This window comes from Pseudomonas sp. ADAK18 (assembly GCF_012935695.1).
Classification (GTDB): Bacteria; Pseudomonadota; Gammaproteobacteria; order Pseudomonadales; family Pseudomonadaceae; genus Aquipseudomonas.
Genome location: NZ_CP052859.1, coordinates 3,713,032 through 3,770,702 on the forward strand (window position 1 = coordinate 3,713,032; position 57,671 = coordinate 3,770,702).

Annotated in this window: 48 protein-coding genes and 2 pseudogenes (2 of these 50 only partly in view); 21 read left to right on the forward strand and 29 right to left on the reverse strand. The window is 57.7% G+C overall.

Annotated elements, in window-relative coordinates; genetic code table 11:
- The 3 genes in view from HKK55_RS16675 to HKK55_RS16685 are tightly spaced (at most 38 nt apart) and all read left to right on the forward strand, a layout consistent with a single transcriptional unit that may run on beyond the window.
- Window positions 1-854, forward strand: partial view of a PLP-dependent cysteine synthase family protein gene (locus HKK55_RS16675; RefSeq protein ID WP_169357886.1) — the 3' portion only. 61 nt of this gene lie to the left of the window's left edge; only the last 854 of its 915 coding nucleotides appear in the window; its start codon lies beyond the left edge, outside the window; it ends in the stop codon at window positions 852-854.
- 38 nt (window positions 855-892) lie between these two features.
- Window positions 893-1,885: a serine O-acetyltransferase gene (locus HKK55_RS16680; RefSeq protein ID WP_169355685.1), complete on the forward strand. Its 993-nt coding sequence runs from the start codon at window positions 893-895 to the stop codon at window positions 1,883-1,885.
- 2 nt (window positions 1,886-1,887) lie between these two features.
- Complete coding sequence (locus HKK55_RS16685) at window positions 1,888-2,616, forward strand: alanyl-tRNA editing protein (RefSeq protein WP_169355686.1); 729 nt, start codon at window positions 1,888-1,890, stop codon at window positions 2,614-2,616.
- Between the two features lie 17 nt (window positions 2,617-2,633).
- On the opposite strand, the gene prpD is transcribed toward HKK55_RS16685, so the two are convergent.
- The 6 genes from prpD to HKK55_RS16715 form a co-directional block, all read right to left on the reverse strand.
- A complete protein-coding gene (gene prpD, locus HKK55_RS16690; protein ID WP_169355687.1) occupies window positions 2,634-4,118 on the reverse strand; it encodes a 2-methylcitrate dehydratase in 1,485 nt (494 codons plus the stop codon).
- A gap of 97 nt (window positions 4,119-4,215) precedes the next feature.
- On the reverse strand, window positions 4,216-5,406 hold the full coding sequence (gene prpF / locus HKK55_RS16695) for a 2-methylaconitate cis-trans isomerase PrpF (protein ID WP_169355688.1): 1,191 nt from the start codon (window positions 5,404-5,406) through the stop codon (window positions 4,216-4,218).
- Between the two features lie 42 nt (window positions 5,407-5,448).
- A complete protein-coding gene (acnD, locus tag HKK55_RS16700; protein WP_169355689.1) occupies window positions 5,449-8,043 on the reverse strand; it encodes a Fe/S-dependent 2-methylisocitrate dehydratase AcnD in 2,595 nt (864 codons plus the stop codon).
- 207 nt (window positions 8,044-8,250) lie between these two features.
- A complete protein-coding gene (gene prpC / locus HKK55_RS16705) occupies window positions 8,251-9,378 on the reverse strand; it encodes a 2-methylcitrate synthase (protein WP_169355690.1) in 1,128 nt (375 codons plus the stop codon).
- 40 nt (window positions 9,379-9,418) lie between these two features.
- Entirely contained in the window at window positions 9,419-10,312 is an 894-nt protein-coding gene (prpB, locus tag HKK55_RS16710; RefSeq protein WP_169355691.1) for a methylisocitrate lyase, read from the reverse strand.
- An 11-nt stretch (window positions 10,313-10,323) separates the two neighbouring features.
- Entirely contained in the window at window positions 10,324-11,016 is a 693-nt protein-coding gene (locus HKK55_RS16715; protein ID WP_178128885.1) for a GntR family transcriptional regulator, read from the reverse strand.
- Window positions 11,017-11,291: 275 nt separating this feature from the next.
- Between HKK55_RS16715 and HKK55_RS16720 the strand changes: the two genes are divergently transcribed.
- From HKK55_RS16720 to pabB, 4 genes are all read left to right on the forward strand, one after another.
- Window positions 11,292-11,828 carry an ATP-dependent zinc protease gene (locus HKK55_RS16720; RefSeq protein ID WP_169355693.1) on the forward strand — a complete coding sequence of 179 codons (537 nt, stop codon included), beginning with the start codon at window positions 11,292-11,294 and terminating at the stop codon, window positions 11,826-11,828.
- A 5-nt stretch (window positions 11,829-11,833) separates the two neighbouring features.
- Window positions 11,834-13,366 (forward strand): inactive transglutaminase family protein, encoded by a 1,533-nt coding sequence (locus tag HKK55_RS16725; protein ID WP_169355694.1) that lies wholly within the window; start codon window positions 11,834-11,836, stop codon window positions 13,364-13,366.
- A complete protein-coding gene (locus HKK55_RS16730; RefSeq protein WP_169355695.1) occupies window positions 13,366-14,352 on the forward strand; it encodes an alpha-L-glutamate ligase-like protein in 987 nt (328 codons plus the stop codon). Before HKK55_RS16725 ends, HKK55_RS16730 begins: the two co-directional genes overlap by 1 nt.
- Window positions 14,353-14,441: 89 nt before the next feature.
- Window positions 14,442-15,785, forward strand: coding sequence for an aminodeoxychorismate synthase component I (gene pabB / locus HKK55_RS16735; protein ID WP_169355696.1), 1,344 nt, complete (start codon window positions 14,442-14,444; stop codon window positions 15,783-15,785).
- Window positions 15,786-15,909: 124 nt separating this feature from the next.
- Here pabB and thrH read toward each other — a convergent pair whose 3' ends face one another.
- A complete protein-coding gene (gene thrH / locus HKK55_RS16740; RefSeq protein ID WP_169355697.1) occupies window positions 15,910-16,527 on the reverse strand; it encodes a bifunctional phosphoserine phosphatase/homoserine phosphotransferase ThrH in 618 nt (205 codons plus the stop codon).
- Between the two features lie 149 nt (window positions 16,528-16,676).
- Between thrH and HKK55_RS16745 the strand changes: the two genes are divergently transcribed.
- From HKK55_RS16745 to HKK55_RS16755, 3 genes are all read left to right on the forward strand, one after another.
- A complete protein-coding gene (locus tag HKK55_RS16745) occupies window positions 16,677-17,411 on the forward strand; it encodes a phosphoadenylyl-sulfate reductase (RefSeq protein WP_169355698.1) in 735 nt (244 codons plus the stop codon).
- A gap of 352 nt (window positions 17,412-17,763) precedes the next feature.
- Complete coding sequence (locus HKK55_RS16750) at window positions 17,764-19,293, forward strand: NCS1 family nucleobase:cation symporter-1 (RefSeq protein ID WP_169355699.1); 1,530 nt, start codon at window positions 17,764-17,766, stop codon at window positions 19,291-19,293.
- Between the two features lie 24 nt (window positions 19,294-19,317).
- The gene (locus tag HKK55_RS16755) at window positions 19,318-20,046 is read left to right on the forward strand and encodes an aspartate/glutamate racemase family protein (RefSeq protein WP_169355700.1); all 729 of its coding nucleotides are present in this window, start codon (window positions 19,318-19,320) and stop codon (window positions 20,044-20,046) included.
- An 87-nt stretch (window positions 20,047-20,133) separates the two neighbouring features.
- Here HKK55_RS16755 and HKK55_RS16760 read toward each other — a convergent pair whose 3' ends face one another.
- Window positions 20,134-21,057, reverse strand: coding sequence for a LysR family transcriptional regulator (locus tag HKK55_RS16760; RefSeq protein WP_169355701.1), 924 nt, complete (start codon window positions 21,055-21,057; stop codon window positions 20,134-20,136).
- A gap of 127 nt (window positions 21,058-21,184) precedes the next feature.
- Between HKK55_RS16760 and HKK55_RS16765 the strand changes: the two genes are divergently transcribed.
- Window positions 21,185-21,931 carry a 3-oxoacyl-ACP reductase family protein gene (locus HKK55_RS16765; RefSeq protein WP_169355702.1) on the forward strand — a complete coding sequence of 249 codons (747 nt, stop codon included), beginning with the start codon at window positions 21,185-21,187 and terminating at the stop codon, window positions 21,929-21,931.
- Between the two features lie 161 nt (window positions 21,932-22,092).
- Here HKK55_RS16765 and HKK55_RS16770 read toward each other — a convergent pair whose 3' ends face one another.
- Entirely contained in the window at window positions 22,093-22,782 is a 690-nt protein-coding gene (locus HKK55_RS16770) for an HAD-IA family hydrolase (protein ID WP_169355703.1), read from the reverse strand.
- 117 nt (window positions 22,783-22,899) lie between these two features.
- Between HKK55_RS16770 and HKK55_RS16775 the strand changes: the two genes are divergently transcribed.
- Window positions 22,900-23,274: a DUF2784 domain-containing protein gene (locus HKK55_RS16775; protein ID WP_169355704.1), complete on the forward strand. Its 375-nt coding sequence runs from the start codon at window positions 22,900-22,902 to the stop codon at window positions 23,272-23,274.
- Here the strand turns inward: HKK55_RS16775 and HKK55_RS16780 are convergent.
- Window positions 23,243-24,229: an NAD(P)H-binding protein gene (locus tag HKK55_RS16780; protein ID WP_169355705.1), complete on the reverse strand. Its 987-nt coding sequence runs from the start codon at window positions 24,227-24,229 to the stop codon at window positions 23,243-23,245. The two genes, HKK55_RS16775 and HKK55_RS16780, sit on opposite strands and share 32 nt — an antisense overlap.
- A 94-nt stretch (window positions 24,230-24,323) precedes the next feature.
- Here HKK55_RS16780 and HKK55_RS16785 point away from each other — a divergent pair, with 94 nt between their 5' ends.
- The 4 genes from HKK55_RS16785 (at window position 24,324) to HKK55_RS16800 (ending at window position 27,328) form a co-directional block, all read left to right on the forward strand.
- Window positions 24,324-25,208 carry a LysR family transcriptional regulator gene (locus tag HKK55_RS16785; protein WP_169355706.1) on the forward strand — a complete coding sequence of 295 codons (885 nt, stop codon included), beginning with the start codon at window positions 24,324-24,326 and terminating at the stop codon, window positions 25,206-25,208.
- Window positions 25,209-25,262: 54 nt separating this feature from the next.
- Entirely contained in the window at window positions 25,263-25,841 is a 579-nt protein-coding gene (locus HKK55_RS16790) for a DUF4337 domain-containing protein (protein WP_169355707.1), read from the forward strand.
- 284 nt (window positions 25,842-26,125) lie between these two features.
- Window positions 26,126-26,710: a papain-like cysteine protease family protein gene (locus HKK55_RS16795; protein ID WP_169355708.1), complete on the forward strand. Its 585-nt coding sequence runs from the start codon at window positions 26,126-26,128 to the stop codon at window positions 26,708-26,710.
- 9 nt (window positions 26,711-26,719) lie between these two features.
- Complete coding sequence (locus HKK55_RS16800) at window positions 26,720-27,328, forward strand: hypothetical protein (RefSeq protein ID WP_169355709.1); 609 nt, start codon at window positions 26,720-26,722, stop codon at window positions 27,326-27,328.
- Window positions 27,329-27,553: 225 nt separating this feature from the next.
- Here HKK55_RS16800 and HKK55_RS16805 read toward each other — a convergent pair whose 3' ends face one another.
- The 6 genes from HKK55_RS16805 to HKK55_RS16830 form a co-directional block, all read right to left on the reverse strand.
- On the reverse strand, window positions 27,554-28,285 hold the full coding sequence (locus tag HKK55_RS16805; RefSeq protein WP_169355710.1) for an SDR family oxidoreductase: 732 nt from the start codon (window positions 28,283-28,285) through the stop codon (window positions 27,554-27,556).
- A gap of 84 nt (window positions 28,286-28,369) precedes the next feature.
- Window positions 28,370-28,528, reverse strand: a complete 159-nt coding sequence (locus tag HKK55_RS29430; RefSeq protein WP_169355711.1) for a hypothetical protein — start codon at window positions 28,526-28,528, stop codon at window positions 28,370-28,372.
- On the reverse strand, window positions 28,525-29,493 hold the full coding sequence (gene tal / locus HKK55_RS16815) for a transaldolase (RefSeq protein ID WP_169355712.1): 969 nt from the start codon (window positions 29,491-29,493) through the stop codon (window positions 28,525-28,527). Before tal ends, HKK55_RS29430 begins: the two co-directional genes overlap by 4 nt.
- A 348-nt stretch (window positions 29,494-29,841) precedes the next feature.
- A complete protein-coding gene (locus tag HKK55_RS16820; protein ID WP_169355713.1) occupies window positions 29,842-30,729 on the reverse strand; it encodes an AraC family transcriptional regulator in 888 nt (295 codons plus the stop codon).
- A gap of 25 nt (window positions 30,730-30,754) precedes the next feature.
- Window positions 30,755-31,801 (reverse strand): NAD(P)-dependent alcohol dehydrogenase, encoded by a 1,047-nt coding sequence (locus tag HKK55_RS16825; protein WP_169355714.1) that lies wholly within the window; start codon window positions 31,799-31,801, stop codon window positions 30,755-30,757.
- 15 nt (window positions 31,802-31,816) lie between these two features.
- The gene (locus HKK55_RS16830) at window positions 31,817-33,157 is read right to left on the reverse strand and encodes an MFS transporter (RefSeq protein WP_237151262.1); all 1,341 of its coding nucleotides are present in this window, start codon (window positions 33,155-33,157) and stop codon (window positions 31,817-31,819) included.
- Window positions 33,158-33,270: 113 nt separating this feature from the next.
- Here HKK55_RS16830 and HKK55_RS16835 point away from each other — a divergent pair.
- Window positions 33,271-33,501, forward strand: a pseudogene (locus tag HKK55_RS16835) (IS3 family transposase); the annotation flags it as partial.
- Here the strand turns inward: HKK55_RS16835 and HKK55_RS16840 are convergent.
- From HKK55_RS16840 to HKK55_RS16885, 10 genes are all read right to left on the reverse strand, one after another.
- Window positions 33,498-33,920 (reverse strand): response regulator, encoded by a 423-nt coding sequence (locus HKK55_RS16840; RefSeq protein ID WP_169355715.1) that lies wholly within the window; start codon window positions 33,918-33,920, stop codon window positions 33,498-33,500. The pseudogene HKK55_RS16835 and the gene HKK55_RS16840 sit on opposite strands and share 4 nt — an antisense overlap.
- Before the next feature lie 116 nt (window positions 33,921-34,036).
- Window positions 34,037-35,161, reverse strand: coding sequence for a fimbrial protein (locus HKK55_RS16845; RefSeq protein WP_169355716.1), 1,125 nt, complete (start codon window positions 35,159-35,161; stop codon window positions 34,037-34,039).
- On the reverse strand, window positions 35,158-37,755 hold the full coding sequence (locus tag HKK55_RS16850; RefSeq protein WP_169355717.1) for a fimbria/pilus outer membrane usher protein: 2,598 nt from the start codon (window positions 37,753-37,755) through the stop codon (window positions 35,158-35,160). Before HKK55_RS16850 ends, HKK55_RS16845 begins: the two co-directional genes overlap by 4 nt.
- A 33-nt stretch (window positions 37,756-37,788) precedes the next feature.
- Window positions 37,789-38,535 (reverse strand): molecular chaperone, encoded by a 747-nt coding sequence (locus HKK55_RS16855; protein ID WP_169355718.1) that lies wholly within the window; start codon window positions 38,533-38,535, stop codon window positions 37,789-37,791.
- Between the two features lie 73 nt (window positions 38,536-38,608).
- Window positions 38,609-39,151 (reverse strand): fimbrial protein, encoded by a 543-nt coding sequence (locus tag HKK55_RS16860; RefSeq protein WP_169355719.1) that lies wholly within the window; start codon window positions 39,149-39,151, stop codon window positions 38,609-38,611.
- 319 nt (window positions 39,152-39,470) lie between these two features.
- A complete protein-coding gene (locus HKK55_RS16865) occupies window positions 39,471-41,834 on the reverse strand; it encodes a transporter substrate-binding domain-containing protein (RefSeq protein ID WP_169355720.1) in 2,364 nt (787 codons plus the stop codon).
- A complete protein-coding gene (locus tag HKK55_RS16870; RefSeq protein ID WP_237151263.1) occupies window positions 41,831-44,218 on the reverse strand; it encodes an ATP-binding protein in 2,388 nt (795 codons plus the stop codon). The genes HKK55_RS16865 and HKK55_RS16870 overlap by 4 nt, the downstream gene beginning before the upstream one ends.
- An 8-nt stretch (window positions 44,219-44,226) precedes the next feature.
- On the reverse strand, window positions 44,227-44,892 hold the full coding sequence (locus tag HKK55_RS16875; protein WP_169355722.1) for a response regulator transcription factor: 666 nt from the start codon (window positions 44,890-44,892) through the stop codon (window positions 44,227-44,229).
- A gap of 163 nt (window positions 44,893-45,055) precedes the next feature.
- The gene (locus tag HKK55_RS16880; protein ID WP_169355723.1) at window positions 45,056-45,721 is read right to left on the reverse strand and encodes a response regulator transcription factor; all 666 of its coding nucleotides are present in this window, start codon (window positions 45,719-45,721) and stop codon (window positions 45,056-45,058) included.
- 401 nt (window positions 45,722-46,122) lie between these two features.
- Window positions 46,123-47,463 (reverse strand): EAL domain-containing protein, encoded by a 1,341-nt coding sequence (locus HKK55_RS16885; protein ID WP_169355724.1) that lies wholly within the window; start codon window positions 47,461-47,463, stop codon window positions 46,123-46,125.
- 581 nt (window positions 47,464-48,044) lie between these two features.
- On the opposite strand from HKK55_RS16885, the gene HKK55_RS16890 reads away from it, so the two are divergent.
- The gene (locus tag HKK55_RS16890; protein WP_169355725.1) at window positions 48,045-49,304 is read left to right on the forward strand and encodes an integrase arm-type DNA-binding domain-containing protein; all 1,260 of its coding nucleotides are present in this window, start codon (window positions 48,045-48,047) and stop codon (window positions 49,302-49,304) included.
- A 1,125-nt stretch (window positions 49,305-50,429) separates the two neighbouring features.
- Here HKK55_RS16890 and dmpG read toward each other — a convergent pair.
- The 3 genes and pseudogenes from dmpG to HKK55_RS16905 all read right to left on the reverse strand — a co-directional run.
- On the reverse strand, window positions 50,430-51,449 hold the full coding sequence (dmpG, locus tag HKK55_RS16895; protein WP_169355726.1) for a 4-hydroxy-2-oxovalerate aldolase: 1,020 nt from the start codon (window positions 51,447-51,449) through the stop codon (window positions 50,430-50,432).
- Between the two features lie 10 nt (window positions 51,450-51,459).
- Window positions 51,460-52,401 carry an acetaldehyde dehydrogenase (acetylating) gene (locus HKK55_RS16900; RefSeq protein ID WP_169355727.1) on the reverse strand — a complete coding sequence of 314 codons (942 nt, stop codon included), beginning with the start codon at window positions 52,399-52,401 and terminating at the stop codon, window positions 51,460-51,462.
- 56 nt (window positions 52,402-52,457) lie between these two features.
- A pseudogene (locus tag HKK55_RS16905) lies at window positions 52,458-52,649 on the reverse strand (2-keto-4-pentenoate hydratase); the annotation flags it as partial.
- A gap of 33 nt (window positions 52,650-52,682) precedes the next feature.
- Here HKK55_RS16905 and HKK55_RS16910 point away from each other — a divergent pair.
- The 3 genes from HKK55_RS16910 to HKK55_RS16920 all read left to right on the forward strand — a co-directional run.
- Window positions 52,683-53,924, forward strand: coding sequence for an SfnB family sulfur acquisition oxidoreductase (locus tag HKK55_RS16910; protein WP_169355728.1), 1,242 nt, complete (start codon window positions 52,683-52,685; stop codon window positions 53,922-53,924).
- A 1,620-nt stretch (window positions 53,925-55,544) separates the two neighbouring features.
- Window positions 55,545-57,359 carry an ABC transporter ATP-binding protein gene (locus HKK55_RS16915; protein ID WP_169355729.1) on the forward strand — a complete coding sequence of 605 codons (1,815 nt, stop codon included), beginning with the start codon at window positions 55,545-55,547 and terminating at the stop codon, window positions 57,357-57,359.
- A 168-nt stretch (window positions 57,360-57,527) separates the two neighbouring features.
- Window positions 57,528-57,671: the start of a TldD/PmbA family protein gene (locus HKK55_RS16920; RefSeq protein ID WP_169355730.1), read on the forward strand. The gene runs 1,257 nt beyond the window's last position; 144 of the gene's 1,401 nt are visible here — the first part of the coding sequence; it begins with the start codon at window positions 57,528-57,530; its stop codon lies off the right edge, out of view.

Genomic DNA, 57,671 nt, shown 5'->3' on the forward strand with positions numbered 1-57,671 from the left:
TTTCCGAAGACCTCGGCATCGAGGTCTTCGCCAAGCTGGAGTCGCTGAACCCCGGTGGCAGCCACAAGGCGCGCATCGCCTTGGGGATGATCCTCGACGCCGAACGCCGGGGCGTGCTGATCCGTGGTTCCGGGCAAACCATCATCGAGCCCAGCGGTGGCAACACCGGCATTGGCCTGGTGATGGCCGGTAACGTGCTGGGCTACAAAGTGGTGCTGGTGATTCCGGACAACTACAGCCCTGAGAAGCAGAAGCTGCTGCGCCTGTACGGCGCCAAGGTAGTGCTGTCGGACAGCCGCCTGGGCAACAATTCCCATGGCGAAAAATGCATGGAGCTACAGCTGGAAAACCCCAGCTTTGTGATGCTCAACCAACAGCGCAACGGCGCCAACCCGCAGACCCATCGTGACACCACCGCCCGGGAAATCATCCGTGCGTTTGGCGAGCGGCGGGTGGACTATTTCGTTAGCGGCATCGGCACCGGTGGCCACATCACTGGCATTGGTGAAACCCTCAAGGCCACCTGGCCGGCCGTGCGCGTAATGGGCGTAGAACCCGAGGAATGCGACCTGCTGAGTGATCAACATGCGCCGCACCATATCCAGGGCCTGTCTATCGGTTTGATCCCGAGCATCCTCAATCTGGCGGTGCTGGACGGCATGATCAAGGTCTCCCGGGAGGAATGCCTGGCGATGATGAAACGCATCATGCGCACCGATGCCATCAGCCTGGGGCTGTCTTCGGCCGCCAATATGGTGGCCATTGCCAAGCTCGCACCGGAACTGCCCACCGAGACCGTCGTCCTGACCATGGTCTACGACAGTGCGGACAGCTACTTACCCTGTTTCGAATAACGATCGCTCTTAAACAACAAGAATGCGGGGGTGCCTCCATGGGAGGCTTTATCGACATGCAACAATTGCACGATGAGTTGCTCACCCACCTCATCACCACTCTTTCACCTGCACAGGTGCAGGAGTTGCAGGCGCACCTGGCGCCGCTGATCCAGACGGCAGCGCAGGCCGTGGCCGAGGACCTGATCGCCTATGCCTATCGCGACCCAGCGTCTCGCGGACGCGCCGAGCTGATCCTGGAGTCCTACGCCTCGTTCAAGGCGGTGCTGTTCTACCGGCTGGCTCATTGGGTGTGGAGTTTCCACGAGCAACACAACAGTGCGTTTTGCGCTATGGCCCTGAAGCTGAGCAACCAGGGCAAGATCCTGTCCGGTGCCGAAATCCATCCTGCCGCGCGGATTGGCCGGCGCTTCGTGCTTGATCACGGCTATGGCACCGTCATCGGCGAAACCTGCGAGATCGGCAACGACTGCTACATCCTCTGCGGCGTGACCCTGGGTGCGCGCGGCATCGCCAACAACCCCGACGGCAAGCGTCATCCACGCCTGGGCAACAATGTCGAAATCGGCGCAGGCGCCAGGGTGCTGGGCTATGTGCAAATCGGCGACAACGTGTTCATCAGCCCGGCCTGTGTGATCACACAGGATGTGCCGGCAGGCACCAAAGTCAAAGTGGTTAACCAGATTCAACTGCAGAAAAACGACGAGTCCGATCACAGTAACTACCTTGGCGCCTTCGCCCTCAACGAACGCCTGCACGTGGTTGGCGAGGTCAACGCCAGCCACAAAGTGACGGTGCTGGACGCCGACTTCCATCCCTTGGCCGGCGTATTGCTGGAACCCACGGTCAAGGAGCGTCATCACCTGCAGTTTCGCTTGCGTCACGTCGCCTCGACCGGCCACCCGCCGCGCTTGCCGATCAACCTGAAAGTCTGCGGTCCCGAGTTTGAAATCACCCTGCTGTCTCCCCCTGGCTTGAGCGCAATGGTTCGTCATTTGCTGCAAGTCAGCCCACTGATCGTCGGAGGTTGAACATGTCCGTGCACACAATGGAAACCCTGGCGCTGTTTGACAGTGCGCCTTATCAGAACGCCTTCAGTGCCCGGGTGATCGCCGTCAGTGAGCAAGGGATCGCCCTGGAACACACCCTGTTCTACCCCACCGGCGGTGGGCAACCTGGGGACACCGGTCACTTCATCCTCGCCGATGGCGCCCGGGTGGAGGTGATCGGAACAGTACGGGACCCGGTATTACGCTCGATCATCTGGCACCAAGTAGAACAACGCCCTGACCAGCTGTGCGCCGGCGTACAGGTGGACGCTAACCTGGACTGGGAGCGGCGCTACCAACACATGAAGATGCACACCTGTCTGCACCTGTTGTGTTCGATCATCGATGCCCCGGTGACCGGCTGCAGTATCAACGCGGACAAGGGGCGCCTGGATTTCGACTTGCCGGAAATGACCCTCGACAAGGACAGCATCACCCGCGACCTCAACGCACTGATCGAGCAGGCCCATGAGGTCAAGACCCTGTCGATGCCGGCATCGGAATATTCCACCTTGCTGCAGATCACCCGCACCCAGGCGGTGGCGCCGCCGGTGATCCAGGGCGCCGTGCGGGTGATTGAAATTGCCGGTATCGACATCCAGCCCTGTGGCGGCACCCATGTGATCAACACCGAAGAAATCGGCCGGGTTTTTTGCGAGAAAATCGAGAAGAAGAGCAAGCACAACCGACGGGTGATTTTGCGGTTTGAGTGATGCCTGGGCGGCGTCTGTCAGATCACAAACAGATCGACAAACCGATTCACCGGGGTCGTCTCAAGCCGAGCCTGGTCCTTGCACAAGGCAAAGATCTCGGCACTGCGCTGGGCGGTAAAGCGCGTCGCCAGGTTGGCCTTGAACTTGTCTTCCAGCAGCGGAATACCATCCACCCGGCGGCGGCGATGGCCAATCGGGTACTCCACCGCCACCTGCTCGGTGCTGGAGCCGTCCTTGAAGAACACTTGCACCGCGTTGGCAATAGAACGCTTGTCGGCTTCCAGGTATTCGCGGCTGTAACGCGGCTCTTCGACAATGACCATTTTATCCCGCAGCTCATCGATGATCGGGTGAGCCGCGTGGAACTCATCTTCGTACTGCTCGGCCACCAGATTGCCAAACGCCAGCGGCACGGCGGTCATGTACTGGATGCAGTGGTCGCGGTCGGCGGCGTTGGCCAGTTGGCCCACCTTGGAAATGATACGAATCGCCGACTCGTGGGTGGTGATGACGATCTTGTCGATCTCATGCAGACGGTTCTTCACTTGAGGATGCAACGTCACCGCCGCTTCGCAGGCCGTTTGCGCGTGGAACTCGGCCGGGAAGCTGATCTTGAACAGCACGTTTTCCATCACATAAGTGCCGTACGGCTGGGACAGGCTGAAGGCTCGCTTGTCTTCGGGCTTGAGCGCCAGGTCTTTGTTGGTGTGGCTGAACAGCACGTCGTAAAAGCCCCATTGTGGGGCGCTCAATACCCCGGGAATGCCCATCTCGCCACGCATGGCGATGTCCGCCAGGCGCACGCCACGGCTGGACGCATCGCCAGCCGCCCACGACTTGCGCGACCCGGCATTCGGCGCATGGCGATAAGTGCGCAGGGCCTGGCCGTCGACAAACGCCTGAGACAGCGCCGACAGTAGTTGCTCACGATTGGCACCCATCAGCTTGGCGGTGACGGCAGTGGACGCGACTTTCACCAACAGCACATGGTCGAGACCGACGCGGTTGAAGGAGTTTTCCAGGGCGATCACGCCCTGGATTTCGTGGGCCATGATCATCGCGTCCAACACCGTACGGACGGTCAGCGGCGCATCGCCATTAGCCACACGTTTTTGCGAGAGGTGGTCGGCAACCGCAAGAATCCCGCCGAGGTTATCGGAAGGATGGCCCCATTCGGCGGCGAGCCAAGTGTCGTTGTAGTCGAGCCAACGCACGATGCAACCGATGTCCCACGCCGCCTTGACCGGGTCCAGGCGAAACGAGGTGCCCGGCACTCGAGCGCCGAACGGCACCACCGTGCCTTCAACGATCGGCCCCAGGTGCTTGGTGCACTCCGGGAAACGCAGGGCCAGCAGGCCGCAACCGAGGGTGTCCATCAGACAGTTGCGGGCGGTGTCCAGGGCATCGCGGGATTCGATCTTGAAATTCAGGACGTAGTCGGCGATGTCCTGCAGAACCTGGTCGTAGTCGGGGCGGTTGTTTTGGTCGACGTTGGCGCTCATGGCAGTTCTCCAAAGAGTTAGGGGTTGGTCCATCCTCAGGGTCAGGGTTGATGTGTTTTTAAAGGCAGATCTTGGTGTCTGCCTGATGGATCAATACTTAAAACGCGTCGCCCGGCACACGCACAAAACCTTCCATCAATACCCGCGCGCTGCGGCTCATGATGGCTTTCTTGACGACCCATTCACCGTCCACCTGGCTCGCCTCGGCCCCCACCCGCAGCGTCCCGGAAGGATGCCCAAACCGCACCGCATTGCGCTCCACACCACCGGCCGCCAGATTCACCAGCGTTCCGGAAATCGCCGCCGCCGTGCCAATCGCCACCGCCGCCGTGCCCATCATCGCGTGGTGCAGCTTGCCCATGGACAACGCCCGTACCAACAGATCAACATCTGCCGCCTTGATCGCCTTACCACTGGACGCTACGTAGTCGGCAGGCCGAGCCACAAACGCGACCTTGGGTGTGTGCTGGCGCTGGGCCGCTTCGTCCAGGTGCTTGATCAACCCCATGCGCAACGCACCATGAGCCCGGATGGTCTCGAACATCGCCAAGGCTTTCGGATCACTGTTGATCGCGCCTTGCAACTCGGTACCGGTGTAACCCAGGTCCTGGGCGTTGATGAAAATAGTAGGAATCCCGGCGTTGATCAGCGTCGCCTTGAAGGTACCCACACCGGGTACTTCCAGGTCATCCACCAAGTTGCCGGTGGGGAACATCGAACCGCCACCGCCCTCTTCTTCCGCCGCCGGGTCCATGAACTCCAACTGCACTTCGGCCGCTGGAAAGGTCACGCCGTCCAGTTCGAAGTCGCCGGTTTCCTGCACCGCGCCGTCGGTGATCGGCACGTGGGCGATGATCGTCTTGCCGATATTGGCCTGCCAGACCCGCACCACGGCCACGCCGTTTTGCGCAATACGTGCGGCATCCACCAGGCCGTTGCTGATGGCAAAAGACCCCACCGCCGCCGACAGGTTGCCGCAGTTGCCGCTCCAATCCACGAACGGCTTGTCGATGGAGACTTGGCCAAACAGGTAGTCGACGTCGTGATCGGCGCGGGTGCTTTTGGCCAGAATTACGGTTTTGCTGGTGCTGGACGTCGCGCCGCCCATGCCGTCGATTTGCTTGTCATAGGGATCGGGGCTGCCAATCACCCGCAACAGCAAAGCATCCCGCGCGGCACCCGGAACCTGGGCCGACTCGGGCAAATCCTTGAGGCTGAAAAACACGCCTTTGCTGGTACCGCCACGCATGTAGGTGGCGGGAATCTTGATCTGAGGTACGTGTGCCATGGTTTTCCTCATGGGCCGGGGCACACGCCCCGGCCGCAGTTGTCAGGCGGTCACTGCCGATTCCAGGAAGTCCTGGGCAAAGCGTTGCAATACGCCGCCCGCCTCGTAGATCGACACTTCTTCGGCGGTGTCCAGGCGGCAGGTCACCGGCACTTCGACACGTTCGCCATTCTTGCGGTTGATCACCAGGGTCAACGCCGCACGCGGGGTGCGCTCGCCGATCACGTCGTAGGTTTCACTGCCGTCGATCTTCAGGGTCTTGCGGTCGGTACCTGGCAGGAACTCCAGCGGCAACACGCCCATGCCCACCAGGTTGGTGCGGTGAATGCGCTCGAAACCTTCAGCGGCAATCGCTTCCACACCGGCCAGGCGCACGCCCTTGGCCGCCCAGTCCCGGGATGAACCCTGACCGTAGTCGGCGCCGGCAATGATGATCAGCGGCTGCTTGCGTTCCATGTAGATTTCGATGGCTTCCCACATCCGCGTGACCTGGCCTTCCGGCTCAAGACGCGTCAGCGAACCCTGCTTGACCTTGCCGTTTTCCACGACCATTTCGTTGAACAGTTTCGGGTTGGCGAAGGTGGCGCGTTGAGCGGTCAGGTGGTCGCCACGGTGCGTCGCATAGGAGTTGAAGTCGACCTCCGGCAAGCCCATTTTGGCCAGGTATTCGCCGGCGGCGCTGTCCAGCATGATCGCGTTGGATGGCGACAAGTGATCCGTGGTGATGTTGTCCGGCAGCACCGCCAGCGGGCGCATACCCTTGAGCGGACGCGCACCGGCCAACGCACCTTCCCAGTACGGCGGACGGCGAATGTAGGTGCTCTGTGGACGCCAATCATACAGCGGCTCGACTTTCGGGCCGGTGTCTTCATGGATGGCGAACATCGGGATGTAGACCTTGCGGAACTGCTCCGGCTTGACCGACGCCTTGACCACTGCATCGATTTCTTCGTCGCTCGGCCAGATGTCTTTAAGGCGGATTTCCTTGCCATTCGCATCCAGGCCCAGCACGTCCTTCTCGATGTCGAAACGGATGGTGCCGGCAATGGCGTAGGCAACCACCAACGGCGGCGACGCGAGGAATGCTTGTTTGGCGTACGGGTGAATACGCCCGTCAAAGTTGCGGTTACCCGACAACACAGCGGTGGCGTACAGATCGCGGTCGATGATTTCTTGCTGGATCACCGGGTCGAGCGCGCCGGACATGCCGTTGCACGTGGTGCAGGCAAACGCCACGACACCAAAGCCCAATTGCTCCAGCTCGGTGGTCAGCCCGGCTTCGTCCAGGTACATGGCCACGGTTTTCGAACCCGGCGCCAAGGACGACTTGACCCACGGCTTACGGGTCAAGCCCAGCGTGTTGGCGTTGCGCGCCAGCAGGCCTGCGGCAATCACGTTGCGCGGGTTACTGGTGTTGGTGCAACTGGTGATGGCGGCGATGATCACGGCGCCGTCGGGCATTTGTCCGGGCACGTCGTCCCATTGACCAGAGATGCCCTTGGCAGCCAGATCGCTGGTGGCGACGCGGGCGTGAGGGTTACTCGGACCCGCCATGTTGCGCACTACCGAAGACAAATCGAAGGTCAGGCCACGCTCGTATTGCGCGCCCTTGAGGTCATCGGCCCACAAGCCGGTGTGGCGGGCGTATTGCTCCACCAATGCTACTTGCTCGTCTTCACGGCCGGTGAGTTTCAGGTAGGCGATGGTCTGCTGGTCGATATAGAACATCGCCGCCGTAGCGCCGTATTCCGGGGCCATGTTGGAGATGGTCGCACGGTCGCCGAGGGTCAGGTTGGAGGCGCCCTCGCCGAAGAACTCCAGCCAGGCACCGACGACTTTTTGCTGGCGCAGAAACTCAGTCAACGCCAGCACCATGTCGGTGGCGGTGATGCCCGGCTGCAGCTTGCCCGTCAGTTCGACACCGACGCTTTCCGGCAGGCGCATCCACGAGGCGCGGCCGAGCATCACGCTCTCGGCTTCCAGGCCGCCGACGCCGATGGCGATCACGCCCAAGGCGTCAACGTGCGGGGTGTGGCTGTCGGTGCCGACGCAGGTGTCGGGGAACGCCACGCCGTCACGCACCTGGATCACCGGAGACATTTTCTCCAGGTTGATCTGGTGCATGATGCCGTTGCCCGGCGGGATCACGTCGACGTTCTTGAAAGCTTTTTTGGTCCACTCGATAAAGTGGAAACGGTCTTCGTTGCGGCGGTCTTCGATAGCGCGGTTTTTCTCGAACGCATCGGGATCAAAACCACCGGCTTCGACGGCCAGGGAGTGGTCGACAATCAGTTGGGTCGGCACCACCGGGTTGACCTGGGCCGGGTCACCGCCTTGCAGGGCGATGGCGTCGCGCAGGCCAGCGAGGTCCACCAGAGCGGTCTGGCCGAGAATGTCGTGGCACACAACGCGGGCCGGGAACCACGGGAAGTCGAGGTCGCGCTTGCGCTCGATCAGTTGGCTCAGGGACGCGTTGAGGGTCGTCGGGTCGCAGCGACGCACCAGGTTTTCTGCCAGCACACGGGAGGTATACGGCAAGGTGGCATAGGCGCCGGGGGTGATTGCATCGACAGCTGCACGGGCGTCGTAGTAATCCAGTCGGCTGCCGGGCAGCGGTTTGCGGTGTTCAGTGTTCATCGTCAGGACTCGGTCACGGTAAGGGATACAGCAAAACCTGCGGCATTGGCCTGGATGAACACGGTTCCTGTGGGAGCCGGGCTTGCCCGCGATGACTGACTCACATTCAACACTTCTGTCGACAGTGATACCGCTATCGCGGGCAAGCCCGGCTCCCACATTGAACCGGTTCCAACCATGAAATCCGGCGCCTCAGATTCCCACTGCTCAGCGACGTTCGATTGGCACGAACTTGCGCTGCTCAACGCCGACATACTCGGCGCTCGGACGGATGATGCGGTTGCCGGCACGCTGCTCGAACACATGCGCCGCCCAACCGGTCAGGCGCGAGCAGACAAAAATCGGCGTGAACAGCTTGGTCGGAATGCCCATGAAGTGGTACGCCGAGGCATGGTAGAAGTCGGCGTTGGGGAACAATTTCTTCTGCTCCCACATGGTCTTGTCGATGGCTTCGGAGACAGGGAACAGCACTTTATCGCCCACCTCGTCCGCGAGTTTTTTCGACCAGCCCTTGATCACTTCATTACGTGGGTCGCTGTCTTTATAGATCGCGTGGCCGAAGCCCATGATCTTGTCCTTGCGCGCCAACATATCCAGGGTGCCCTTCACCGCATCTTCAGGAGAGGCGAAACGCTCGATCATTTCCATCGCCGCTTCGTTGGCGCCGCCGTGCAGCGGGCCGCGCAATGCGCCAATGGCCGCGGTGATGCAGGAATAAAGGTCCGACAAGGTCGAAGCACAAACCCGTGCGGTGAAGGTCGACGCGTTGAATTCGTGCTCGGCGTAGAGGATCAACGAGACGTTCATCACCTTGACGTGCAACTCGCTCGGCTTCTTGTCGTGTAACAGATGCAGGAAGTGCCCGCCGATGGAAGGCTCGTCGGTCACGCAGTTGATGCGCTTGCCGTCGTGACTGAAGCGATACCAGTAACACATGATTGCAGGGAACGCGGCCAACAGGCGGTCGGTGACATCATGCTGGGCGGAGAAGTCTTTCTCCGGCTCGATATTGCCCAGGAACGAGCAACCGGTACGCATCACGTCCATCGGGTGCGCGTCAGCGGGGATACGTTCCAGTACCTCTTTCAGCACTGGGGGCAGGTCGCGCAGTTTGCTCAATTTGGCGGTGTAGGCTGCCAGTTCGGATTTGGTCGGCAGTTCGCCGTAGAGCAGCAGGTAGGCAACCTCTTCAAACTGCGCATCGGCAGCCAGTTCGCGCACGTCATAACCGCGATAGGTCAGGCCGGCACCGGCTTGGCCCACGGTGGACAGTGCAGTCTGCCCGGCCACCTGACCACGCAGGCCTGCTCCACTGAGTACTTTTGCTTCGGCCATTGTCTTCTCCAATCTTGAATTTATTTGGGAGCCGCGCGCCTTACTTCTTGGCGGCGAACAGCGCGTCGAGCTTCTGCTCGAAAGTGTGGTAGTCGATGCGATCGTACAACTCCATGCGGGTTTGCATGGTATCGATCACGTTCTGTTGGGTCCCGTCGCGGCGGATCGCGGTGTAGACGTTTTCGGCGGCCTTGTTCATGGCGCGAAATGCCGAGAGCGGGTACAGCACGATGGAAACATCGGCAGATTTCAGTTGATCGACGGTGTACAGCGGGGTCGCACCGAACTCGGTAATGTTAGCGAGGATCGGCGCCTTCACCCGCGAGGCGAACAGTTTGTACATTTCCAGCTCGGTGATGGCTTCCGGGAACACCATATCGGCGCCGGCTTCGATGCAGGCGGCGGCACGTTCCAGGGCAGACTCCAAACCTTCCACCGCAAGGGCGTCGGTACGGGCCATGATCACAAAGCTGTCATCGGTGCGGGCATCGACAGCGGCCTTGATGCGGTCGACCATTTCCTGCTGTGACACGATTTCTTTATTAGGACGATGGCCGCAACGCTTGGCGCCCACCTGGTCTTCAATATGGATCGCCGCTGCGCCGAACTTGATCATCGACTTGACGGTGCGCGCCACGTTGAACGCCGAGGAACCGAAACCGGTGTCCACGTCTACCAGCAACGGCAAGTCGCACACGTCGGTGATGCGGCGTACGTCGGTCAGTACGTCATCCAGGCCGGTAATGCCCAGGTCCGGCACGCCCAGGGAGCCTGCGGCCACCCCGCCACCCGACAGGTAGATCGCCTTGAAACCGGCGCGTTTGGCCAGCAAGGCATGGTTGGCGTTGATCGCACCAACCACTTGCAACGGCTGTTCGCTGGCGACCGCGTCACGGAAACGCTGGCCTGGAGTGCTTTTGTTATGGGAACTCATGACTCACCTCTCTAGGGGGCGCACTCTGGAAAGTGACGCGCGATATTGCGTTTGGAAGCGCCGATATGACGGCGCATCAACAACTCGGCCAGTTCGCCGTCGCGATCAGCAATCGCGTCGAGAATCCGGTGATGTTCGGCAAAGGCCTGGCGTGGACGATTAGGGGTGGCGGAAAACTGGATGCGGTACATGCGCACCAGTTGATACAGCTCGCCGCACAACATTTGGGTCAAGGTGCGGTTGCCGGCGCCTTGGATGATCCGGTAATGAAAGTCGAAGTCGCCTTCCTGCTGGTAGTAGCCGACGCCGGCCTGAAATGCGGCATCGCGCTCATGGGTGTGCAACACCTGGCGCAGCTCCTCGATTTCTTCATCGGTCATGCGCTCGGCGGCCAGGCGACAGGCCATGCCTTCCAGGGATTCGCGGATTTCGTAAAGCTCGATCAGTTCGGCATGGCTGAGGGAAACAACCCGCGCGCCAACGTGAGGGATGCGCACCAGCAGGCGCTGGCCTTCCAGACGGTGGATGGCCTCGCGCAGCGGGCCACGGCTGATGCCATAGGTGCGCGCCAGTTCCGGCTCGGAGATCTTGCTGCCGGGGGCGATCTCGCCCTTGACGATGGCGGCCTGGATACGGCGGAAGACGTTCTCCGACATTGTCTGGGATTCGTCCGACACCACCACTGGGGCTTCCGATTGATCCAGCATATTGTCGACACCTTTAAAAGCAATGTCGCAAAAACTAGCCAATTAACCCAAAAGAGTCAAAGAATAAATACACATTGTCGACAATCGTCTAATAACCACCTTTGCATACCTTGAGGGCATGGCCGCCTGCCAGCGCTGGCGTCAGAAAACCTTCATGTTAGAATGCCCGCCGCTTTTGCCTGACATCATTGGATGAAAAGGCGCACGAGGGAGCTTGCGCAGCAATGCCAGTCGCCTTGAATTGAACATCGCACTGCACCGCGTCAGGATTTATGAGACTCAAGCCCTTCTCCCTATTGTTTTGCCTATCGTTGCTGCCCGGTCTTGGCTTCGCTGCCGAGAAGACCGTGTATGGCCTCAACGAATACGCCCATCTGGCCGGCATTGACCTGCAAGTGCCCGCCAAACTCGACACCGGCGCCAAGACTGCATCGCTGAGTGCGCGGGACATCAAGCGCTTCAAGCGCAACGGCGAATCCTGGGTGCGCTTCTACCTGGCCATCGACACCGCACATTCCCACCCCATCGAACGTCCCCTGGAGCGCGTCAGCAAGATCAAGCGTCGCGCCGACGACTACGACGCCGATGAAGGCAAGCAGTACACCGCCCGCCCGGTGATTGCCCTGGATATCTGCATGGGTACCGCTTTACGCAGCATCGAAGTGAACTTGACTGACCGCAGCACTTTCCAATATCCGCTGCTGATTGGCTCCGAAGCATTGAAACGCTTTGATGCGCTGGTCGACCCCAGTCTCAAATACGCGGCGGGAAAGCCTGCCTGCGCCACTGACGCTCATACCGCAGAGTAATTTCAATGCGCTCTCTTAATCTGCACCTGAAAATCCTGATCGCCATCCTCGTGGTGCTGGGCATTTCGGTCACCGCCTATCAGATTTTCGTGCTGGGGATTCCCGTCACCGAAGACGCCACGGACGACCTGTGGAACATCGACGCCAAAGTCGAGTTCGTCGCCAGCGCCAAGGACCCGGTAAAAATCCAGATGTTCGTGCCGCCCCTGAGCCGCGACTTCGTCAGCCTTAATGAAAGCTTTATCTCCAACAACTATGGGGTGAGCGTCAACCGCATCGATGGCAACCGCAAGGTCACCTGGTCGGCACGCCGCGCCAAGGGCAACCAGACCCTTTACTACCGCCTGGTGCTGACCAAGCGTTACAGCGGAGAAAAGGTCAAGGTCAAGGGCCCGACCTTCCGCGACAGCATTGCCGTCGAAGGCCCGGAAAAAATCGCCGCCGAAGCCCTGCTCGCGCCGATCCGCCAGCATTCGGCAGACGTCGAGACCTTTATCAGCGAAGCCATCAAGCGCACCAACAACCTCAACGATGACAACGTCAAGCTGCTGCTGGCAGGCGACCCGTCGACGCCGCACAAGGCGAAGATCGTCGAGTTGCTGCTGTCCATCGCCCACGTTCCGGTGGAAAAGGTCCACACCATCCGCCTGGTGGCTGACCAACCGCAAACCCCGGAACTGTGGCTGCGCAGCTTCAATGGCAACGACTGGCTGTACTTCAACCCCGACACCGGCGAACAAGGTCTGCCCTCCGACCGCCTGCTGTGGTGGACCGGCGATGAAAACCTGATCACGGTCGACGGCGGCAAGAAGGCCATGGTGACCTTCAGCCTGAACAACAGCGAAATGAACGCCATTCGCCTGGCCAAGCTGACCGACGAAAACACCGACGCCAACTTCCTCGAATACTCGCTGTACGGCCTGCCGCTGCAAACCCAGCAGACCTTCATGATCATGGTGATGATCCCGATTGGCGTGCTGGTGATCCTGATCCTGCGCAACCTGATCGGCCTGCAGACCCTGGGCACCTTTACGCCGGTGCTGATTGCCCTGGCGTTCCGCGAGACGCAGTTGGGCTTCGGGATCGTGTTGTTCACCATTATTACGGCGCTCGGCTTATCGCTACGCTCGTACCTGGAACACTTGAAGCTGCAGATGCTGCCAAGGCTGTCGGTGGTACTCACCTTCGTGGTAGTGCTGATCGCCGCCATCAGCCTGTTCAGCCACAAGCTGGGCCTGGAACGCGGGCTGTCGGTGGCACTGTTCCCGATGGTGATCCTGACCATGACCATCGAACGCCTGTCCATCACCTGGGAAGAGCGCGGTGGCGGCCATGCCATGAAGGTGGCAATCGGTACGCTGTTCGCCGCGTCCCTGGCTCACCTGATCATGAGCGTGCCAGAGCTGATCTACTTCGTCTTTACCTTCCCGGCGATCCTGTTGATCCTGGTGGGTTTCATGCTGGCCATGGGTCGCTATCGCGGCTACCGCCTGACCGAGTTGGTGCGTTTCAAGGCCTTCCTCAAGGCTGATTCGTAATGTTCGGCTTCTGGAAGACCTGGAAGGCCTTGGAAGCACGAGGGATCATGGGCATCAATCGGCGTAATGCCGACTACGTGCTCAAGTACAACAAGCGCAGCCTGTATCCAATCGTCGATGACAAGATCATCACCAAGGAGCGGGCCATCGCCGCCGGTATTCATGTGCCGGAAATGTACGGGGTGATTTCCACCGAGAAGGAAATCGACAAGCTCGACGAAATCATTGGCGGGCGCAACGACTTCGTGATCAAACCGGCCCAAGGCGCGGGCGGCGACGGCATCCTGGTGGTGGCTGACCGCTTTGAAGGACGCTATCGCACGGTCTCCGGCAAAATCATCAGCCATGAAGAAATCGAGCACCAGATTTCCAGCATCCTCACCGGTTTGTATTCCCTGGGCGGCCACCGTGACCGGGCGTTGATCGAATACCGCGTAGTACCCGACCAGATCTTCAAAAGCATCAGCTACGAAGGCGTGCCGGACATCCGCATCATTGTGCTGATGGGCTACCCGGTGATGGCCATGCTGCGCCTGCCAACTCGCCAGTCCGGCGGCAAGGCCAACCTGCACCAGGGTGCCATTGGCGTCGGTGTGGACTTGGCCACTGGCCTGACCCTGCGTGGCACCTGGCTGAACAACATCATCACCAAACACCCGGACACCACCAACGCAGTGGACGGTGTGCAACTGCCCAACTGGGACGGTTTCATGAAGCTCGCCGCCGGCTGCTACGAGCTGTGCGGCCTGGGTTACATCGGTGTGGACATGGTGCTGGACCAGGAGAAAGGCCCGCTGATCCTGGAGCTCAATGCCCGGCCAGGGCTGAATATCCAGATCGCCAACGACTGTGGCCTGACCCTGCGCACCCATGCGGTGGAGGCTCGGCTGGAAGAGCTGAAAGCAGCGGGCGTGACGGAAACGCCGGAAGAACGCGTGAAGTTCGTGCAGGAAATGTTTGGGCACGTTCCCGCTGTTGAAGGCTGATGCCTGCCTATCCCCGACATCCCCTCTAGGAGCAAATCCTACAGGGGACTACAATCGCCTCCCCCGCGCCACTAGCTGATCCATCCCGCATGTCGACCTGCTCCGTTCATCCGCTGCCCTACCGGGCAAATCCTGCCGAGTATTTCACGGCCATTCGCCATGCCCCCGGTGCGGTGCTGCTGGACAGTGGTCGGCCGGCTGCCGAACGCGGTCGCTACGACCTGCTCAGCGCCTGGCCGGAAGCAACGTTGGCGGTCTGGCCGGATGAAAGTGGCAGCGATTTTCTACAGCGGTTACGGGAAAATCTGACGCTACTCGGTGAAGCCGCGCTGCCTGCACCTTATGAACTGCCGTTTGCCGGCGGCCTGATCGGTTACCTGAGCTACGACTTCGGTCGGCATCTGGAACAGCTACCGCACTTGGCCGTGGACGACCTGCGCCTGCCGGATGCACGCTTCGGTCTGTATGCCTGGGCGCTGATCAGCGATCACCAGGCCCAGACCAGCCAATTGGTATTCCACCCCAAACTGGTGGAAAGCGAACGGCAACGCCTGATCACATTGTTCAGCCATCCAACGCCGAGTGCTCCCGCGACGTTCACACTGCACGGCAAGATGACCCCGGACCTGACTGCACACACCTATCAGCAGGCTCTGGCGCGGATTCAGGACTACATCCAGGCCGGCGACTGCTATCAGGTCAACTTCGCCCAGCGCTTTCGCGCGCCCTGCATCGGCGATCCGTGGGTCGCCTATTGCGCTCTGCGCGAGGCCTGCCCGACGCCGTTTTCCGGGTTCCAGAGCCTGCCGGACGATGGCGCGGTGTTGAGCCTGTCGCCGGAGCGTTTCGTCAAGATCAGCCAGCGTCAGGTGGAAACCCGCCCGATCAAGGGCACCCGCCCTCGTGGCACGACAGCAACGGAAGATGCCGCCAATGCAGCCGAACTCCTGGCGAGCCCCAAGGACCGTGCCGAGAACCTGATGATCGTCGACCTGCTGCGCAATGACCTGGGCCGCACCTGCCGCATCGGCTCGGTGAAAGTGCCGGAGCTGTTCAGCCTGGAAAGCTACCCCAACGTGCATCACCTGGTGAGCAGCGTCACCGGCGAACTGGCGGATGACAAAGATGCCCTGGACCTGATCGCCGGCAGCTTCCCTGGTGGCTCAATCACCGGCGCGCCGAAGATTCGTGCGATGCAGATCATCGACGAACTGGAACCGACCCGACGCGGGCTGTACTGCGGCTCATTGTTGTACCTGGACGTGCGCGGCGAGATGGACAGCTCCATCGCCATTCGCAGCTTGCTGGTCAAGGATGGGCAGGTGTGTTGCTGGGGCGGGGGCGGGATCGTCGCCGACTCCGAGTGGCAGGCGGAGTATCAGGAGTCGATGACCAAGGTGCGGGTGTTGTTGGAGACACTGGAAGGGTTGTAGCGCTTTCAAAGGCCCCTTCGCGAGCAAGCCCGCTCCCACATTCGACCGCATTCCTACAGGATAAACGCGGTCGAATGTGGGAGCGGGCTTGCTCGCGAAAGGGCCATCCGCCCCGCTACATAACTTACAGGCTCAACGGCCGATTCGAAGCCTTGATGAACTCTTTCTTCAAATCCTCAAACGTATGCACCGCCGGGAACTGCGGGAACTCGCGGATCACATTCTCCGGCGCGTGGAACAGGATGCCCTGGTCCGCCTCACCCAGCATGGTGGTGTCGTTGTAGGAGTCCCCGGCCGCAATCACCCGGTAGTACAGGCTCTTGAAGGCCAATACCGACTGACGCTTGGGATCTTTCTGACGCAACTGATAGCTCACGACGCGATTCGTCTCATCGGTAATCAAACGATGGCACAGCAACGTCGGGAAACCCAGTTGGCGCATCAGCGGCTGGGAGAACTCATAGAAGGTGTCCGACAGAATCACCACCTGGAAACGCTCGCGCAGCCAATTGACGAACTCGATGGCGCCGTCCAGGGGCTTGAGGGTGGCAATCACCTCCTGAATGTCTCCAAGCGTGAGGCCGTGCTCATCAAGGATCCGCAGGCGCTGCTTCATCAGTACGTCGTAGTCGGGAATGTCCCGGGTGGTAGCCCGCAGGGATTCAATACCGGTTTTTTCGGCGAAGGCGATCCAGATTTCCGGAACCAGCACCCCTTCCAGGTCGAGACAGGCAATTTCCACAAGACACTCCCATTAATGTTGTTAGTTGAGCGAGTAAAAGGACTGCCGAACTCTAGCGATTCATGCCGGCTGCCGCAACGCAGGCCGGATTTTGTTACCATCGCCCCCTATAGAGCGCTCAGCGCCACTGACCTGTAGGAACCGTGCTGATGAACCAAGCCTTCGACGTCGCTGAACTCGCCGCGACTTATGCCAACAAAACCGCCCAGGACATCCTCAAGCTGGCGTTCAGTCAGTTTGGCGACGACTTGTGGATCTCTTTCAGCGGTGCCGAGGACGTGGTGCTGGTGGACATGGCCTGGAAGCTGAACAAAAACGTCAAGGTGTTCAGCCTCGACACCGGCCGCCTGCACCCGGAAACCTACCGGTTTATCGAACAGGTGCGCGAGTTCTACAAAATCGACATCGAGCTGATCTCGCCTGACCAGAGCAAGCTGGAACCCTTCGTCAAGGAAAAGGGCCTGTTCAGTTTCTACAAGGACGGCCATGGCGAGTGCTGCGGCATCCGCAAGATCGAGCCGCTGCGCCGCAAACTGTCCAGCGTCAACGCCTGGGCCACCGGCCAACGCCGCGACCAGAGCCCCGGCACCCGTAGCCAGGTGGCGGTGCTGGAAGTCGATACGGCCTTCTCCACCCCGGAACGCACCCTGTACAAGTTCAACCCGCTGGCGCAAATGACCAGCGAAGAGATCTGGGGTTACATCCGCATGCTGGAGCTGCCGTACAACAGCCTGCACGAGCGCGGCTTTATCAGCATCGGCTGCGAGCCTTGCACCCGCCCGGTGCTGCCGAACCAGCACGAGCGCGAAGGCCGCTGGTGGTGGGAAGAAGCAACCCAGAAAGAATGCGGGCTGCACGCGGGGAATATCATCAGCAAGGCGTGATGCCCACCCTGAATACATGTACACAAGAATGTCACCATCGGTGCCATTTTTGTGTGCATTAATAATTTAACGCACCGAAAAGTTACACCCCCTCTTGCAACACACTCCCTCCTACGATTGATAAAATTCCCCGCACAAAATAAATACCTGTTCAAACGGTCAATTTATATCGCTTTAAATTCAGCCAGTTATTAAAAACACCTATAAAAACGAAATTAACAGCTGCTTTGATAGACGAAAATTTGGCACGTATGTGGCTTAAGGTGAAATACGCTTTGTATACAATAAATACAAAACATACATACACTTTGGCCTCTGCGACTTTCCGACAGATGCCTTGGAGCCTGCCGGAATGCGTACAAGTCTCTCGAATAACATCGCACTGGATCTGCCCTCCTCCACCTCGACCCCAGAGGCCATAAGCCCCGGCCCCCTGGTACTCAGCCCACGCCTGCACAACAAGGACTTGGCGCCGACTAAGGCCGAAGGTCGGCGCTGGGGCCGCTACAGCATCTTTGCCCTGTGGACCAACGATGTGCACAACATCGCCAATTACTCCTTCGCTATCGGCTTGTATGCCCTGGGCCTGGGAGGCTGGCAAATCCTGCTGTCCCTGGGGATCGGTGCGGCACTGGTGTATTTCTTCATGAACCTGTCGGGTTACATGGGGCAGAAAACGGGCGTGCCGTTCCCAGTCATCAGCCGCATCAGTTTCGGTATTCATGGCGCGCAGATTCCTGCACTGATCCGCGCAGTGATCGCCATCGCCTGGTTCGGGATCCAGACCTACCTGGCCTCGGTGGTTTTCCGTGTGCTGTTGACGGCGATTCACCCAGGTTTTGCCGATTACGATCACAACTCGATCCTCGGTCTATCCACACTCGGCTGGGTGTGCTTCGTGGCGATTTGGTTGGTGCAACTGGCGATCCTGGCCTATGGCATGGAGATGGTCCGCCGCTATGAAGCCTTCGCCGGACCAGTGATTCTGTTGACGGTGGCCTCGTTGGCCGGTTGGATGTATTTCCAGGCCGGCGGCAACATCGCCTGGTCGATTCGCGAGCCGCTGACGGGTGGCGAGATGTGGCGCAATATCTTTGCCGGCGGCGCCCTGTGGCTGACGATCTACGGCACGCTGATCCTCAATTTCTGCGACTTCGCTCGCTCCTCGCCCTGCCGCAAGACCATCAAGGTCGGCAACTTCTGGGGCCTGCCGGTGAATATCCTGGTGTTCGCCAGCATCACCGTGCTGCTGTGCGGCGGGCAGTTCCAGCTCAATGGCCGGGTGATCGAGAGCCCTACCGAGATCATCGCGGCGATTCCCAATACATTCTTCGTGGTGCTGGGCTGCCTGGCGTTCCTGATCGTCACCGTGGCGGTGAACATCATGGCCAACTTCGTCGCCCCAGCCTTTGTGCTGAGCAACCTGGCGCCCAGGTACTTGAACTTCCGTCGGGCCGGGCTGATCAGTGCCACCGTGGCGGTGCTGATCCTGCCGTGGAACCTCTACAACAGCCCGCTGGTGATTGTGTACTTCCTGTCTGGATTGGGCGCACTGCTGGGGCCGCTGTACGGGGTGATCATGGTCGACTACTGGCTGATCCGTAAAAGCCAGGTCGATGTACCGCAGCTGTATAGCGAAGATTCCAATGGCGCTTATTACTACAGCCGCGGGGTCAATCTACGGGCTGTAGCGTCGTTTATTCCTGCGGCAGTTATCGCCATTCTCCTGGCCCTGCTGCCCGGTTTTGCCAGCATCTCCCCCTTCTCCTGGCTGATTGGCGCCGGTATTGCAGGGTTGCTGTACCTGATTATTGCCAAGCGCCAGCCGTACTACGCCGACGTCGACGGCGAAGCCATCGCGGTCGACAACGTCTGCCATTAATTTCGACACTGTTAAGGACATTCCATGCGCATCCTCGTGGTCAACGTCAACACCACCGAATCCATCACCGACGCCATTGCCAAACAAGCACGGGCGGTGGCCTCACCCGGCACCGAGATCGTCGGGCTGACGCCCTGGTTCGGCGCCGAATCAGTGGAAGGCAACTTTGAAAGCTACCTGGCCGCCATTGCGGTGATGGACCGGGTGATGGCCTACGACCAGCCGTTCGACGCGGTGATCCAGGCCGGTTACGGCGAGCACGGCCGCGAAGGCTTGCAGGAACTGCTGAACGTACCGGTGGTGGACATCACCGAGGCCGCTGCCAGTACGGCGATGTTTCTCGGGCATGCCTATTCGGTGGTGACCACACTGGATCGCACCGTGCCGCTGATCGAGGACCGACTGAAACTGGCCGGTTTGTATCAGCGCTGTGCGTCCGTGCGGGCCAGTGGCATGGCGGTGTTGGAATTGGAAGAAGACCCACTGCGTGCCATGGAAGCCATCGTGCGCCAGGCCGAGCTGGCGATCAGCGAGGACAAGGCCGAGGTCATCTGCCTGGGCTGCGGCGGCATGGCCGGGCTGGATGAGCAGATTCGCCAGCGTACCGGCGTACCGGTGGTGGATGGGGTGACGGCGGCGGTGACGATTGCCGAGGGGTTGGTGCGGTTGGGATTGTCGACATCGAAGGTGCGTACTTACGCGACGCCGAGGCCAAAGAAGGTGATTGGTTGGCCGGGTAGATTTGGGCGGTAGCCCCTGAAACCGAGTCGCCTGCATCGCGGGCAAGCCCGGCTCCCACAGGGGACCGTGCCAACTGCATCGATCGTTCCCACGCCCGAATCAGATCGCACTGAACCGCTGCCCCAACCCTTGTTCGGCAAACTGCTCGATGATGAAGTCGATAAACGCCCGGGTCTTGCCGGGCAGCAGTTTGTGTTCGGCGTAGTACAGGGAGATGTTGCCGTCGTCGACGTACCAGTCCGGCAGCACTCGTTGTAATTCGCCACTGTCGAGGAACGGCACCGCCATCGGCATGCTCACCAGCGAGATGCCCAAGCCTTGGGCGCTGGCATGGCACGCAGCTTCGGAGTCGCTCATGGTCATGCGTGCCTTGAGCACCAGCGGCTGCTGTTCGCGTAACCGGTTGGTCAGTTGCCAGGAGCGGATTCGCCCGGTCTGGGGCGAACGGATCAGGATGCCACTGCAACGTCCCAAATCCTCAGGGGCATGCACTGGCAAGCGTCGCGCCAGATAGTCCGGCGAGGCTACGAGGATTCGATGGGCTGGGCTGAGTTTGCGTGCGACCACGCCCTGGGGCAGTTCGAAACCACCGCCAATGGCGGCATCGAAACCCTGGCCGATCAAGTCCACCTGGCGATTGTCGAAGTGCCAGTCCGGGCTGATGTCGGGAAAGCGCTTCAAAAACTCCCCCAGCAACGGCACCACATATCGGTTACCAAACACCGTGCCCATGCTGACCTTCAACGTGCCCACCGGTCGACCTTCGGCGCTGGCCAGGTTGGCCACGGCATTCTGGATGGTAATAAGACTGCCGCTGACCTCCTCCAGAAACAACTTGCCGGCCTCGGTCAGCGTCAGGCGCCGGGTGCTGCGCTGGAACAACCGTACACCCAGGCGCGCTTCCAGTTTGGCGACACTTTTCCCTACGGCCGCAGGGGTCAAGCTCAGGTGCCGAGCCGCTTCGGCGAAGCTGCCGCCTTCAGCGCTACGCACGAAACATTCGATACTGCCAAAGCCTTCCATATCGCTCCACTCTAAACTTTTGGTTTACACAGACTATAGCAATGACGGTCTACCGGGGTGGCCCAGTGAGGTCGATACTCGGCTCCAACAACAAGGCAGCCTGCCTTGAACATTTTTGGAGATCGACATGACCACACAAAACCTCAGCGGCAAAGTCGCCCTGATCCAGGGCGGTTCCCGTGGCATCGGTGCCGCCATCGTCAAGCGCCTTGCGGCCCAAGGCGCTGCCGTTGCTTTCACTTACGTCAGCTCCACCGCCAAGGCCGAGGAGCTGCAGAACAGTGTGATCAGTGCAGGCGGCAAAGCCCTGGCGATTCATGCCGACAGCGCCGACGCTGCCGCCATCCGCAGCGCCGTCAGCGCCACGGTTGAAGCCTTCGGGCGCCTGGACATCCTGGTGAACAATGCCGGAGTACTGGCCGTCGGCCCGCTGGAAGATTTCAAGCTGGAAGACTTCGACCGAACCCTGGCAATCAACGTGCGCAGCGTGTTCGTCGCCACCCAGGAAGCCGCCAAACATATGGGTGAAGGCGGCCGCATCATCAACATCGGCAGCACCAACGCCGAACGCATGCCATTTGCCGGTGGCGGCCCGTATGCCATGAGCAAGTCGGCGCTGGTGGGCTTGACCAAAGGCCTGGCACGGGATCTGGGGCCACGCGGGATCACCATCAACAATGTGCAACCGGGGCCGGTGGACACGGACATGAACCCAGCGAACGGCGATTTTGCCGAGAGCCTGATCGGGTTTATGGCAGTGGGGCGTTACGGGCAGGTGGAAGAGATCGCCAGCTTTGTGGCGTATCTGGTGGGGCCGGAGGCGGGTTATATCACTGGGGCGAGCTTGTCGATTGATGGCGGGTTCAGTGCGTGATCGGTTTGGAATACGACCGCTGAGCTGAGCGAAATCAAATGTGGGAGCTGGCTTGCCTGCGATACAGACACCTCGGTCTCTCAGTGAAACCCCGGTGATGCTATCGCAGGCAAGCCAGCTCCCACATTGATTGGGTTGGCCCAGTTGGATTCGGTGTTGAATCAACGCATTGGCGGCAAGCCATAGGCCTCAAGATCAAAGTCCGCCAGCTTGCGGATGATCTGGTCGGCGTGGTGGTACTTACTGTCGGCCATGGCTTCATCCGGTACGGCGATGGCGGTCATGTGCGCGGCCTTGGCGGCAGTGACACCAAAAGGCGAATCTTCGAACACCAGGCAATCCTCGGGCGCAACGCCCAGGCGGCGAGCGGCGGTGAGGAAGATATCCGGCGCAGGCTTGGCGGCACCGACTTCCGGGTCGTCGGCCGTGACGATGGTGTCAAACAAGCCAAACCATTCACGGTGCAAAGTGGTCTTGTGGCCAAAGGAATTGCGCGATGAGCTGGTGCCCACGGCAATCGGAATGTTGTGCGCCTTCAAGTGCCGCACCAGCGCCTCGGCACCGGGCATGCCCAGGGCCTTGGGGAAGCGCTCGCTCATCAGTGGTTCGCGGATCACCAGGAATTCTGCAGGTGTGATGGGCAGGTCCAAGGCCTTGACCACGTATTCAGCCAGGTCCTGGGCGCCACGCCCGATGATGTGCTGCTTGATGCCCCAATCGTAGGTACGACCATAACGTTCGGCGATGATTTGTGTGACTTCGGTGTAGATGCCTTCAGTGTCCAGCAACAACCCATCCATATCAAAAATCACGGCCTTGATCGGGCCGACAGCAGTACGCGGTGCATTCATCAGAGCTGATCCGTGGGCGAAGGACTAAAAGGATTCAGCACAATAACGGCCCGGCTTGCCTGCAAGCAACCCATTCTCCCTTAGACTGATGGCCCGCCCTTTTCAAGCGAACCCCACATGCTCTACCGCATCGCCGCCGACAGCCTGGTGCTGTTTCACCTGGCCTTTATCCTGTTTGTGCTGTTCGGCGGCCTGCTCGCCCTCAAATGGCGCCCGGTCATCTGGCTGCATCTGCCTGCCGCCGCCTGGGGTGTGGCGGTTGAACTGTTCCACCTGCCCTGCCCGCTGACCCGCTGGGAAAACCTGCTGCGCCACCTCGCCGGGCAGGACGGCTATGGCGGCGGCTTCATCGAACACTATGTGCTGACGCTGATTTATCCCGCCGGGCTGACGCCGCAAATCCAGCTGGGCCTGGGCGCCTTGGTGCTGCTGATCAACCTGACGGTGTATGGCTGGATTATCAGGCAATGGAAACGGACGCGGTCGGTGTAGGCAGGCAGCCCATACCGGTCAATGTCGCCGCCAATGCTTCATCCAGCGGTGTATGGGGCTCGCGGTCCAGCTCCTGGACCAACCGGGTGTTGTCCATGCGCAAAGACATTTCCCACAGATAGCGCATCTCAAGCATTTCGCGGAAGGTGACCACAAAGGGTGACGCCACTTTTATCAGCCACCAAGGGAAGCCGCTCACGCGTGGCTCTATTCCCGTGCGCTGCAAAACAACGCGCTGGATCGCCCTCGCCATCTGCGTACCGTCCGTATCCAGGTGACCGGCCATATGAAAGCAGGCAAACGCATCGAGCTGTTCGCGGCGTTCCAGCAACTCGACCATCGTCTGCGCCACGTCGGGCAGATACGCCCACTGATGCGCTACACCGGGCGCCCCCGGATAACTTATGGTGCCGACCGGTTTGCCAGGCTTGAGCAGTCCTTGTGAAAACCAGCTGCTGCTGGCCTTGGCGCCGAAAAAATCCCCGGAGCGCACGATCAACACCCGCGCGCCTTTTGTGGACGCCTCAAACAAACGACGCTCCATCTCCACCCGAATCGCACCTTTGCGAGTACGCGGTTGCTGGGGTGAATCCTCACGCACCAACGGGAACGCATCAGGCCCGAAGTTATAGACCGTCCCCGGCAAAACCAGGGTCGCGCCTTCAGCGGTGGCCGCTGCAATGCTGTTGTCGAGCATTGGCAGCACCCACTCCGCCCAGCGCCGATAGCCGGGTGGGTTGACCGCATGCACAATCACCGAGCAACCCTTGGCGGCGTCGATCACCTCCTGGCGGTTCAGGGCATCGCCCTTGATCCAGGTGAAGTCGGCGTTTTGCTCACAAGCCTTGGCGACGTCACGGGCCAGCGCACTCACCTGCCAACCTGCGGCGAGCATCTGCCGCGCCACCTCGCCACCAATCCCACCCGTAGCACCCAGCACCAGCACCTTGTTCATGTTTGTCTCCCGAAGCGTTTGGATAAGCCGATTCTGCTAGCCAGCACGCTATAGAGGAATTGCCGAATACCATCCATGCGCTATACATTTATGCATGGCATCGAATATTGGTTGGGAGTTTTACCGGTCGTTCCTCGGCGTGCTCCGGGAAGGATCACTGTCGGGCGCCGCGCGGCAGCTTGGCATCACACAGCCCACGGTAGGCCGGCATATTGCTGCGCTGGAAAAGGCCTTGAATGTGGCCTTGTTCACCCGCTCGCCCAGCGGCCTGCTGCCCACAGCGGTTGCCCTGACGCTACGGACCCACGCCGAAACCATGGAAACCACCGCCGCCGCCCTCGAGCGCGTCGCCTCCTCCCAAGGCCCGGAGGTGCGCGGCGTGGTCAGGGTGTCCGCCAGTGAGGTGATTGGCGTCGAAGTCCTGCCGCCCATCCTTGCGCGACTGCGCCAGCAAAATCCGCACTTGAAAATCGAACTGGTGCTGACCAACCGCCTTCTCGACCTGCTGCAACTGGAGGCCGACATCGCCGTACGCATGGTCCGACCCAGCCAGGAACAATTACTGGCACGGCGCATCGGCAATATCGAACTGGGTCTGCACGCCCACAAAGACTACCTGCAACACCACGGCACGCCCCGGCAACTGAGCGAGTTGGCCCACCACTCGATTATTGGCTACGACGAGGAAAACGCCTTTATCCGCAGCCTGGCCTTGAAAGGTTTTGATCGAAGCACCTTCGCCTTGAGCTGCGACAGCGACCTGGCGCTACTGGCCCTGATCCGTGCCGGTGCCGGCATCGGCGTGTGCCAGGTGCCGCTGGCCCAGCCAGACACCCGATTGACACGGGTACTGGCGGATGTCTTTTCACTGAATCTGGACACTTGGGTGACCATGCACGAAGACCTGCGCAACAGCCCACGCTGCCGGGTGACTTTTGATGCCTTGGTAGAGGGTTTGCAGCGTTACGTACAGGATTGAGACAGCTTCACTGGTGAAGAATCAGGCACTCTGAAACCCTGTGTAGACGCCGCCATGTCCGAAGCCTTCGAAGTCCCCAGCCCTCACGAAAAACACATCGAGCACGCCAACGAACATTCCCACGCCCGTGGTGACAGCTTCGCCGGCCGCATCGCCGTCATGACCGCCCTCATGGCCACCGCAGGTGCCATGCTCAGCTACCAGGCCGGCTCCACCGAAAGCGAAGCGGCCATGGACAAAAACAACGCTGCGATCTTCAAAACCGAAGCCGCCAACCAGTGGAATTACTACCAGGCCAAATCCAGCCGGCAAAACCTGGCGGAGTTGGCGGCGCATATTCCCGGTGTGGACGCGGCGCACTACAACGACGAAATTCAGCGCTATAAAAGCCAGAAGGAAGACGTGCGCAAACAGGCGGAAAAGCTCGAGGCCACCTCGCGGGAGTGGGATGCAAAGTCAGAGCAGGCATTGCACCAACACCATCGCTGGGCGCAGGCGATGACGGCAATTCAGATCGCGATATCGTTGGCGGCGATTACGTTGCTGACGAGAAAGGAGTGGTTGAAGCGTTTGTCGTACACAGCAGCGGCAGTGAGCGTAGTGCTGGGCAGCTTGGCCTGGTTGCATCTATAGCGTTTCCGCTTGGCGCCCTCCTCGCCATAAGGCTTATGGCGCTTTCTACGAAGACTTGCTGGCTTGATCCCTTGAGCAAGGTCAATGAAATTGCATAAATGCATATTTATGGTTGCGCTAATGCATAAACCATCCTAAGGTTAAATCGAGACCTCATCGGAACCACCATCAAAGATGGCAAACAGAGAAAACCGATATCTCGATCACTGAAACCGTTTTATTGAAACAGGTATGAAAACACCCAATTTAACGCTTGAAACTATTTTCACTCATGGAGGATGAAAATGTTAACTACGGAAGATACACAAGCAAATAAGGTACTACCAAAGTGCCTGACTAAAAACCTTATCGACCCTCAACTGACGGAAGTTGATACCGCTGAAGAAAGGGCAAGCTTTGCCGCTGGCAGCCTCAACTTCAACATGCAGCCACAAACCCAAAGCAATTGGTGCTGGGCCGCCGTTTCAGCCTCAGTCGGCAACTACTACGGTACCGGCTCCTGGACCCAGTGCAACGTCGCCAATACTGAGCTTAACCGGAACTCCTGCTGCAACCAGCCAGGCCCCTGCAACGTATATGGTTATCTCGACTCGGCACTCAGGACAACCCGAAGCTTTGCCAACATGAGCCAGGGTTCGATTCAACTGTCGGCCATCGAAAACCAGATCAACATGGGAAGGCCAATCGGCGTGCGCGTTGCCTGGTATGGCGGTGGCGCTCACTTCAACACCATTTATGGAACCAACGGCAACTATCTGCTCATCGCAGATTCCATCTATGGTTATTCCACACGAGCGCTTAATTCATTCCCCCGCTCATATAACGGCGGCGGTAACTGGACTAACACCTACTTCACCCGGAAAAACTAGGAGGGCATCATGCAACTGACTTATCCCAAAGCGCCTTCCAATGGCGTGCAGAAACTTCGTCCCGCGCTGCAAGCAGCCTTGCAAACCAAAGGCTTTGGCATCAACCGCCAATTCGCCAACGCGGCCCCCAGCAAAATCACCCTCTCCGAGCCTTATCGTGGCTACTCCCTCAGCCTGGAAGACATCATCCTGGGCAATGGCCTGAAAGAAGCCGCCCTGGGTAACTGGCACTACCTGGTGTTTTCAGATGGGGCGACCGTTGCCGATGCCGAACTGGCTGACGTACAAGGCAATGTCGAGTTCTCATCGCTTAACCATGGCGTCGTTGCCGCCTCCACCGTCAGCGCGCTGACTCTGGCAGAAAACTCGCCGAACCTGCAGGGCAAAAGCTACGAGCTGAGGGTGCTGTTTATCTCGGCACTGCATTTTGTCGCCATCTGGCTGCATGTGGAGGATGGGGAAAACGAGGACATCATTATTCCTATCGAGCCGACGCCAAAAACCCTGACCGGCACACAGCTGTACAGCGAGGCGAACCTGCTTGCCCTGCTCAAGCCCGCAGCCAGTCAGGCAAAAGCGTTGTTTGATGCGGATACCACGGGGTTGTTGGGGAGTTGAGTTATCCGTTGAAAGGCTGAATGTCTGATGTGGGTTGGTAACGGGGGGAATTCCGACCGTGCTCCTGTCACCTTTTTCAGACACCAGAAACCACACCGCTCCGACTTTCTCCAGGAAAATCGGGGGCGGTGTTCGCGGAATTTGGCGGTGAGATAGTCCGCCATATCAGTATCCGCCGACCGCCTAGACACTTCGGAGCCCTTTATTTTTATCCTTTCATTCCCCTCAGCCGGCCGTGAAACCGCCATCAATAGGCAATACAACTCCGGAAATCATTGAAGACGCTTTACTGAGTAAAAACAGAATCGGCCACACAATCTCCTCAGGTTCGGCGAATCGTCCCAAAGGGATTCTGTCAATCATGCCCTGGGCCTTGATGGGGTCACTCCAGCCTACTTTTGACATTGGGGTCAGCGTAACGGTCGGGTTCACACTGTTCACCCTGATCGCAAAGGGACCAAGCTCAGCGCACATAACACGGGTCATCGCATCCATGGCTGCTTTTGACGCTGAATACCCGAGGTGGCCATGAAGCGAAGCCAGCGCTGCCTGGCTGGACACGTTCACAATGGCTCCGCCACGGCCTTGTTGAATCATTCGACGGGCGACCATCTGACTCATCAGAGCAGTGGCTCGCGCGTTGATGGCCATCATTGTGTCGAAGTCTGCGCCGCGCATCTCGGTAACAGGGTCCAGGAGTGCGAGCCCGGCACAGTTGACCAGCCCGTCGACCTCCCTGAGCGTACTGTCGACCTTATCCAAGCCTTCCTGCTGTTCCAGATCGGCCACGATTATGTCGCAGGCAGTTTCATCCTGCAGTATGCGCAGTTGCTCAGCATTGCGTCCTATTGCCACTACGTGGGCTCCTTCCACGCACAGTTCTCGTACGCAGTATCGACCAATACCGCTGCTGGCTCCGGTTACCAGAATGACTTTGTTTTTAAGATCACTGAACATTTAATGGTCCCTGATTTGATGAGCCACATCCCCCGAGGTGATAACGCCGAGGTAGCTTGAGTCCTGAAGTTCACGCCAAGATACCTAGTCAAACACTCTCATTGTTACGGGCCAGCACCGCCAACCCAATGGGGCACCCGTGTGGCCAGAGTTCGCACGTTGAACCGCATCCATACTCAGGGCTCGAATCGCGTTAGCTAAAACCTTGTGATCCAAAGCACTTGTGGCGTCGTAATTGCTCATGACCCGCCCCTTTCAAGTTTCTCGCGCAGTAGCGCCTCAAGTTTGCGCTGATCGGCCTCAAATCCTCGAATGCCCTCGGCCAGCTTTTCCGTGGCCATCGCGTCTTCGTTATGCTGCCAGCGAAATTCGTTTTCAGAGAGGGGCTCAGGCGGCTTTGCTCGCTCCAGGGACTCGAACATCGTATGTGCAAGAACGCCTTCGGTAGTGGACAGTACTTCAAGCAACGCAGGACTAATGGTCAGGCGATCACAGCCGGCTAGCGCAAGGATCTCACCGCTGTTGCGAAAACTGGCGCCCATGACCACCGTCGAATAATTGTGTCGACGGAAATAACGATGAATCTCCTGAACCTGCAGTACGCCTGGTTCCTGTGCGGGGACGTAATCAATTTCAGGATTAGCTCTGCGATACCAGTCCAGAATACGACCGACAAAAGGCGAGATCAGGAACACACCCGCCTCTGCACAAGCCCGTGCCTGGGCGAAGCTGAAAATCAACGTCAGGTTGCATTGGATGCCCTCACGCTCAAGGATTCGCGCCGCACAAATGCCTTCCCAGGTGGCGGCCAGTTTGATCAGGATACGCTCGCGGCTAACGCCGGACGCCTGATAGAGCGACACGAGTTTGCGTGCCTTGGTGATGCTTGCTTGCTTGTCAAAGGAAAGCCGGGCATTGACCTCAGTTGATACGCGACCTGGCACGTGCCGCAAAATCAGACAGCCCATGGCAACCACAAGGCGATCACTGGCTTCGTCTACCGCTTCGTCGAGCGTGCCTTCATGCCCTTGTACGGCCGCAACTGTCTCGTCGACAAGAGCGTCATACTGTCCGGACTGCGCGGCTTTTAGGATCAAGGATGGATTGGTTGTGGCATCCCGTGGAGCAAAGCGGCGGATAGCATCGAGGTCGCCCGTGTCCGCGACTACGGTACTTAGTTCTCTCAATTGCGTGAGCAAAGTGGACATGGCTTCTCCAGTTTTTATATATGTGTCAGTCAGTAGCTACCGCTATTTCGAGGCCGAGGCCGGCCAAGCTTTCGTCACTGGCTAAGCAGGGCTAGGTATGTATGCGGGGCTTCAAAGCCTGATAGATGTCGTAATACTGTTTGAACATAAGCTCGTTGGTGAACGCACTCCATGTTGTAACGCAAAGCAAAAAGCCGGGGCTCGCATACAGCCGAGGTAACCAAACGCTCAAAGCACAAGCGGTGCGATTTCTGGGCGTGCGGTTGTGCTCCTCTATGTCCACAGCGTTCTGCGCGGAGATGATCGTTATGCCCGAGGCCATTTTGGTTAAAAACCGGGGCGACTCATTCAGCGTTCGAGACGCTTACGGTATTCCGAGGGTGTTGCCAGCATTTCGTAGCGAAAGTGCCGATTGAAATTGGATAGGTTGCCGTAGCCGACGTTAAAGCAGATATCTGCCACCGATAACCGTGTTTGCAGAAGCAGTCGGCATGCACGTTGAACCCGCAGTTTGCGAGTCATATCAACAAAAGTGTGGCCAGTGGTTCGCTTAAAAAACCGAGAGAATGACGGTTCACTCATGTTCAACTGTTGGGCAATCACCGACACGCGCAACTCTTCATCCAAGTGTCGGTGGATGTAATCCAACACCTGCCTCATACGCTCGGTGGTCAGGCAGTCAAGCATGGGGGCATATTGCAGACTGGCCAGTTGATGACTCTCCTGCGGCGGCGCCTCATTGAGGGTTTCCAGCAACGATAGAAAGAGCCACAGACGCCTCAGCCCATGGCTCTGCCCTATCGCCTCCAACAGCTCGACACCGTTACGCCGAGTCGCCCCACTGAACTCAATGCCTTGCCTGGATTGAGCGAACAACCTCTGCAGGTCACCCAGCTCGGGCAACGTTTCGCGCAGCTTTAGCAGACTGTCACCTTCAAACTGCAACACGACATCACGGCCGACAATGCGCTCGTCCGGTGCCAGGTCGATGCTCCATTCGTGAGGCAAGCCCGGACCGATCAATGCAAGGTGGCCGGCGTCGAAATGGCCGATGTAATCACCCGCAAAAAAACGGCCACTCCCCTGACGAATCAGATGAATTTCGAACTGTGGGTGATGATTCCAGCGAGCAAGCTCAAAAGGGTAATCATGCTCGTGCCAGCGAAAGCTGTGCTGCGGCTCGGTAAAGATCACTTCGAGTTCGGAAAGCTTTTCGGTCTTTTGCTTGTGGATCATCACCGTAGTCTTCCATGGAGGTGGCTCAACTCAGAGGCGAGTCGAAGTTGATCTGCAGCTTTACATCGCCAGGCAAAGCACTGGCCGCACGCTCGAAGGCCTCGACGCCTCTGGCGAACGGGAACGTTGCAGAGATTAAGGGCTTCAAATTGACCTTGCCACTGGCAATCAGATTTACCGCACGCTGATAAACATTGGCATAACGGAATACGGTCTCAATACGGATTTCCTTGGCTTGAGCTGCCACTACATCGAATGCCACCGGTTCCACTGGCATACCCACCAATACCAGTGCACCGCCCGGACACACGCAAGCCATCGCATCAGGATAGGCCCGCGGGCTGCCGCTGGCCTCAAACACCACGTCAGCGCCCCAGTGGTCGGTCAGTTCCGCGACCTTGGCCACCAGCGACTCCAGGCGTACGTTGACCGCGACGATGCCATCGTAGCCGTCGGCAATGGCAAGTTTCTGCTCCATCAGGTCCGACACCAACACTTGGCTCGCTCCTGCGGCAAGGGCTGCCAGCGCTGTCATCAAGCCGATAGTGCCCGCACCAATCACCACCGCCACATCACCGGGTTTGATTCGTGCCTTGACCGCTGCCTGCATGCCGATAGCAAAGGGCTCCACCAGCGCACCTTCGGCGAAGCTGACATGATCCGGCAGCTTGTAGGCGAACGATGCCGGATGAACCACTTCTGGGGTCAGGCAGCCATGTACCGGTGGCGTAGCCCAGAATTGCACTGCTGGGTCGATATTGTACAAGCCCAGGCGCGAGGCCTTTGAAGTCGGATCGGGAACACCCGGCTCCATGCACACCCGATCACCCACTGCCAAGTGCCTCACATTGCGACCAACTTCGACGACAGTACCGGCCGCTTCATGACCAAGCACCATGGGCTGGTCAACCACGAAAGGCCCAATCTTTCCATGTGTAAAGTAATGCACGTCGCTACCGCATATACCCACGGTATGTATGCGGATGCGTACATCATCCGGACCGACACAGAGGGGCAGGTTTATTTCGCGAATGGCCAAGGTGTGCTGCTTTTCTAGAACCAGGGCTAGCATGAGTATCTCCGCTGACTAAAGGGATTGGGCTGGCTCGGCAGTGCTGGTATAACGCGATGCCTGCTGACTGAGTCGGGGTTGATGGACAGGAATGAAGAAGGTCAAAATCGCACCGGTGACATAGAGCCCAGCGTAGATCCACACCACGCCCTTGATGCCCAGAGTCGCGATAAACAGGGTGGCAATCCCCGGCCCCATGAAGTTCGACAGGCCAGCCGCCAGGTTATGTGCAGAAATAGCCGCGCCCTTCTGCTCCGGCGCCAAGGCCAAGAACACCGCGCCCATGGGCACGAAGGCGGTCACGCTAATGCCGAAACCTACGGCGGCGATCAGAGCAATTTCAAAATGCGCTCCGTAGAACTGCGGCAGGTAATAGAACGCCAGCGACGATAGTGCACAGCCGATGCACCCGAACCAGCGCATTTGTATCAACCACCCCAGGCGATCACCGATTTGCCCCCAGATCACATTGGTGAAAATGCTCACAACAAACATCACACCCCACAAATGCAGCCACTGCTCCATGCTGAAGCCGATCTCGGCCGAAGTCAGGTACAGCGGTAAGATCACCGGCAAACCGAACAGGCTCAGGTTGCAGATGATCCGCACCAATACAATCAGGAACATGCCACGTCGCTCAGCAATGATAGTGACGCCCTGACTCAAGGTTTTCAGGCGTTCAACCAAGGTCACTGCATCGCCGGGCTTGCCAGCGCCGCGCTCTTTGACTAAAAACACGATCATCACGCCGGCCAGGGCAACCCAGAACACGCCAATCCACAATGTGCTAATAAAACCGATGCGTGAAATGCTCAGGCTTGGAAGCCAGTTGCCCAAAAGGCCAATACCGACACAATACATCGACCAGAACCAGCCCATGGCTGAGGCCATGCGCGCACCTGGCGTAACTTGTGCGATCCAGACCATAAATGCATAAATGAATAACGGGTAGGCCAACCCACGGATACCGTAGAACAACACCATTAATGTGTAGTTCTGCGCCTCCAGGCCGAAGATTAGAAACAGAACATGAAAGACAATCCATGTCACGACGCCAATCAGCATGATCCGCCGAGGACCGAAGGTTTCCGCCAGTACACCGGAACCCCAGCTCGAGATAGCGGCTAACAGGCCATAGACCGTGAATAAGAGAGTTGCCTGAGTAGGGGAGAAACCCAGGTCAACTACATATCGGGAGAGAAACGCCAGCTCAATTCCATCTCCGGTCATGAACACGGCAATGGCCACAAACCCCCAAATCAGAGATATGGGTAAACCGAACAGGAGCCCCTGTGAGGCTTGACGATTAACCATGGTGCTTTCCTTTCTTGTAATTGTGTGGAGCGCAACAGCCAAATCAGATCTGGCCAGCCCAGATCAGATTCCCTTTTCCCCCACACGGCTACTAGCGCAAGGCTTGCAGAAAACTGGTACTTTTTTCACACCTACGCCTACATACCCCACGCAACAACCGGCGAGGAGCATACTGGTATGGCAATGCCGTGGCCGAGAGCTTTTTTCAGCTTCTAAAGCGGGAACGAATCAAGCGAAAAATCTACGCAACGCGGCAAGATGCTCGTAGTGATGTGTTCGATTACATCGAGATGTTCTACAACGCAAAACGCCGCCACGATTTCAACAATCAGCTTTCACCGATAGCGTTTGAAAAGCGTTACGCAATGAGCTTGCAAGGTGTCTAGAGAGTTCGGGGCGATTCAAGGCGGGTCAAAAGCGGATCGGCGTCAACAACCTTAGCCATCAGGTGGGTGAGGGTTTCGATATCTGGCAATGGCGAAGCGCTGATCAGCACATTGTGCTGACGGCACACCGGAAACGGCACTGGAGCGGATAGTCCCTGATCGTAGATCATTGCATGGCGAATCTGTGGATTGCCTATGCAAAACGAAAGCAGATCGAACTGCACTCCCTTCGCCAGTGAGGCGTTAATAATAAGCAGGTCCAGGGGTTCATTGCTGTACTCCACTGCACTTAATACCTCCACAAGTTGGTACATCGGTGCAATACGGTAATAACCCAAATGGTTCAGGGCCCGCTCAATCTTCAATCGATAGAAGTGCTGCTCATCAGCGATCAGAATTCGCAGTGCTTTATTCGGCATTTTGCGCAACCTCACGATGAAATCAAAATTTCCAGCGCCCGCCACTGATTGCTATGACGACCATCGGTGGACCGAACTTTTGAGTGGCAGCCCAACGCTTGTTCAAAAGCGCGGAATCATTGATAAATAATCGTGAAAGTCGCCGACGCATTAGCTGGCCCTGGTGTTACCTGGCTTGCGGTCTGCAGGTAGCGCGCTTTCAGGGGGATTGAATAGCTGCCTTCGCTGGCTCGCAGAGTGAGGCCACTGTTTCGGTTCGTTCCCAAGGCCAAAGAGGCGCCAGTGTTGGTCGCGACCTGCACACCAATGCCACTGGCGGCGGCGGGGCTGCCTGCGGCACTCGGGTCGATGCTCAACACGCCATTGTTTGCGTTGATGGCCAGACGCGCCGGGTCGATACGGTACTGCAGGCTGTTGTTATTCAGGGTGCCGCTCGTACCCGTGCCGCTGGGCGAGTTGCCGCTCTGTGAAATCCAACCAGGACCTGCGGTGGAGTATGTTCCATGAAATGCAGGGCAATCGTTCAAACCAATGGCAAAGTCGACCCAGCCGCTGGCACTGTTTAATCCGGTGAATTTGTTGGTCTGATGAGTACCCATGGGTACCGACACATTCGGGGTACTGCAAGTGCGCGAGACAATCTGGATATTGCCGGAGATACCCATTTTGAAACCCAGCATTCTGGCATCGTTGAAGTTGCCGAAAAAACTTACGACCGGCAATGTACTGCCCACCAACACGCCCGGCGACACATCGCCCACCTTAATCAAGATCAGCTCAAAATTCGAAGGCCCGTCTAATGGGACAAGGCACCTGAAGCCGGGCGAACAACTGGTCCATGATTTATTGGTTTGCCTTGGCAACGGGCCGCCCACACTATTGAAGGCGACCCCTAACCCTGGAATGCTGGTTCTGTAGACTTTGTTGGCATACGTCCCGCTGGTCACATTGGCCAGTCCATAGCTGGTATCGACCGTCAGATCACTCCATTGTTGATACGGGGCATAGAGGCATTCAAGCCTGGGCACCTGACCTGCAGCTATGTTGAATCGCTGACGATATACCTCAGTACCCACCGGCACGTCGCGCCCGACAGTGATCGCCGATATCTGCAATGGCATGGAGCCCACCGCCGGCTGGATACCATTCGTGTAAGTACAGGTTACCGCCATGGCCGTGCTGGCAGCGGCCCACAGCGTCATGACTGCCAATCCCGATTTGATCAAAGCGCTGATGCTCATAACGGTACCTTTTGCATAGTGTTGGGCCGCACGCTGTCGGCGACCTGTTTGCCTGCCGCACACACGGCGTCCAACTGCTGCAACTGCTGCCCCTCCCCCGGACCCGGCGGAATGACCAACGCACACTGCTGATGCGCCTTGCTGCCCCAATTGATCAGCAACTGCCGGGTTTCAGGCTTGATCCGTGCGTAGAGCTGGCCGCCCTGCCCCACCATGCCTATCGAGGTACCCTCGGCATCGGTCACGCCGGCACCAAACGGCAGGCTACTGCCATCGTCCAGCCGTACATTGAGCAGTACCGCTCGGCCCTGGTTAGTGGTGTATTTGAGATGCACCACAGCACCGGCGCGCGGGGCTACTTGCTGGCTGGTTTCGTTGAGTTCAACGTCCAGCGAACTGCCAACAGGGTCGATAGCGACTTCGTTCAACTCATAAGGGCGTAGATACGGCACTACGGCGTTGCCACTGCCATCGAGCTTGAGCCCTGGATAACCGGCCACTTTGGCCCCCTCGGCACCGGGTGCGCTGACAATCGCCATGGTTTCGCCACGATAAGGCGTCATGGTCACGCCGTCGGCATGCGCAACCACCGTGCCACTGGCCCCCAGGGACGTACTGGTATAACCATCGCCACGTCCCAGCGCGGCACTGAGCATGGCGCGGGCGCCAGTGTATTGGCCATTGAGCGAAGCGCTCTTGCTACTGCTGGCACCGTCATGCCCGAAGGTCGCGCCATAGCCATACTGGCGATCTTCGCCGGCGGTGCCGCTGATACCGGCCTGCTCGCTGTAATTACCACGGGTGTCACGGCCCACCTGCGCAGTCAGTTGCGGGCTGTAGCCCGAAGCGCCGAATTCCAGAGGCATGCTCATGGTCAGCAGAAAGCTGTTTTCCATATCGCCCAGGCCGATGCGGCTGCGGTTGGCATTCACACTGAAACTCACGCGGTTGAACTGCTTGCTGTAGCTGAATTGGTACTGCACGTCGCTGCCCGGCAAATTCCAGTAGTTCTGCGCATAACCACTGATCGCTACCTGCCCCCACTCTCCCAGGCTCTGATCTGCGGTGACTGATAAACGGCTGCGCGGACGCCCGAACTGGCTTGCGTCCCAGCCATTTTTCTCGGCATCCAGCAGTTGCACGGCGTTACTGAAGTCCAGGTAATCACGCGTGGAAAACCGGTAGGCCGCGACGGAGAAGTTACTGCCGGTGCTGAGCACATTCTTGCTGTAGGACAGGCGCATGCTCTGCCCTTTTGCGGAGCCGCTGGCCAGGTCGGTCTGGGCGTGGGTCACGTCCACGGCCATGGCGCCGATCGGTGTACCAAAGGCCACGCCGGCGAGCACCGACATGTAGTCGTCACTCGATTGCACTCCCCCAAAACCGGTGAAGGTGTTGTTCAGGCCGTATTGCAGCGTGCCTTGCAGCAGGCGCGCCTGCTGGTCGACGAAGTTGTTGCGGGTTTCACCGGCGGTCAGGCTGAAACGCGAGGTGCCGGGGCGCAGCAATTGGCTGACCGAGGCATAGGGCACGATAAAGCTCTGCTCGGTACCGTCCGCTTCGGCAACGGTCACGTTGAGGTCGCCGCCATAGCCGGTGGAATACAAGTCGTCGATCACAAAAGCGCCGGGGGCCACGGTGGTTTCCAGCAGCACGTTGCCAGCCTGGCGAACAGTCACCCGCGCGTTGGTACGGGCAATGCCGCGAATCACCGGGGCGTAGCCGCGCATCGAGTCGGGCAACATGCGATCGTCGCTCGCCAACTGCACACCGCGGTAGGACAAGGTGTCAAAAATCTCGCCCGTGGTGTTGGACTCGCCCACCGTCAACTGGCTTTTCAGCGCGGTGATATCGCGCTGGGCGTAACTGTCCAGAGCCTGGTACTTATTGCCTTGGCGTGACTGCCAGCTCATCGAGGCATTGTGGCGCAGACGCCAGTCGCCCACGTTGAGACCGGCATTGAGCCCCAGGTAGGCCGAGTCATAGTTGCCGGTGCGGGTACGGTTGCGATTGCCGTTGAAGTTGTAACTGAGCATGCCTGCGGTCACACCACGGTCCCACAGCTCCGGGCTGACATAACCCCGCGCGTTACGTTTGAGCGCCACTTGGGGGATGCTGAGGTCGAGGGCCTGGTTTTCGGGTGAAAAACTCACAGAGGCACCCGGGATCAAATTCCCCAATGCCGTGCAATCCTGGCTGTCGAGAAGCTGGCTGGACTCCGGCGACAAGCGGGACATCTCCACACCCTGGCGCTCCAGCAGCCCACGGCTCATGCAGACGACGGGGTTGCTGCCATCGGCTTGAGCATCGATGCGAATATCTTGGCGACTGTTCAGTTGACCATTGAGTATCACGTCCGCGCGATACTGCCCAGGCATCACCGGGTTGCCGCTCTGATACGCGCCAAGATCAAGATTGCGCGAGTCTTCAGGCAGAAATGCATCGTTGAACTGCACCTCTTGCGCGAGTGCACTTTGCACGCCACATGCGCCTGGAGCGATAGCCAGCACCTTGAGAATCAAGGTCGTCAGCGGATTCAAGGCGAAGCGAGGCTGCGCCCCCAGAAATATCCTGGAGCGTGAAGAGGTCTGCATAATTAACTCGCGCGTAAAATCGTCGGTGATTAATCAGGGCTTGAGTGTTTTGCGGGTCGCAATCAAAGCGCCGTAATCATTAATGGCGTTGAACTCGACCAGGGCAGCGCCGGTAGGCCGGGCTTTGAGGGCTGGCAGCAAAAACTGCCGGGTTTCACCCGGAGCGACCATGCCATCCTCGCTACGCTCACGCTGGGTGCCCACCACCAGATCCAACTCAATCAGCGATACGTGGAACGCCGACGGGTTGAAAGCCTGCAAGGCCATGCCCTGGCCATCGCGCGCCGCAACCAACTGCCACTGCACCTGCTCAATGGCCTCGCTGGCAGTACCCACCAACCCTGTTGGGCGATAGAACAGCTTGATTCGCGAGCGGAAAGCCATCTGAAGGGTGTTGAGTTCCCCGGCGTCCTGAGGCTTGGGCGGGATCTCCAGCACGTTGAGCCAGAACACCGATTCCTTGTCCTGGGCCAATGGAGCGCCAGTGAACAACACCCGAAGGGTTTGCCCCTTGGCCGGATCAATACGTGCCACGGGTGGCGAGAGCAAGAATGGCGCCTTGGAACTGGTAGGCGTGGACTCCACGCTACCGGTATCGATCCACGACTGTGTCAGCGCAGGCTGTGTACCGTTATTGTTGAGTTTTACTGTGATTTCCTTCTGGCCAGCGGGGTAGATCAACCGGGTCCCCGTGATCACTACCCCGGCAGACGCCTGAAAACACACCAGCGCTGTAAAACCTGCCAGAAGCAGTTGTTTGAATGGAAGTGTGCGAAGCATTACGTCGTCCCGTTGTCGCCTGGAAACGCGCCCTTTCCTGGATAGAACAGGGCGTGTATCCATTACTTGCGACTTACTGATAATTAATGGAGTAAGTCACGGAACTGACGACGGTGCCCGGAGTGGTTGCGGCTTCGGCGAAGTACTGAACGGCGTATGGCAGGTCTGCAGTCAACGCGGTCTTGTCGATTGCAACACGGCTGGTCGAAGCAACCTGGCCGGTGTCGCCAGCCTTAATTGCCTTGCCGTTGTTAGCGTCGACCAGTTGCAGTTGAACCTTGGTAGCGTTACCCGAGTTCTTCAGGTTGCCGTTTTTTGGATCAACGGTACCACCTGCTTCAAAGAAAGCAGCTGCAGTTTTGAGTGCGGCCGAGCACTTACTCAGCTGAATGTTGAAGCCGGTCTGGCCCGCAACCTGACCAGCTGTAGCCAGTACCGACGTGGACAGCGTTGGCAGTGTGACGACCGTGCCACTTGCACCAGCACCGTTCACGGAAACCGTACAGGTTTCGGCTTTCAGTTCGCCGTTAAAGTTGATGGTGCCGTCCGAAGCCATGGCGGCGGAGGTGGCGGTAGCGGCGACCAGTACAGCGAGGGCGCGGGCTTTGTAATTCATGAGTAACTCCGAAAAAGCGATGTTCCAAGTAAGTAGTGAGGCTTCCTTTGGCAGGCGAGCCTCTGTGCTATTGCGGAGTGAAGTGTAAGGAGCCAACAGATTGCTCAATATAGGAGTGCTCTGAAAAATAACTAAGCCGCCCAATTTTTTTCAAAAACTAATCACTACAGTCCTGATGAGTAAATTTACTATTTACGTACATTGTCTTTTCCCGACTTAGTGACATCTCGTCAATCGGAGTGCTCCTAAAAATACGCTTAGGTCAGAGGGAAGTTACGATTGAACTTCCGGCATCCTGATTATGCTTGCGGGGGGCAACTCAATAATTGAGATCAGCCCACAACTCAACCAAAATGCTGAGGTGGCCTGCAATAGCCTCTGCGGGCCAGTTCATTTCATCACGCAGCAACGGCTCGATCGTTTCGACAGCGGTCGCGATACCCGTCCAACCGATCACTAACGCAGCGCCATGCAGGCGACCCGCCGCCTGCAACGCCAGGCTGCGATCACGCAAGGCGACGGCTTCAAGTAAACCGCTCAGCTCCTTGCGCAGCGCTTCACGCCCTGCTTCCAACTTATGCACAGGGGCCGTGAGCGGTTGCACCGAGGGCACCAAAGTCACCTCGCACCAAAGCTCAATGATCTGCGCCAGCTTGTCCCGGTCAATGGGTGTGTTCAGCACAGCATCCATTCCGGCATCAAAACAGCGCTCCAAGTGTTCATTACCAGTCACTTGCGAGACCGCCACGATCGGACAATAAGGCCGCTGCTGCCGGCGCTCCAGCTCTCGAAACTCGCCGGCCAGGCTGTACCCGTCTTCACCTGGCAGATCACAGTTCATCAGCACCAGATCGAACTTTTGCGCGCTGAAAAGCGCCAGGCCTTGGACAGCATCGGCCGCCAGCAACATCTCACAGCCAAGGCCTTGGAGATGCTCCTCTAACAGGTGCTGATTGATCACCGTGCTTTCCACCACCAAGGCCCGCAAACCGTTGCTCGCCACTGGACCCTGCACAGGCTCGGCGAAAGGCGCGCTTGGCTGCTCCAGCGAATCGAACAGCGGCGCCCACTCAACCGGCAACATCACTTCGACCTGGGTGCCCGTACCCAAGGTGCTACTGAGTGTGAGTTCACCGTGCATCAATTTCACCAACCGCCGACAGATCACCAACCCCAGCCCGGTGCCTCCCGTGCGCCTGTAAGAGTGCTTGGCCCGGGCATAGGGCCGAAACAGCGAGGCTTGCCCCTGTTCGGACAAGCCAATGCCGCTGTCGACAACCCGAATCAGCAGGTGCCGGGGGTCACCCAGTGGCCCGTCAAGCAACAATAGCTGCACCTCAACTCGCCCGACGTCGGTGAACTTGATGGCATTGGAGATCAGGTTGCGCACGACCTGGGCCAGCCGCAGGCCGTCCAACAACAAGGGGGCGATGGGCCCCTCACCGGTTAGCCGCAACTCAAGGCCTTTTTCCTCGGCATACGGCAGGTGATCGTCCACCACCCGTTGAAGCAACGCCCACACCTCCACCGACTCCAGGTTGAGCCTTAACTGCCCGGCTTCCATCTTGGAGATGTCCAGCACGTCACCCACCAACCGCAACAAGGTATTGGAGCCGTTATTGGCCAGGTCCGTGAAATGTCGCTGCTGTTCGTCAAGGGGTGTGTGTTGCAGCAATTCAACAGCGGCCAGGACCGCGTTCATGGGAGAGCGAATTTCATGACTCATGATCGCCAGAAACATCGCCTTGTCCCGTTCGCTACGCACGGCACGGCGGCGCTGCACCTGGCTTTGCCATACCAGTGCGAGCAGCAGCACTACAACCGCCAGCATCAGCCACAGCTCACTTTGATAATGTTCGGCAATCGCCTTGATCGACGGAATATCCAGGTTCATGTCGGCAAACCAGGCGTCATAGATCGCCTTGCGCTCATCGCCACTGATGGAGGCCAGGGCCTTCTGCAAAATTGCTAGGAGGATCGGGTCACTATCACGTACCGCCATGCTCACACCCGTATGCAGTTGGGGCACCACACCGGAAATCTGCAGCACGCCCTGGTACTGGCGAGACAGGTACGGAATCAGCAGCCATTCGGAGGCAATGGCCGCGTCGGCACGGCCGTCCTTGACCATTGCCATCATGTCCACCGCGTTCTGCGCGGAGATGATCATTATGCCTGGGGCCTTTTTGTGTAAGAACGCGAGATGGTCTTCTTCGCGCCCCAACATCGCCAACCGCTTGCCGGCGAGCTGTTCCAGGTCCGCGAACGGCTGCTCGCCAACGCGGCTGATGAGGATCGTCGAACTGGTGTTGTAAGGCAGGGTGTAGAGGATCCCACGATCCTCGGCGGGGTTGTCGGACCTGCGCCGGGTGGGCAATATGTCGACTTCACCGCTGATCAGCATGTCCTTGCGGGCGCTGCGCGTGGTGGTAACCACCGACTTGAAATGCAGGCCCGTACGCTGCGCGATCAGCCGTAGGTACTTGGCCGACAGCCCGCGCAATTGGTCGCCGCTGATGTATTCGAAAGGCAGCAGGTTCTCGAACACACCAACGCGCAGTACCGGATTGGCGGCAATCCAATCCAACTCCTGCTGCGTCAACTCCATCGGCGGCGGATTGGCCTGCGCGCCACCCGCACTCAGCAGGCCCAACAGGACGAGCACCTGGAGCAGGCGTCTCATTGTGGCGCCATCCGATGGGCACGGGTCACCGCCAGCACATCGATTAACGTATCACCGCCCAAGGTCTCCCAGTGCTGCACAAGTGCCCTCAGGGCCTGGGCGAACACCGGATGATCCCAGTCCTCCTGTGCATATAGCAGTCGCTCCATCCGCTCTGCAGCCTGACCCAGGGCTGACCACTCCATGATCAACGCCGCACCGTGCAAGCGGTGGGCAATGTGCTGGGCAGCCGCGCGATCACACAATGCAATCGCCTTGATCAGGCCTGCCAGGTCACCGGCCATTTCACGGTTGATCGCGGCTTGATCCAGCGCTGGCGCCATCAAGCTCGCACTAGGCGCCGCCAGCTTGACGTCACACCAGCGTTCAATGGCCTCGCGTAGTTGCCCAAGGCGTATGGGTTTGCTCAGCGCCGCGTCCATCCCGGCATCAAAGCAGCGCTGACGGTGCTGCTCACCGGTCAGGGCAGAGATAGCGATAATCGGGCTGTGCGCACGTGCGTGTTGCAGTTCGAATGCCCGTAGCCCGCAGACCAGGCTGTAGCCATCCTGATCTGGCAGATCGCAGTCCATCAGAATCAGGTCGTAAGCATTGTCGACGAACAAGGCTCGGGCTTGCGCAGCATCGGCAGCTATCACCGCCCGACAGCCGAAGCTACTGACCTGCGCCCGCAACACCTCCTGATTGGCGAAGGTGTCCTCCACCACCAGAATCTGCAGGCAGCTGGCGGCTGTCAGTGGCGAAACGGCTTCGGTTTCCGGCCGTACAACGGGTTCAGGTGCCACCGTCACCGGCAAGCAGATGGTTACCGTGGTGCCGACACCCTGCTCACTGGTGAGCGTCAGCGTCCCCTTCATCAAGCCGACCAACTGCTGGCAAATCACCAGGCCCAAGCCGGAGCCACCCGCGCGTTTGTACGACTGGCTGTCTTGGGAATAAGGGCGAAACAGGGCTGCCTGCATCGCATCTGAAATGCCAATACCCGTGTCACGGACCTCGATTTGCAATTGCTGGGCATCGGCGTGGGAAGTCACCAGACGCAGATCAATATCGACGCCGCCTGTATCGGTGAACTTGATCGCGTTGGAGAGCAGGTTGTGAAAAACCTGTGTCAGGCGCGCGCTGTCGAGCCACAACAAAGGCAACTGCGCCTGAATGTACGGGTTCAGATCCAGATGTTTTTCTCTGGCACGCAGGCGGTGCAGACCTACCACGCCCTGTACCAGCGCCGTCACATCGGTCGGCTCTACGGATAGCCGTAATGGCACCGCGGTCGACCCGGACGTTTTCAGCACATCATCCAGCAAACGTTCCAACGCGTTGGCGCCGCTGTTGGCCAGATGGGCCAGATGGCGTTGGTGCTGATTGAGACGGGTGTGCCCCAGCAACTCCATCGCCGCCAGCACCGCATTCATGGGCGAGCGTATTTCATGACTCATGACCGCCAGGAACATGGTTTTTTCCTGCTCGTTGCGCACCGCCACGCGCCGCTGGAGATGGCCTCGATACACCAGCGCGCACAAGCTGATCAACGCCAACGCACCAAGGATCAAGACATGCAAGTAATGGCTGGTAATGCTCAACAACGACGGAACATCCACCTCCAGATCGTGATACCAGTGCTGGTAGATACCCTGGCGCTGCTCAGCAGTGATCGACCCGAGGACCTTTTCCAGGATAGAGAACAGCGTTGCCTGGTCGGCACGGACCGCCATGCTCGCATCGAGAACCTGGCTTCCAACCACGCCCGAAGTCTCCAGGACGCCCTGGAACCGTCGGTACAGATAAGGCATCAGGAAGGTTTCCGAGGCAACCACCGCATCGGCCCTGCCGTCCTTGACCATGGTCAACATCTCTATGGCCGAAGTGCTTCTGATGAGATGAAGCTGGGTTGTCTTTCCCTTGAACATTTCCTCCTCGTAGTGCTCCACATCGGGGATCACTACGGTTTTGCCCTGCAGTTGTTCGAGGTCAAAAATCCCAGGGCTGTCGAGGCGAGTCACGATAATGGGCGAGGTCGTGTGATAGGTCAGTAGCTTGATTGACGGGGCATCGGGCTCGGACCTGAAGCGCAAATAAGAGGACAGCAGGTCGACCTGACCGTCCAACAACATGCTGGTGCGCTCCGCCATGGTCTTTCCCGGTACATACGTGAACTCAAGGCCTGTGGCTGCCCTCACAAATTCCAGATACTGCATTGACCGCCCGCGCGGCACCCCGTCTTGGATGTACTCGAAGGGAATCAGGTCCGCGACCACCCCGACCCGTAATACCGGGTGCTGCTTTATCCACTGCTGCTCCTCGGTGCTCAGTTCAACCGGACCTGCCCAGGCGAGTTTCGAACAACCCACGATCAGCAGGAGCAGCAGCCCTGTCCAACCCAACCCTGGCCTCATGGTGAACCGATAATTTTATTGAGTTTGAACAGTTCGTTATTCGACGTGACCCCAAGCTTGCGAAACGCCGAGGTTTTCTGGGTGCTGATGGTCTTGATGCTGCGGTTGAACTTCTCGGCGATTTCGCTCACGGTCATGCCCGCCAGGTAACACCGGATCACTTCTTGTTCGCGGCTGGTCAACTCAGCCTGGACCAGCGCATCGCGCGCATCGCTTGGGTCCTCACGGGTATCGCTGGTGACCGTCTCCGCCAACCGATAGGTCATGTCAGTACTCAGGTACACCGCACCTGTCGCTACTTTGCGGATGGCCTTCACCAGTTGGACCATGTCCTCGCCCTTGCCAACAAAGCCACGGGCACCGACACGCATAGCCAAACCTACGGTGGCGGGATCATGATGCGCGGACAATATGAGGATATGGCAGTCGGGGAATTTGACCCGTAGGGCTCGGATCAGCGATACGCCGTCCATTTCGTCGGGCCCCAGTGCGAAATCCAGCAACAGCAAATCCGCCGGGGCGCTAGCCAGCCCGATGATAAGGTCACGACTTCGGTCGTAAATGCCAACCACTTCAAAATTCGACTCGGCCGCCAAGGTGTTGGCCAAGCCATGTCGAACAATCGCGTGATCGTCCAATAAAGCAATGCGTATAGGTTTCATCGTGATCGAACCCACTCGGGCCAGCGCACACGGCACTGTTGGAATCCAGGGATAACCCACCGATACAACTCCTGACACGCAGATGAGTATATGCAATAACCGGTAAATAGCACTCCGAGTCTGCACTGTTCCCCCGTACCCGACCGAGAGGTTCCAGCCAGGATCAAACACCTTCAATAATGTGTTTGATCCTGAATAATTCATTGTTCGATATCACACCCAGCTTGCGAAACGCCGAGGCTTTTTGTGAACTGATGGTCTTGATGCTGCGATTGAACTTCTCAGCAATATCCGTGATGGTCATACCCGCCAGATAACAGCGAATTACCTCCTGCTCACGGGCAGACAGGCTAACAAAACGCAGTGCGTCACCCCTGCTCTGCTCCCCACCGTCATAATTGACGGCGGTAGCTTCCGCGACCCGGTAAGACATATCCGGACTCAGGTATACCGCTCCCGATGCCACCACCCGGACAGCGCTGATCAGATGGCTCATATCTTCCCCCTTACTGATAAATCCGCGAGCACCGACGCGTAATGCGAGGATCACCGTAGCGGCGTCATGATGGGTGGAAAACACCAGAATGCGGCATTGCGGGAACTTCACTCGTAACGCACGAATCAGCAAAACACCGTCCAGCTCGTGGGGTCCGAGAACAAAATCCAGTAACAGAACCTCGGCCGGATCAGCTACAAGCCCGGCCATCAGATCGCGGCTGCGGGAGTAAACACCAACCACCTCAAAATCGGGCTCTTGCACCAGGCGATTGACCAAACCATGTCGCACGATTGCGTGATCATCCAGCAAAGCAATTTGTAAGCGTTTCATAGATCACAGGGCACTCTGTATAACGAACAAAAAGATGAGAAATAGGCCACCTCATCATTAGTAAGTTGTCGTCAATTCAGACAGACCTACAATATCAATTACATCCGCACAACTGAATAATTGCATATTAAAAGATCAAAATACGAACAACTAGCCCTAAAACTTAACGCCCTAGGAATCGTTTAATCCACAAGGTAATTATTCGACTTTTCAAAATCCGGAGATATCCGCCTCTTAAGCACGGACAAACAGCAGAGTTGGCCAAGACGGAAAATAATTCTAAATTCTATGATGCGAAATTTAATGTAATAGCGCGCAATTGAACATCAGAAAACTCCTAAAAACTTAATCCTGGGAGAACCAGAGTCAAAAAATCACCCACAGGCAGGCCGCTAGAATAATCAGCTTTGCTGGCTGTTTTTCTGTTGGGTAACAAAGTTCAAGAAGTCATCGATTTCCATCGGACGGGCCAAGGCGTAGCCCTGTCCTACCCGACAACCCAGACGGTGCAACAACACAATAGTGGACTCATCCTCAATTCCCTCGGCCACCAGATTCAAATTGAGCAGTCCCGCCCAACTGACGATACCGGCGATAACCTTGCGCGACGATGAATGCCGCTCTACTTCCCGTACGAACGAGCCATCGATCTTCATCTCATCAAACGACATATTTGCCAGCAGGTTTAAAGTGGCAGCCCCTGTACCGAAGTCATCCAGTGAAATCTGAAAGCCCTTGGCGCGTATCGCCGTCAATGAAGCCGAAAGACAGAGTTCGTCTGGCTCGGGTACGTCCTCGGTAAGTTCGATCTTCAGCAGCCGATTCGGCAGGTCTGCCTGATGCATGCGCGCCGCCAATCGATCGGCGAAGTGGGGCGTGCAAATGGTCTTGGCCGATGCGTTTACCGCGATGGGAATCCCGATGTTGAATTGTTTTAGCGCCAACATCACCTTGATGGTCCACATCTCCACCAAACTGAACAGCAGCAGATCTAAACCCAGACGATTGACCAATGGCATCAGCACTGAAGGCGGTATTTCGCCAAAGCGTTGATGCTTCCAGCGCACCAAGGCTTCGGCCCCAACAACGCGCCGACTCAACAGTTCGAATTGCGGCTGGAAGACGAAACGCAGGCCCTTACCCGTGGTCAAGGCATTGATCACCTCGTCTTCGGCCAGCGCCTCAAAGGTATTCACGCGCAATTTAAGGTCCGACTGTGCACGAGTCAGCAGCACCGCTCGCAAGGCATCGTCCAGGTCCAGGGTTCCCCCTTCACGCAGGATTTCCACCTGGATCCCCGATGCCCGGGCCAATCGTGCATGGGACTCCAGCGCACTGATGGACACCCCGCCCATGTGTTTGATCCAGAGCTGATGGCCAGGCTCTTGCTGAGCAAACGTGCGTTTCTCGTCGATGACCCGCACCGGGGCATTCAAGGTTGCTTCCCCGGTCCAGAAGATACTGGGAGGCTGCACTAGAGTGCCGGCCGCATGCAGTCCTTTGAGCAGGCTTGGCAACATCAGAGCATCACCGCACTCGGAGCGAATCTCACACACGATGACATCGACCGGGCTTTCGCTCAGCCATGCCTCTACGGCGCTCAAGGACTCAACGTTGGCCAGCGGAGTAACACCCATGCAGCTCAATGCGCCTGCTAGCCGATAGGCGCAGGTAGTGTCGGTTGCCAACGTAATGATGCGTAACGCTTTGAACTCGTTGGGCGCGGCGGAACTTAAGATCATGACAAAAATTTTCCTGATTCTGTTTCAGGAAAAAAGCTTATCAGCGTCAAAAAATTAGCAAATAGGAATGGGACTAAAAGCAAATCCCCCGCGAGCCAGGACAGACCATCCCTCGGAAGCAGCAGCAGCGATTCCCAATAAACTCATCTAAATAAGCCTGCACGACTTGGGCTGCCGCGAAATCGATCTGATTTACGATTGCTTATCTCTGCAAGGCCCTCTTGCCTCCCTGCCATGGGAGAAGCCATCACCGCCTTTCTGAGGAAAAGAAGCCATCCTTGACCTCACGAAAGTACAACAGTCGCCGTTGTTCCATTCCCGTCCCAGATCATCATTTTTCAGACGCCAAAAACCACAAACCCCCGACCTTCTCTAAGAAAATCGGGGGTTTGTGTTTACTAAATGTGGCGGTGAAGGAGTCCGCCATATCAAGATCCACCAAAAACCTAAAATATCCGTTACTCCCTTATAATACGGCCTTATAAAGCCTATCATCGTCTTAAGACATCCGCCAAGATTCACTACCCTCCAGCTCTAAATGGGGGAACAGATGGGGGAACAAAGCACAGGGAAAACACATCATGGGAAAGCTGACCGTAAAGCAAATTGAAAACCTGACAGCCCCTGGCACCTATGAGGATGGGGACGGCCTTCGCCTACTCATCAAGCCCAACGGAAAGAAGTATTGGGTACTGCGCTTCCAGCTTTCAGGAAAACGTAGAGAAATGGGACTTGGTACCTATCCAGGAATCAGCCTGAAGGTCGCTCGACAAAAAACCAGCGACAAACGACGGCTGTTGCAGGATGGCATTGACCCCTTGCAGGCTCGTGATGATGAACGCGCAGCACAGCAGGCTGCTGAGCACCAACGCATAAGGAAATCCGTAACGTTTCAGGACGTATCAAACGATTACATAGAAGCGCATCGTGCTGGCTGGAAAAACGTAAAACACGCCCAGCAATGGACGAACACACTGGCCACTTACGCCGCGCCCGTCATCGGCGAACTCGCCACCAACCAGATCACCACCGAGCACGTCCTCGATATTCTAAAGCCCATCTGGGGCAGCAAAGCCGAAACAGCTAGCCGGGTTCGCAACAGGATAGAACTAGTCCTCGATGCCGCCAAAGCACGTGGACTGCGAGACGGTGAAAACCCAGCACGCTGGCGTGGACACCTAGACAAGCTGTTACCACCGAGCTCCAAGGCTAAACGGACTCAAAACCACCCAGCATTGCCTTACTCGGATTTGGCTCGTTTCATACCGGCACTTGATAGTGTTGAAGGACAATCCGCCTGCGCACTCAAAATGACGATCCTCACCGCTTGCCGAACCAGCGAGGTTCTTGAAGCCGACTGGAGTGAGGTTGATTTGAAAACCAAGCTATGGACGATTCCAGCCGTGCGAATGAAAGCGGGAAAAATTCATACCGTGCCGCTATCTGATGCGCTCATCGCACTGCTCGAAGCTCTCCCACGAATCAAAGGTAGCTCGTTGCTGTTTCCAGGGGCTCGTAAAGGTCGACCCATTAGCAATATGGCCATGTTAATGACTTTGCGTCGCATGGACCTAAAGGACCTGGATGATGGTGGCAAGGGCTGGCGCGATAGCAATGACAAAGTCATTACTGCTCACGGGTTTCGCAGCACATTCAGGGACTGGGCTGCTGAATGTACACCCCATGCACGAGAAGTCTGCGAGATGGCTTTGGCTCACGTTGTCGCCAGCGGTGCTGAGGCGGCCTACTGGCGAAGTGACTTATTGGAAAAACGCCGTGTATTGATGGCTGATTGGGCCGACTTTGTGACACGCAACGTAAATGGGTCTGCCTTTATTTAGCAAACATGGCGCTGAAGCGGATGGTTCTCGAAAGGCGTCAGGTAATCATAGAGTGTGCTCAATGGCCAGCACCATTCTCAACGAGGATGGTTGAGAGAGGGGGCCTCAGTTGATCGAGGTGACGCTTGCCCAGGACCGCCTACAACCACACAGGCGACCAATGATGGCCTGGTGCAGTTGACACATACAGGAAGCCGCTACCGGCTTCCTGTATGTGTCAACTGCCAGAGAGAACCGAGACAAACAAGTCGTTCTGATACGCTGATCACGGGCAGCTATCGGCCACATCTTTTACCCCCAATCGGTTCTGTAGCCAACGTGCGTAATTAAACGAATTTGACCACCCATTTGCAAAGCCGCTGACCGGTCATTTGCATTCGATTAGACAGCGACCACCGCAGTCACGACTGGAATAGAGCGACCCGAAGCGGCCCTTCACGAAGGACTGCAATCGGCCCAGAGTGTACAAAAACCCTTGTTAGCCGCTTCCATCCGGAATGTTGCACCCATACTCAACCCAAGCGGCCTTCCCATTGGTCAGATTCTGATTCCTGGACGCGAAAACGGCCACTTTCTGCGGTCGACCAGCTTGGCGCTCAAGCCAGATACAAAAGAGGTTTACCTTGTCGCCAGCAACGGTGATCTAGGCGAAGGCAGTGCCATTTTCAAAGCCCAAGGCTTTGCCAAGGCATTAAAACTCTATTCGCATGACTGACCGGGTGCTTTGGCCGTGCTCCACGGAGTAAGCGTTTAGGCTTTTTTCACCCAAAAACACTTTGGCGCAGACGTCCTTTTCCGCAGCCATATCTAGAAAACCGTATTTTTTTGCAGTCTTTCACTGTGAGGGAATACTGCGCTCAAAAAAAATGAAATAACAATAATGAAAATCCTTCCACGCAACAAAACCCCGAGACTTGCGGCCCTCTTCAGGCCAATAGCAGTGGGCTTTGTGAGTTCTACTGCGTCAATCGGGGTGTCTGCCAGCAATGCGGGGAGTAGAGAAGATCCAGGCTCAATTGAAGTGTGTCGATCGTTACTGATGTCCGTCCTGCTCTATTTAGTGTAGAAGCCAAAGCAGGGCCGGCCGATCGTTGCGTGGACGATCAGCCGGTTTGTTGCTCGGTGTCAACGCTTGAGCAGGTCCAGTGCAACGTCCACGATCATGTCTTCCTGACCGCCGACCATCCGGCGTTTCCCTAGCTCAACGAGGATGTCCAGCGTCTTGAGACCGTACTTGGCAGCCACCACTTCGGCATGCCGCAGGAAGCTCGAATAAACGCCGGCGTAACCCAATGCCAGCGTTTCGCGGTCTACCCGGACCGGACGATCCTGCAATGGGCGAACGATGTCGTCAGCCGCATCCATCAGCGTGTACAAGTCGGTGCCGTGGTTCCAGCCCAGGCGCTCGGCCGCCGCGATGAAGACCTCCAGCGGCGCGTTGCCGGCCCCGGCGCCCATGCCGGCGAGGCTGGCGTCGATGCGATCGCAACCTTCCTCGACAGCCGTGATCGAGTTGGCGACACCCAGGCTCAGGTTGTGGTGAGCGTGCATGCCGGTTTCCGTTTCCGGTTTGAGCACAGCCTTGAAGGCACGGAAGCGGTCGCGGATGTCCTGCATGTTCATCGCCCCACCGGAGTCAGCCATGTACACGCAGGTCGCGCCGTAGCTTTCCATCAGCTTGGCCTGCGCCGCCAGATGCTCGGCCGGGATCATGTGGCTCATCATTAGGAAACCGACGGTGTCCATGCCTAGCTCCCGGGCGTATTCAATGTGCTGCTTCGATACGTCCGCTTCGGTACAGTGAGTGGCGATACGCACCACCCGGGCTCCCGCGTTGTAAGCCGCTTTCAGGTCATGCACCGTGCCGATGCCAGGCAACAACAGGGTAGTGATTTTGGCGTGGCTGATGACGTCAGCGGCTGCTTCGATCCACTCCAGATCGGTTTGCGCCGCAAAACCGTAGTTGAAGCTTGACCCTTGCAGACCGTCCCCATGGGCGACTTCGATCGCATCGACCTTGGCCTTGTCCAGAGCGCGGGCGATGTCCTGCACGTTCTGAATCGAATACTGGTGACGAATGGCATGACTGCCATCGCGCAGGGTCACGTCGGAGATGTAGATTTTTTTGCCGGGATTAAATGTCATGATGATTTCCTCAGGCATTCAGCATCGACTGCGCCATGCGCTCGGCGGTGGCCAAGGCCGCGGAGGTCATGATGTCGAGGTTGCCGGCGTAGACTGGCAGATAATGGGCAGCGCCTGCTACTTCGAGGAACACCGAGGTCTTCAGGCCGGAGAACTTGCCCAAGCCGGGGATGTTCAGCGGCGCATCTTCCGGGATGACGTCGAACTGCACTTTTTGTTTCAGGCGATAGCCCGGCACATAGGCCTGCACGGCGGCCACCATCTCCACAATCGAGGCCTCGACCTCAGCCTGATCCGCTGCTTCGGACAACACGAACACGGTGTCACGCATCATCAACGGCGGCTCGGCCGGATTCATCACGATGATCGCCTTGCCCTTGGCCGCACCACCAATCACTTCGATGGCTTTGGAAGTGGTTTCGGTGAACTCGTCAATGTTAGCGCGGGTGCCTGGGCCGGCGGATTTGCTGGCAATCGAGGCGACGATTTCCGCGTAATGCACCGTCGCGACGCGCGACACGGCCGCAACCATCGGGATGGTCGCTTGGCCACCGCACGTCACCATGTTGACGTTAAGCTGATCCAGGTTCTGCTCCAGGTTGACCACCGGCACGCAGTACGGACCAATGGCCGCTGGGGTCAGGTCGATCAGGCGGATACCGGGTTTGGCGGCCCGCAGTAACGCATCGTTCTGCACATGGGCACCGGCTGAGGTGGCATCGAAGACAAAATCGATGTCAGCAAATTGCGCCATGGCCATCAGGCCCTTGACTCCTTCATGAGTGATGTCTACGCCCATGCGCTCGGCACGCGCGAGTCCATCAGAGGCGGGATCGATACCGACCATCACCGACATTTCCAGATGTTTGGCATTGCGCAGGATTTTGATCATCAGGTCGGTACCAATATTTCCGGAACCGATAATGGCGACCTTGAGTTTTGTTTGGCTCATGGATGCAATCTCACAGGGTGGCCGGGCCTGAGGGGCCGGCAGAGAAAAGGGACGTCTCAGACGAAGTGGCAACTCACTTCGCCCAAGCGCGTCAGGCTCAGGCGCAAGCTGTCGCCTGCCACTACCGGGGTCATCGGTCCGAGTGCACCGGAAAGCAGCACATCACCGGCCTGCAAGGGGCGACCCATTTCCGCCATGGTTCGGGCGAGCCACAAGCACGCGTCCAAGGGATTGCCCAAGCAGGCGGCGCGACACCTTTGTGAATATTCAAGGACCTGCACATGAGCGACCTCCAAACCGTCAACCCGAACCTCGATTCGTATGTACAAGAAATACCGAGCACACACGCTCAGCGCATCAGCAGTGACGCGCAAGCCATTGCCGTGGCCAAGGAACTAGCCATCAGTTTTGCCGCAGAGGCAGCCCAGCGCGACCGCGACCGGCGCCTGCCGATTGCCGAGCTGAGTGCTTTTTCGCAAAGCGGCCTTTGGGGCATTACGGTGCCCAAGGCTTACGGCGGTGCTGAGGTAAGTTACCGTACGCTGGCCGAGGTGCTGAAGATCATTGCCGCGGTCGACCCATCGCTGGCGCAGTTGCCGCAAAACCATCTGGTGGTGATCGATCACCTGCGCCTGGACGGCAGCGAAGCGCAGAAGAAGGAGTTCTTCGAGCTAATCCTCAACGGTGTGCGCTTCGGTAATGCCTTCTCCGAGCGCAACAGCCGTACCGTGGCGGATTTCGAAACCCTGATCACCCCAGACGGCAAGGACTTTCGCGTCAACGGCGAGAAGTTTTACTCCAGCGGAGCCCTACTCGCCCACTGGGTGCCGACCGTGGTGGTGAATGCCGAGAAGCTACCGCACCTTGCACTGATCAAGCGCGACGCAGTCGGCCTCAAGGTGGTCAATGACTGGAGCAGTTTTGGCCAGCGCACCACGGCCAGTGGTACGGTACTGCTGGAAAACGTCAAGGTCGCGGCCGAACATGTGGTGCCAATCTACAACGCCTTCACCAACCCCACTGCTGCCGGTCCGACGTCACAGTTCCTGCAGGCGGCCATCGACGCAGGTATCGCGCGCGGCATCATCGCCGACACCATTCGCCTAGTGCGCACCTACGCCCGAGCCTGGATCGACTCGGGCCAGGAGCACGCGCATCAGGACCCCTACACCATCCAGCAGATTGGCGAATTGCAGATTCGCCTGCGCGCCGCCGAAGCGGTGCTTGACCTGGCCGCCGACAAAATACAGCTGGCCGTCGACAACCCCAACGAAGAGACTGTGGCTGAAGCCTCAATTGCCGTAGCCGAGGCCAAGGTGCTGACCACTGAAGTGGCGTTGCTGGCCAGCAACAAGCTATTCGAGCTGGTGGGCACCCGCGCCACGCTGGAGGAATACAACCTCGACCGCCACTGGCGCAATGCCCGCACCCATACCCTTCATGATCCGGTACGCTGGAAGTTTCACGCCATCGGCAACTACTATCTGAACAACATCAAACCCGCTCGTCATCCTTGGTTGTAGGCCCTGTGTGCCACTAAGTACCGATTTATAGAGATCCCAGGATGTCTATAAATCACCTCAAGAAGCCCGCCTAATGTGGGCTTTCTTGTATCTAGAAGTCCATCGGGATCTACCCGAACTCCGCAATAATTCGTTGCCTAAGAGTAAGCGTACAGCCAACACACCTTGCATAAGCTGGAGATGTCTACGATGCTGGGGGCAGTCCAGCCGATGGTAGACTGAAGTGTCAAAAATCATTCGGCCAGTTCGCATCTGCTTCATTAGGGCTCGACCGCTCAGCTCTTGGTAATGGTGTGCTCCATCGGATTAGAAAGTTTCTCTAAGCGTTTCCCCAAAAAAATCATAAGGTTAGTTTTTGATATAAGCTCGTATCGGATGATCTGCGACTTCCTTCAACTTTACTTTTCGTACGTCCTGCATGCCAACTCGGGCTACCGTTCCAAATTCGAAACAATGAGTTTCAATTTAAAGGCTTTTAATATATTTTGTACGCGCATAGCCTAATCAAATGATGCTGGCAAATTCACACAACGCCAGAATAGATTGATGTTGCACCAAAAAAGATGTTCTCGATAGAAAATCGTGAAGACATCGTATCTCGATGCTCAATCACACAAGGTGGAGATTGTGCACGGAGACTAGAAAGTTTTATTCCCAGTTACATAAAACAACAGTCCGTATTGATTATGCATTGCACTGTACCGGTGCCATTCGGGGTGGCGCTGTTGTCTAGGTAGGGCCTACCATGCTTAAGAGACTTTGGTATACCTATAAGCGTTGGCAGCCGACGAGACAACAACTCTGACTGCGCTTCAGCATAGTTGCTATTTTTAACTCAATGAGTTTGATCACCTCATAATGAACTGTCGTTTTGAGTTTAATAATGCGAAATATTGTCATTTGGTTAAATCAAAAACGCTAAAATACTGATCAGCTAACGTTATATTTTGGCTCACTATTACGTGAAGTTAGGAGCCAATATTTTTTTTGCCGAGACCCATACTCTCAATGACAGGCGCATGCTTTCTAGCGATGGAAACCACGACCATTTTTTCAAAACCATCGACCGAAGGCAGTCTTTCGTCCCGAGAAGAAATAGCGACAAGCAAGCCTAGTATGACTTAAGGGTGTCAGTATCGATTCACATTCTTCAAATATAAGGATCGATCAATCTCCGCCACATTTATTAACAGACCTGAACACAGATTGGCACGATTTTTTCTTGTAAGTCCTTGCTGGCAATTACCCGGCTGGAATTACAGCTTTGAAGGTGCGTAACCCGTACCAATTGCAGGCACGGACACTAACGTCGTCCATCTTTAGTGCGAAGACTGACCAAAAGTCATGTCAATGATCGGCTGTTTAAGGGAATAAGAACGATGTCTGATGTACGCATGCAGCAAAGCCCCCCCCAAGTTTCGCATCTTGCGCTTACCCCGTGTTTGTCCTCCTGCACCATAAGTCTCCCTCCCAGCATCGATACGTAGCCTGAGCTGCGTCGTCGCGTCCTGCGTTTGCAGCGGCGCTGGATAGACGCATGTGCCCTTTGAGTGCCCTCACTCGGTCGCGATTTTTCGCGTAGCCGATACGGATTGCTTTGCTTTGAAAAAAAGGCCATTCATGTCAGACGTTGATTCTATAACCGTTCCACCCAATCGGCCCTGGGCCTTTGTATGGCATTACATACGGCTTTACCCACGCTGGTATTGGGCAATTGCCGTGCTGCAGATCGGCGCCGCGCTGTTCGCCACGCTGATGCCTTACGCGATCGGCCGTATCACCGGTGCAGTCAGCGAGGGCGCCTGGGCGCATGCCGATCTTGTGCAAGCCAGCCTGCCAGCTCTCGGGTTGCTGTTCGGGTTGGCCGTGGCCCAGATGCTATGCGCACGTGGCGCGACGTTGTGCATGATCATGGTTCGGCCGCAGCAAAAAATTCGCATCATCCGTGAGCTGTTCGCCTACTTGCAGCGCCATTCGGCGCGTTATTTCGGTGAGCATTTTGCCGGCAGTCTGGCCCATCGCATCGGTGAGGGCAGCATAGGCTTGCTAGAAATCACCTGGGCGCTGGTGGTGGAGATGCTGCCGATCCTGGTGGTGCTGCTGACTAGCCTGGCGTTGCTCACAGTTGCGTCCCCCTGGTTGGGCCTGGGCCTGTTGGTATGGATCGTGGCCTACACGCTGCTGGCGTTTTTACTTTCGCGCAAGGCCCAGGTGCTGGCTGCCGAACATGCCCAAGCCCGCAGCGTCACCACCGGCAAGATCGTCGACGCGGTGAGCAACCTGACCAGCATCCGGCTGTTCGCCCGCCAGGACTTTGAGCTCGACTATCTGACTCGCTACCAGAACCAGGAAAAACAGGCAGCGCAACGTTCGTTCTTCTATCAGGAGAAGATCCGCCTGCTTCAGGACAGCCTGTCGATTGTGCTGCGCGTGGGCCTAGTCGCCCTGGCGCTGTTCTTGTGGCATGTGGGCCAGATAGATGTAGGACAGTTCGCGATGGTGGCCACGCTGGGGCTGATGATCGTCGCCCAGTGCAGCTTCCTGAGCATGCAGTTCATGCATTTTTTCGAGTACATCGGCAATATCGAAAACAGCCTCGACACTTTGCTGCCACCCCACGAAATGCCAGATCGGACCAGCGCCCTGCCCGCCAACATCCATAAAGGCTCGATTCAGTTTCATGATGTGGGTTTCGCCTACAGCGCTGACAAGCCGATTTTCCAACACTTCAACCTGAACATTCGCCCTGGCCAGCGGGTCGGCATCGTCGGGCTTTCCGGCTCGGGCAAGTCGACCCTGCTCAACCTGCTGTTGCGCTCGTACGACCCGCAAACCGGCAAGGTGGAAATCGACGGCACCGATATTAAGGACATGACCCAGCAATCGCTGCACAACCAGATCGGCCTGATCCCCCAGGAGCCTGGACTGTTCCACCGCTCCCTGCGAGAAAACATCGGCTATGGCGACGTAAAGGCCAGCGAAGCGCAAATTGTGGAAGCGGCCAGGCGCGCCCACGCTCATGAATTTATCCTGAATATGCAGGATGGTTATGATGCCTTGATCGGCGAGCGGGGGGTCAAGTTGTCCGGTGGCCAACGCCAACGCATTGCAATTGCCCGCGCTTTGCTCAAGAACGCGCCGATCCTGGTACTCGACGAAGCCACCGCCAGCCTCGACTCGGAAACCGAAAGCCTGATTCAAAACAGCCTCGACGACATCATGGCGGACAAGACCGTATTGGTTGTGGCGCATCGTTTGTCGACCATCGCGCATCTTGACCGCGTTGTGGTGCTGGACAAAGGGTTGATTGTCGAAGATGGCAGGCACCAGCAGTTACTTGAACTAAAAGGCCTCTATTACCGTTTGTGGCAACACCAGTCGGACGGTTCGTTAAGTGAAACCGACACGTTAAATCATGACTTACAGGTCACTTAATAGAAATACACTCCGTGGCACCTCGTAATTAATAGATGAGAGCTATCCGAACTCGATGAACATTACCCCTGTTCATTAACTTGTGAGACCACCCTTATCCCGGGTGATCTTGAACTGAAGAAGGACAGTACATTGATAAGTACCGCCCAATTGTCACTCCGGCGATTTATGCAGCAGTGTTGCTATTCTCCGGCATTTATTTCATTACGCCTCGTTGAACAACAGTCTCAATCGCTGGTTGTGACACGTAACATTATTGCGCCGCCCTCTATCAGTAATGAATGTGGGGTAATGATCTGTGTGCAAGTTGAT

What these genes read in the sequence shown, in the direction of transcription:
- HKK55_RS16765 (WP_169355702.1), top strand. Translation starts at nt 21,185, where the DNA reads ATGACCACACAAAACCTCAGCGGCAAAGTCGCCCTGATCCAGGGCGGT.
- HKK55_RS16720 (WP_169355693.1), top strand. Translation starts at nt 11,292, where the DNA reads ATGAGACTCAAGCCCTTCTCCCTATTGTTTTGCCTATCGTTGCTGCCC.
- prpF (WP_169355688.1), bottom strand. Translation starts at nt 5,406, where the DNA reads ATGGCACACGTACCTCAGATCAAGATTCCCGCCACCTACATGCGTGGC.
- HKK55_RS16805 (WP_169355710.1), bottom strand. Translation starts at nt 28,285, where the DNA reads ATGTTCAGTGATCTTAAAAACAAAGTCATTCTGGTAACCGGAGCCAGC.
- HKK55_RS16725 (WP_169355694.1), top strand. Translation starts at nt 11,834, where the DNA reads ATGCGCTCTCTTAATCTGCACCTGAAAATCCTGATCGCCATCCTCGTG.
- HKK55_RS16880 (WP_169355723.1), bottom strand. Translation starts at nt 45,721, where the DNA reads ATGAAACGCTTACAAATTGCTTTGCTGGATGATCACGCAATCGTGCGA.
- HKK55_RS16885 (WP_169355724.1), bottom strand. Translation starts at nt 47,463, where the DNA reads ATGATCTTAAGTTCCGCCGCGCCCAACGAGTTCAAAGCGTTACGCATC.
- HKK55_RS16860 (WP_169355719.1), bottom strand. Translation starts at nt 39,151, where the DNA reads ATGAATTACAAAGCCCGCGCCCTCGCTGTACTGGTCGCCGCTACCGCC.
- HKK55_RS16890 (WP_169355725.1), top strand. Translation starts at nt 48,045, where the DNA reads ATGGGAAAGCTGACCGTAAAGCAAATTGAAAACCTGACAGCCCCTGGC.
- HKK55_RS16825 (WP_169355714.1), bottom strand. Translation starts at nt 31,801, where the DNA reads ATGCTAGCCCTGGTTCTAGAAAAGCAGCACACCTTGGCCATTCGCGAA.
- prpC (WP_169355690.1), bottom strand. Translation starts at nt 9,378, where the DNA reads ATGGCCGAAGCAAAAGTACTCAGTGGAGCAGGCCTGCGTGGTCAGGTG.
- pabB (WP_169355696.1), top strand. Translation starts at nt 14,442, where the DNA reads ATGTCGACCTGCTCCGTTCATCCGCTGCCCTACCGGGCAAATCCTGCC.
- HKK55_RS16845 (WP_169355716.1), bottom strand. Translation starts at nt 35,161, where the DNA reads ATGAGCATCAGCGCTTTGATCAAATCGGGATTGGCAGTCATGACGCTG.
- HKK55_RS29430 (WP_169355711.1), bottom strand. Translation starts at nt 28,528, where the DNA reads ATGAGCAATTACGACGCCACAAGTGCTTTGGATCACAAGGTTTTAGCT.
- HKK55_RS16795 (WP_169355708.1), top strand. Translation starts at nt 26,126, where the DNA reads ATGTTAACTACGGAAGATACACAAGCAAATAAGGTACTACCAAAGTGC.
- HKK55_RS16760 (WP_169355701.1), bottom strand. Translation starts at nt 21,057, where the DNA reads ATGGAAGGCTTTGGCAGTATCGAATGTTTCGTGCGTAGCGCTGAAGGC.
- HKK55_RS16750 (WP_169355699.1), top strand. Translation starts at nt 17,764, where the DNA reads ATGCGTACAAGTCTCTCGAATAACATCGCACTGGATCTGCCCTCCTCC.
- HKK55_RS16915 (WP_169355729.1), top strand. Translation starts at nt 55,545, where the DNA reads ATGTCAGACGTTGATTCTATAACCGTTCCACCCAATCGGCCCTGGGCC.
- HKK55_RS16755 (WP_169355700.1), top strand. Translation starts at nt 19,318, where the DNA reads ATGCGCATCCTCGTGGTCAACGTCAACACCACCGAATCCATCACCGAC.
- HKK55_RS16730 (WP_169355695.1), top strand. Translation starts at nt 13,366, where the DNA reads ATGTTCGGCTTCTGGAAGACCTGGAAGGCCTTGGAAGCACGAGGGATC.
- HKK55_RS16855 (WP_169355718.1), bottom strand. Translation starts at nt 38,535, where the DNA reads ATGCTTCGCACACTTCCATTCAAACAACTGCTTCTGGCAGGTTTTACA.
- HKK55_RS16775 (WP_169355704.1), top strand. Translation starts at nt 22,900, where the DNA reads ATGCTCTACCGCATCGCCGCCGACAGCCTGGTGCTGTTTCACCTGGCC.
- HKK55_RS16785 (WP_169355706.1), top strand. Translation starts at nt 24,324, where the DNA reads ATGGCATCGAATATTGGTTGGGAGTTTTACCGGTCGTTCCTCGGCGTG.
- HKK55_RS16865 (WP_169355720.1), bottom strand. Translation starts at nt 41,834, where the DNA reads ATGAGACGCCTGCTCCAGGTGCTCGTCCTGTTGGGCCTGCTGAGTGCG.
- HKK55_RS16850 (WP_169355717.1), bottom strand. Translation starts at nt 37,755, where the DNA reads ATGCAGACCTCTTCACGCTCCAGGATATTTCTGGGGGCGCAGCCTCGC.
- HKK55_RS16685 (WP_169355686.1), top strand. Translation starts at nt 1,888, where the DNA reads ATGTCCGTGCACACAATGGAAACCCTGGCGCTGTTTGACAGTGCGCCT.
- HKK55_RS16800 (WP_169355709.1), top strand. Translation starts at nt 26,720, where the DNA reads ATGCAACTGACTTATCCCAAAGCGCCTTCCAATGGCGTGCAGAAACTT.
- HKK55_RS16840 (WP_169355715.1), bottom strand. Translation starts at nt 33,920, where the DNA reads ATGCCGAATAAAGCACTGCGAATTCTGATCGCTGATGAGCAGCACTTC.
- prpD (WP_169355687.1), bottom strand. Translation starts at nt 4,118, where the DNA reads ATGAGCGCCAACGTCGACCAAAACAACCGCCCCGACTACGACCAGGTT.
- HKK55_RS16875 (WP_169355722.1), bottom strand. Translation starts at nt 44,892, where the DNA reads ATGAAACCTATACGCATTGCTTTATTGGACGATCACGCGATTGTTCGA.
- prpB (WP_169355691.1), bottom strand. Translation starts at nt 10,312, where the DNA reads ATGAGTTCCCATAACAAAAGCACTCCAGGCCAGCGTTTCCGTGACGCG.
- HKK55_RS16680 (WP_169355685.1), top strand. Translation starts at nt 893, where the DNA reads ATGGGAGGCTTTATCGACATGCAACAATTGCACGATGAGTTGCTCACC.
- HKK55_RS16910 (WP_169355728.1), top strand. Translation starts at nt 52,683, where the DNA reads ATGAGCGACCTCCAAACCGTCAACCCGAACCTCGATTCGTATGTACAA.
- HKK55_RS16745 (WP_169355698.1), top strand. Translation starts at nt 16,677, where the DNA reads ATGAACCAAGCCTTCGACGTCGCTGAACTCGCCGCGACTTATGCCAAC.
- tal (WP_169355712.1), bottom strand. Translation starts at nt 29,493, where the DNA reads ATGTCCACTTTGCTCACGCAATTGAGAGAACTAAGTACCGTAGTCGCG.
- HKK55_RS16900 (WP_169355727.1), bottom strand. Translation starts at nt 52,401, where the DNA reads ATGAGCCAAACAAAACTCAAGGTCGCCATTATCGGTTCCGGAAATATT.
- acnD (WP_169355689.1), bottom strand. Translation starts at nt 8,043, where the DNA reads ATGAACACTGAACACCGCAAACCGCTGCCCGGCAGCCGACTGGATTAC.
- HKK55_RS16820 (WP_169355713.1), bottom strand. Translation starts at nt 30,729, where the DNA reads ATGATCCACAAGCAAAAGACCGAAAAGCTTTCCGAACTCGAAGTGATC.
- HKK55_RS16780 (WP_169355705.1), bottom strand. Translation starts at nt 24,229, where the DNA reads ATGAACAAGGTGCTGGTGCTGGGTGCTACGGGTGGGATTGGTGGCGAG.
- dmpG (WP_169355726.1), bottom strand. Translation starts at nt 51,449, where the DNA reads ATGACATTTAATCCCGGCAAAAAAATCTACATCTCCGACGTGACCCTG.
- HKK55_RS16790 (WP_169355707.1), top strand. Translation starts at nt 25,263, where the DNA reads ATGTCCGAAGCCTTCGAAGTCCCCAGCCCTCACGAAAAACACATCGAG.
- HKK55_RS16770 (WP_169355703.1), bottom strand. Translation starts at nt 22,782, where the DNA reads ATGAATGCACCGCGTACTGCTGTCGGCCCGATCAAGGCCGTGATTTTT.